Origin of the sequence: Micromonospora sp. DT228 (assembly GCF_049841595.1) — a bacterium.
Taxonomy (GTDB): domain Bacteria; phylum Actinomycetota; class Actinomycetes; order Mycobacteriales; family Micromonosporaceae; genus Micromonospora.
In genome coordinates this window covers 1-47,072 of sequence record NZ_JBNCKO010000033.1, presented here as the reverse complement: position 1 = coordinate 47,072, position 47,072 = coordinate 1, and the positions used below count along the sequence as shown (strand labels likewise).

Sequence of the window (47,072 nt, the reverse complement as noted above, 5' to 3'; positions counted from 1 at the left end):
CGGAAGCTAAGCCCTCCAGCGCCGATGGTACTGCACTCGTGAGGGTGTGGGAGAGTAGGACGCCGCCGGACAATCTTCCAGTCGAGGGCCGCCCCATCCGGGGCGGCCCTCGACTGCGTAGCGCCATTGGTGGCGCAATCAGGAAGGATGTACCTGTGAGTTCAGGACCGCAGGGCGGAGACCGTCCCCGTCGCTACGAAGACCGTACTGACGGTGCGGGCGGACGCGACCGCGGCCCGCGCCGCGATGACCGAGACCGGCCCCCGTACCGGGGAGATCGCGACAGCGGTGGCGGCGCCCGCGGCGGTTACGCCGGCGGCCGCGAGTCTGGTTCCCGTGGTGGTGACCGGGACAGCTCGCGCTCCAGCGCTCCGCGTGAGGGCGGCTTCCGTGGTGGTGACCGTGACGGTTCGCGCTCGGGTGCCCCGCGTGAGGGTGGCTTCCGTGGCGGTGACCGTCGCGAAGGCGGTTTCCGTGGTGGAGACCGTGATGGTTCGCGCTCGGGTGCCCCGCGTGAGGGCGGTTTCCGTGGTGGCGACCGTGATGGTGGCTCCCGCGGCGGTGACCGTCGCGAAGGTGGTTTCCGTGGTGGAGACCGCGATGGTTCGCGTTCCAGCGCTCCGCGTGAAGGCGGCTTCCGTGGCGGCGACCGTGACGGTTCGCGCTCGGGTGCCCCGCGTGAGGGTGGCTTCCGTGGCGGTGACCGCGAGGGTGGCTTCCGTGGTGGCGACCGCCGTGAGGGCGGCTATCAAGGTGGCGATCGCACCCGTTCCGGCCCCTCCCGTGAAGGTGGATTCCGGGGCGGGGATCGCGAGGGTGGCTTCCGCGGCGGCGAGCGTCGCGAGGGCGGCTTCCGCGAGGGATCCCGACCCGGCGCGCCCCGCGAGGGCGGCGGTTTCCGGGGCGGTGACCGTCGTGAGGGCGGTTTCCGCGGCGGTGACCGGGATGGCTCCCGCACGGGTGCCCCGCGTGAGGGTGGCTTCCGGGGCGGCGACCGCGAAGGCGGTTTCCGTGGTGGTGACCGGGACGGCGCCCGTTCCAGCGGCCCCCGCGAGGGTGGCTTCCGTGGCGGCGACCGCGAGGGCGGTTTCCGGGGCGGTGACCGTCGCGAAGGTGGTTTCCGTGGTGGTGACCGGGACGGCGCCCGTTCCAGCGGCCCCCGCGAGGGTGGCTTCCGAGGTGGCGACCGCGAGGGTGGCTACCGGGGCGGTGACGGTCGCGAGGGCGGTTTCCGGGGCGGCGACCGCGATGGTTCCCGGCCGAGCGGACCGCGCGACGGCGGCGCGCCTCGTGAGGGTGGCTTCCGTGGTGGCGACCGTGAGGGTGGCTTCCGCGGCGGTGACCGTCGCGAAGGCGGTTTCCGGGGCGGCGACCGCGATGGTTCGCGCTCGGGTGCCCCGCGTGAGGGTGGCTTCCGTGGCGGCGACCGTGAGGGTGGCTTCCGCGGCGGTGACCGTCGCGAAGGCGGCTTCCGTGGTGGCGACCGCGATGGTTCGCGTTCCAGCGCCCCGCGTGAAGGCGGCTTCCGGAGCGGTGACCGGGGCGGTTCCCGGCCGAGCGGACCGCGTGACGGCGGTGCGCCTCGTGAGGGTGGCTTCCGTGGCGGCGACCGTGAGGGTGGCTTCCGTGGTGGCGACCGTCGTGAGGGCGGCGCGTCTCGTGAAGGCGGTTACCGCGGTGCTCCCCGTGAGGGTGGTTTCCGTGGTGGCGACCGCGACAGCTCCCGTCCGAGTGGACCGCGCGAGGGCGGCTTCCGTGGTGGCGACCGTCGCGAAGGCGGCGCGTCTCGCGAAGGCGGTTACCGCGGTGCTCCCCGTGAGGGTGGTTTCCGTGGTGGCGACCGTGACAGCTCCCGTCCGAGTGGACCGCGCGAGGGTGGCTTCCGGGGCGGCGACCGTGAGGGTGGTTACCGCGGCGGCGACCGCGCGGGTGCTTCGCGGGCCGACGACCGGCCGCGTCGCGAGGGCGAGTTCCGCCGTGACGACCGTGCTGGCGGCTCCGACTCGTTCGACGGTGGGCGTAGCTCTGCTCCGGCCCTGCCGGATGACATCCTCGCGACCGACCTCGACAAGGACGTACGCGCCGAGCTGCTCTCGCTGAACAAGCCGGTCGCCGAGACGGTGGCCCGGCACCTGGTCGCGACCGGTCAGCTGATCGACGAGGACCCGGCCGAGGCGCTGGCGCACGCGCTGGCCGCCCGGCGGCTCGCGTCGCGCATCTCCGCGGTCCGCGAGGCCGTGGGCCTGGCCGCGTACCACGCGGGGGAGTGGCAGTCGGCGATCGCCGAGCTGCGCACGTACCACCGGATGAGCGGTCTGCAGAGTCACCTGGCCGTGCTGGCCGACTGCGAACGGGCTCTCGGCCGGCCGGAGCGGGCCATCGACCTGTTCCGCGGCGCCGACCGGGAGAAGTTGAACCAGGCCGTCGCTGTCGAGTTGCTCATCGTCGCCGCGGGTGCCCGGGGTGACCTCGGGCAGAAGGACGCCGCGGTCGCGATGCTCCAGGTGCCGGACCTCACCAGCGAGGCCACGGTGCCGTGGACGGCTCGGCTGCGGTACGCCTACGCCGACGCGCTGCTCGCCGTGGGCCGACGTGAGGAGGCCCGCGAGTGGTTCTCCCGTGCCGCTGACGTGGACACCGAGGGCGAGACCGATGCCGCCGAGCGACTGCTCGAACTCGACGGCGTGGTCATCGAGGGCGACGACGAGGACGAGGCCGCCGAGGAGATCGCCGCGGGCCCGGGCGCTCCCGGAGCGGTCCCGGCCGAACCGGACGCCGACCTGACCGGCGGGAACGACGACGACCGCGACGACGAAGACGACGACGACCGCGACGACGAAGACGACGACGACCGCGACGACGACGAGGATGAGGACTTCGACGACGACGAGGACGACGACGACGAGGACGACGACGTCGAGGACCGCGAGGACGACGACGTCGAGGACGAGGACTTCGACGACGACGAGCAGGACGGTGCTGTCGGCCGTCCTGGCGACGACGAGGACTCCGTCGACGAGGACGAGGACGAGGACCGTCACCCGGACGAGGCCGGCAGCGACGACGCGGACACCGCCGTCGACGACAGTGCGACGTCCGGCGACACGGTGAACGCCGACGAGACCGCCCCCGCCCGGGGCGACGAGTCGGAGCCGACGCAGCGGTGAACGGGGGCGCTGGGGAGCGGCTGGTCGACGGGTACACCCTTGTCGTTTTCGACCTGGACGGCGTGATCTACCTGATCGACCGGCCGATCCCCGGTGCCGTCGAGGCGGTGGCCCGGCTGCACGACGAGGGACGGGCGGTGGCGTACGCCACGAACAACGCGTCCCGCCGATCCAGCGAGGTGGCCGACCTGCTGACGGGGATGGGCGTGCCGGCTCGGCCGGAGGAGGTGCTCACCTCCGCCGCAGCCTCGGCCGAGCTGTTGCGGGATCGGCTGCCCGCCGGTACGCCGGTGCTGGTGGTGGGGGCGGAGGCCCTGCGTGCGGAGTTGCGCGCGGTGGGCCTGACCCCGGTCACCAAAGCCGACGAGAACCCGGCCGCTGTGGTGCAGGGGTACGGCCCGCAGGTCGGCTGGGCCGAACTGGCCGAGGCGTCGATCGCGGTGCGCTCCGGCGCGCTCTGGATCGCCACCAACACCGACCGCACGCTGCCCAGTGGGCGGGGTCCGTTGCCCGGCAACGGGTCGCTGGTGGCGGTGCTGCGCACGGCGCTGGAACGTGACCCGGACGTGGTGGTCGGCAAGCCGGAGTCGGCGCTGTTCGAGACCGCCGCCCGGCGCGCGGGAGATGGCCGGAGCCTGGTGGTGGGTGACCGGTTGGACACCGACATCGAGGGTGCCCGCCGTGCCGGGCTGGACAGCCTGCTCGTGCTCACCGGCGTCCACGGCGTACCGGATCTGCTGGCGGCCGCTCCGCAGCGGCGTCCCACGTACGTGGCGAGGGACCTGGCGGGGCTCTTCGACCCGGCGGTCGCCGTGCGGGTCCCGGGTCCGGCGGACGCCGGCGGTTGGTCCGTCACCGACCGCGACGGCACCCTGGAACTGGCCGGCTCGGGACGGCCGCTTGACGCGCTGGCGGCGCTCTGCGCGATGGCGTGGTCGGCGCCGGAGCCGGCGCTGCCGAAGATCCGCCCGATCGGCCCGGACGCGACGCACGCGGTGGAGAGCTTCGGCCTGGTCGCCGCTGCCTGACCGGGCGCGTCAGAGCAGTTTGCGCAGCTTCAGCAGATCGAACGGGTTGGCCTTGATCGACACCCGGCGGGAGGTCACCGCGCTCGTGACGTCCAGGTCGCCGCGGACCAGTGCGAGCAGGTCGTCGCTGGACGTGCTCAGCGCGATCTTGGCCTTGGGGTCGTCGCCGTCGGTCAGCTCGACAAGCCGACCGCCGGTGATCCGGCCGTGGAAGGCGGTGTCCAGATCGGTGATCCGGCAGGCAAGTGTCCGGTCCAGGTCGATCCGTTCGCGAACAGTCTCGGCGTTGCGATCCAGTCGGGCGGCCAGCTCCTGCAAAGCCTGCCGGCACTCGTCCACGCTGGCCACATCTCCCCCTCGTTGATCGCCACGCCGTCCTCGGCACCGTACCGCACGGCACAGTCCGGGGTGCCCGGTAGCGTGACACCTGCACACCCCGCCCCGTGGAAGGACTCAGGCATGCAGGACGCGTGGCGCGCCTACCTCGAGCTGGCCATGGGCCTCGCGGAGGCGCCCCGGAAGAAGGCCCAGGACGCGGCACGTCGCCTCGTCGGCTCCGGCGGCGCGACCGCCGCCCAACTCCAGGCCCTCGGCGAGGAGCTGGTCACCACCGGCGCCGCCAACCGAGAGGCACTGACCAAGCTGGTCCGCTTCGAGGTCGACCGGGCCCTCGGCGCGGTCGGCCTGGCCACCGCCGACGAGGTGGCCGAGCTGACCCGACGGGTGCACGACCTGGAACGGCAGCTCCGCGAGGCGCGCGCCGTGGAGCCGACGGCCGCCGCGCCGACTGCGCCGACTGCCGCCGCGCCGACTGCCGCCGAGCGGACCGCCGCCGCGCCGACTGCCGCCGCGCCGACTGCCGCCGAGCGGACCGCCGCCGCGCCGGCCACCGCCGGCAGCTCGGCGCAGGCCGACCCCACGCTTGCCGCGCGGCCCGGCACCGGTCTCGTGCCCTCCGACGCCTCGGCCGGTGCCCCGGTCGCCAAGAAGGCCGTCGCCAAGAAGGCGATGGCGAAGAAGGCCGTCGCGAAGAAGGCCGTCGCCAGGAAACCGCCGGCGACGATCGGCACCGCCGACGAGGCCCCCACCCCCGCGGACATGCCGGCCAAGAAGGCGGTCCGTAAGCCGCCTGCGGGCGACGCCGAATGAGCCAGCCCGGTCCACCGGCCGGCGGGTCGTTCCCGGCCCGGCCCGGCCCTGCACCCAACGCGGCGTTCCCAGCCCGACCCGGCCCGCCGGCCGGTGAAGCAGCCCGACCCGGCCCGCCGGCCGGTGAAGCAGCCCGACCCGGCCCGCCGGCCGGTGGAGCAGCCCGACCCGGCCCGCCGCCCGGTGGAGCAGCCCGACCCGGCCCGCCGGTGGGCGCCCGTCCCGGGCCGCTGCCCGACGTCGGGGACGACGAGGCGCGGCATCCGGCGGTGGACGCCGCGGTGCGGGCCATGGCCAACGCGGCGACGCTGGCGCCGGCCGATCAGATCGCCCAGTACGAGGCGGCCTACGAGACGTTGCGCGAAACCCTCGCCACCATCGACCAGACCTGAGTGGGACGACCAGGCCTGAGCAGACCGGAGAACCACCCATGGCACGTCGCAACCGGCTGGACGCCGAACTCGTCCGCCGTGGTTTGGCCCGCTCCCGGGAGCAGGCCGCCGCGTTCGTCGAGGCCGGCCGCGTCCAACTGCGGGGGGTCGTCGCGCGCAAGGCCGCCGCGATGGTCGACCCCGCCGATCCGCTGCTGGTGACCGGCGAGGACCCGACCGAGGAGTACGTCTCCCGGGGCGGGCACAAGCTCGCGGGTGCGCTGGCGGTGTTCGGGGCCGGTGGGCTGCGCGTCGCCGGCCGGCGGTGCCTGGACGCCGGCGCGTCGACAGGTGGCTTCACCGATGTGCTGTTGCGCGCCGACGCGGCCGAGGTGGTGGCCGTGGACGTCGGCTACGGGCAGCTCGCCTGGTCGCTGCGTACGGATGAGCGGGTCCGCGTCCTGGAGCGCACAAATGTCCGTACCCTCGATCCGGATGCGATCGGCGGGCCGGTCGACCTCACGGTGGCCGACCTGTCGTTCATCTCGTTGCGGCTGGTGCTGCCGGCGTTGGCCGGCTGCACCCGGGACGACGGTGACCTGGCGTTGATGGTGAAGCCGCAGTTCGAGGTCGGCAAGGACCGGGTCGGCGCCGGCGGTGTGGTCCGCGATCCGGAGTTGCGCGCCGAAGCGGTGCTGGATGTGGCGGCGGCGGCCGCGCGGCTCGGCCTCGGGCTGGCCGACGTGGCGGCCAGCCCGCTGCCCGGGCCGAGCGGCAACGTGGAGTTCTTCGTATGGTTGCGCCGGGGCGCACCACCGGCCGACCCGCAGCGGGTGCGGGCCGTGGTGGCGGCCGGGCCGGAGGGCCCGACGTCCGGCGACGTGCCGGACGTGGCGGCGGAGGAGGTCGCAGGGTGAACGCGCGCAGCGAGAACACCGCGTCGGCCCGCGGGGGATTCCGCGGCCGGGCCGGGGCGACGGCGACGCGACGCCGCCCGGGCCGGGTCGGGCGGGTGGCCCGATGAGCCGGACCGCGCTGCTGGTGACCCACACCGGCCGACGGCGCAGCACCGAGCACGCCCGGTCGGTCGCCGCCGACCTGATCGACGCGGGTTTCGAGGTACGGGTGGTCGCGGACGAGGCCGACGACCTCGACCTGCCCGGCGTGGTGCCGGTCGCCGGCCCGCAGGCCGCCGAGGGCGCCGAGATCGTCTTCGCGCTCGGTGGGGACGGCACCTTCCTGCGTGCCGCCGAGCTGGCCCGGCCGGCGAAGGCGCCGCTGCTCGGCATCAACCTGGGCAAGGTGGGTTTCCTGGCCGAGGCGGAGATCGACGACCTGGACAGCGCGGTGCGCGACGTCGTGGGTCGCAACTACACGGTCCACGAGCGGCTGACCCTGGACGTGACGGCCGAGTTCGACGGTGGGCCGACGATCGAGTCCTGGGCGCTCAACGAGATCAGCATCGAGAAGGGCGAGCGGGCGCAGATGCTCGAACTGCTCGTCGACGTGGACGGGCGGCCACTGTCCCGCTACGGCTGCGACGGTGTCGTCTGCGCCACGCCCACCGGCTCCACCGCGTACGCGTTCTCCGGTGGCGGCCCGGTGGTCTGGCCGGAGGTGGAGGCGCTGCTGTTGGTGCCGATCAGCGCGCACGCGCTGTTCAGCCGGCCGTTGGTCACCGCCCCGACGTCCACCTTCGTGATCACCGTCGACCCGTTCACCACCCTCGCCGTGCTGTCCTGCGACGGGCGGCGCGTCTACGACCTGCCACCCGGGGCCCGGGTGACGGTGCGTCGGGGCGCCCTACCGGTGCGCATCGTGCGGCTGCGGGCCCGCCCGTTCACCGACCGGCTGGTCGCCAAGTTCGGCCTTCCCGTGCACGGTTGGCGCGGCAGCCGCCGGTGAGCGCGGCGTACACCGTCGGTGGACGGCAGTTGTCCACCTGACGACATGTCGCCGCTGCGGCGGCTGGCGACTAGTGACCTGGTGACAGGCTCCGTCGCAGACTCCGATCGGCCCTCGTCTACGGATGGCGGGCCTTACGGAGTAGAGGAGCACATCGCATGCACTGGTCCCCCCGCTGGCTCGCCGTCGGCGCGGTCGGCGCGTTGGTGGTCGGCCTCGCCGCACCGGCGTCCGCCGACCCGCCCGTCCGGCCCACCGGCCCGAACTCGGGCACGCCCACCTGGGGCGCGGCACCCGTTCGCGTCACCCTGATCACTGGCGACCAGGTCGAGCTCGCGCCGGCGGCGCCGGGCCGGGTCGCCGCCACCGTCCGCCCGGGGCCCGGGCGTGAGCGGGTCATCTTCCAGACTCTGGAGGTCGACGGCCGGCTGCGGGTCCTGCCCAGCGACGTCCTGCCCTACGTTTCCAGTGGGGTCCTCGACGCCAAGCTCTTCGAGGTGCAGGAGTTGGCGGCCGACGGTTACGGCGACGCCGAGCAGGGCGCGTTGCCGCTGATCGTGCGTTACCAGGAGCAGGCCGGGGGGCGGGTCAAGCCGCTCGCCGGTGCCACCGACGCGCGGCCGTTGGAGAGCATCAACGGCGCGGCGTTGCGGGTCGGCAAGGGCGACCTCGGTGGCCTGTGGACCACCCTCGCCGGCGCGCCTGGGCAGCGTGTCGCCGCCGGGACGCCGGCCACGCTCGGCGCGGGCATCGCGCGGATCTGGCTGGACGGGAAGGTCCGCCCGACGCTGGAGCACAGCGTGCCGCAGATCGGTGCCCCGACGGCCTGGGCGGCGGGCCGGGACGGTGCCGGCGTGACGGTGGCGGTGCTCGACACCGGCGTCGACGCCACCCACCCCGACCTGGCCGGTCGGATCGCCGAGGCGCGCGACTTCTCCAACAGTGGCAGCGCCCGTGACGGGCACGGCCACGGCACCCACGTGGCGTCCACCATCGCCGGCAGCGGCGCGGCCTCCGCCGGGCTGCGCAAAGGCGTGGCCCCCGGCGCGTCGTTGCTGATCGGCAAGGTGCTCGACGACGGTGGCTCCGGCTACGACTCGTCCATCATCGCGGGCATGGAGTGGGCCGCCCACTCCGGCGCGAAGGTCGTCAGCATGAGCCTGGGCGGTGACCCGACCGACGGCACCGACCCGATGAGCCAGGCCGTCAACGACCTGACCGCCGAGACCGGCGCGCTCTTCGTGGTCGCCGCCGGCAACTCGGGCGCGGCGCGTACCGTCGGCGCGCCGGGCGCGGCCGCCGCGGCGCTCACCGTCGGCGCGGTGGACCGCGACGACAACCTGGCGGAGTTCTCCAGCCGCGGCCCGCGCCTCGGTGACAACGGCCTCAAGCCGGAGATCACCGCGCCGGGTGTCGGGATCGTCGCCGCGCGGGCTGCCGGCACGACAATGGGTACGCCGGTGGGCGACGCCTACACGACCGCGAACGGCACGTCGATGGCCACGCCGCACGTGTCCGGAGCGGCCGCGATCCTCGTCCAGGAACACCCGGACTGGAACGCCGGCAAGCTCAAGGACGCGCTGGTGAGCACCACGAAGGCCAACCCGGCGCTGACCGTCTTCGAGCAGGGTGGCGGTCGCGTCGATGTGGCCCGAGCGCTCACGCAGCAGGTGTTCGCCTCGGCCACCGCGGACTTCGGCCGGATCTCCACCGGCGGTGCGGCGGTCGAGCGGACCGTGACGTACACAAATGGCACGAAGGCCGCGCGGACCCTGCGGCTGGCCTTGGAGCTGCGCAACCTGGACAGCGGTGCGGCCGAGACCGACGGGGTCGCCGTCACCTCCGGCGAGGTGACCGTGCCGGCGGGCGGCAGCGTGGCCGTGCCGCTGCGCGCCGACCCGGCGAAGCTGGCCCGGGGTCCGCACGGCGGCTGGCTGGTGGCAACCGGTACCGACGGCGTCGCCGTGCGGACCCCGGTCGGGCTCACCGTCAGTGCTCCGATGCACCAGGTGACCGTGAAGGTGTTGGACCGGGAGGGTCGGCTGACCCTCTCGCCGGGGTTGACTCTCTTCGGTGAGCAGCCCGAGTCGGACTTCTGGGGCTGGTGGCCGGGCGAGGGCACCCTGCAGGTCGAGGAGGGCTCGTACCTGCTGACCGCGATGGTCGAGCACGGCGCCCCGTTGGACGAGCAACTGACCGAGGTCGTCGAGCCGGAGCTGACCGTCGACCGGGACCTGACCGTCGTGCTCGACGCCCGCAAGGGCACGCCGGTACGGATCGAGACGCCGAAGCCCAGTGAGCAGCAGGCGACGCTGAGCTACTACGTGCACCGGGTGTTGGGCAACGGCCGGCAGGTCGACCACGGGGTGATGTCCTACAGCACTGTTCAGCAGGTGAACGTGACGCCGACCCGCCAGGTGCGCCGGGGCGAGTTCGAGTTCGCCTCGCGCTGGCAGCTCGTCGCCCCGATGGTGGATGCGAAGATCAGGGGGGTGTCCGGTCCGCTGGACATCAACCTGATGGGTACGTCACCGGCGCCGACCGGCCGGCGGAAGCTGGCGCTGGTCTGGGCCGGCACCGGGACGCCCGCTGAGCTGACCGGGGTGCGGGGCGCCGCCGCGCTGCTCGCCACCGACCCGAACCGCTCCGAGGACGAGCAGATCGCCGCCGCGGCGGCCGCCGGCGCCGCCGCCGTGCTGATCGTTCGGCCGGCGGACTTCTCCGCGTGGACGGTGTGGCGCCCGCTCGGGGACCGACTGCCGATCCCGTCGATGGCGGTTGCCCACGACGACGGGCAGCGGCTCGTCGCGGCGGCCAGGAAGGGCCGGGCGACGCTGGAGCTGACGCTGACCGTGGACAGCCCCTACCTGTACGACGTGTGGCAGGTGTCGAAGGGGCGGGTGCCGGAGCGGATCGTGCACACCGTGACCGCGAAGAACACCGCCGAGGTGACCGCGAGCTACGGCGACACGGGCGCGGGTTGGGCCAGTGAGCAGCGCTTTGGCTGGCGTCCGTGGCAGGAGTACTCCTGGAACGACGACCAGCGCATGGTCCGCAACGGCACCACCCGGCAGGAGTTCGTCAGCGCCGGGGACAACTGGTGGCAGCACCGGGTGCAGCACAAGCTCATGTACCTGCAGTGGGGGCAGTTGGCCGGTGGCCTGAACCAGGCGCCCCGGCGGTACGCCGCCGACGACCGGGAGACCGAGACCTGGCACGCCCCGGTGGTCCGCCCTGCCGTACCCGCCAGCGGCGCGCCGGTTCCCACGCGGACCGGTGACAACCTGGACCTGCGGGTGCCCGAGTTCGTCGACGCCGACGGGCACTACAGCGTGGCCGGCGGGAGTGAGGAGTCGGACACCGTGGAGGCCCGGGTCAGCCGGGACGGGCAGCAGATCGCCGACCTGTCCGGCGGGTGGGCGCCGGTGCCCACCACGGCGGGGCGGGCCCGCTACCGGCTGGACCTGACCACGAAGCGGTCCTCGGACGAGTGGCGCTACGCCACCCGGACCGACACGGCCTGGGAGTTCACCTCGGCCCGACCGGCGGGTGCCGCCGCCACGCCGTTGTCGCTGCTGCAGGTGGACTACCGGGTGCCGGCCGACCTGCTCGGCACGGTACGCGGCGACCGGCCGCACCAGCTCGGGCTGACCCTGCGTCAACCCGCCGGGGTGCCCGCGCCGACCGGTGCCAGCGTGCGCGTGCAGGTCTCCTTCGACGGGGGCGTCACCTGGCGCGCCGCGACGACAAAGGGGTCGGGTACCCGTTACACCGCGACCGTGCCGGCCGGGCGTGGAACGGTGTCGCTGCGGGTGCGTGCCGCCGACCGGGCCGGGAACACCGTCGAGCAGACGGTGCTCGCGGCGTACGGGCTGCGCTGATCCGCGCCGGGCGGGGCGGCGGGGGCCGTCCCGCCCGGGTGGGGTCCGCCGTCCGACGACGGGGGCCCTGCCGGGTCAGAGCCAGCCGCGTCGGGCGACCTGGAACGCCAGCCCGGGCCGGGTGTCCACCCCGGCGGCGGCCATCAGGTCGGCGACGCGCCGCTGCACGGTCCGCCGGCTCACCCCGAGCTGGGAGGCGATGGACTTGTCCGGTACGCCGGCCACGAACAGCGACAGCAGCCGCGCCTCGTCGGCGTCGGGCTGATAGCCGTCGCTGGGTTTGTCGCTCGGATCCGGGCGTCGGTTGTCGGTCGTCGCCTCGGCGAGGGGATCGTCGAGGCGTAGCCGGGTGGCCACCCGCCAGTGGCTCTCGAAGAGGGCGAGCAGCGCGTCGAGCAGTTGGCTGCGGCCGATCACGGCGGCGCTCGGTTCGCCGCCGTCGCGGTCGGGCACCAACGGGCAGATGGCGATGCGGGCGTCCACGATGGCCAGTCGAACCGGCAGCCGGTCCAGGACCCGGGCCTGCTCCCCGGCGGCGACGCCCTTGGCCAGGTCGGCCAACGCGCCCGGTTCCAGCAGCAGGTCACGTTCGTAGATGGCCCGGTAGCTCACCCCGCGGGCCAGCGCGTCGAACTCCTCGACGTTCTCCGGGCCGGCCATGGCCAGGGGGTTGGCGCGGCAGAACCAGAGCACCTCGGTGCGTGCCGCATTCTGCAGATCGCGCAGACGGTCCCGGAGCACCTGGGCGCCGGCGATCACCTCGACGAGGTGGTCGACGTGGTGCCGTCGCAGCCCGGAGCGGTATTCCTCGGCCAGTTGGGTGACCCGTCGGCGGGCCGCCTCCAGGTCCTCCTGGCGGCGCAGGAGCGTCGCGCCGAGGGCGACGTCCGGGGCGGTCGGGCGCAGCGGCGCGTCCGGGTCGTTGTCGGTGGGCTGCACCAGGCCCTTGGCGCGCAGCGCCTCGACCTGGGCGACGACCTGGTCGCGGGGTCGGTTGAGCCGGCGGACCAACTCGTCGATGCGGGCCGTGGTGAGCTGGAGAAGGCAGCGGTAGAGCTCCTCCTCAGCCGTGGTCAGGCCGATCACATCCAACACGGGGCAGAACTGTACGGCGGCCGGGTGTCGGCCGCACCCGGGCCCGTCGGCTGGTCAACTGTCGTGCCTCGCGTCTACTGTCGGTGGCTGTGCTGGAAGAGCTGCGCATCACCGGACTGGGCGTCATCGAGGACACCACGCTGCCGTTGACCGGCGGCATGAACGTCATCACCGGCGAGACCGGTGCGGGCAAGACGATGGTGGTGACCGGCCTCGGCCTGCTCTTCGGGGGCCGGGCCGACGCCGGGCGGGTCCGCGCCCAGCCCGGTCGGGCGGTGGTCGAGGGGCGGTTGCGGCTGCGCGGGCGGGTCGCCGACGCCGTGCACGCGCGGATCACCGAGGCCGGTGGCGAGCCCGACGAGGACGGCTCGGTGTTGCTGAGCCGCACGGTCACGGTGGAGGGGCGCTCCCGCGCCCACGTCGGCGGCCGGAGCATGCCGGTGTCGATGCTCGGTGAGGTCGGTGAGCAGGCCGTGGCCGTGCACGGCCAGTCCGACCAACTGCGGCTGCTGCGCCCGGCCGAGCAGCGCGCCGCGCTGGACCGCTTTGCCGGCCCCGCGCACGAGAAGCTGCTCGACGCGCTGCGCGAGGCGTACACCGGGTGGCGGCGGGTGGTCGACGACCTGGCCGACCGGCGGCGCAACGCCCGCGAGCGCAACCAGGAGGCCGACCTGTTGCGGCTGGGCCTCGACGAGATCACCCGGGTCGATCCGCAGGCGGGTGAGGATGACGAGCTGAAGACCGAGGCGCAGCGGCTGGAGCACGCCGAGGGGTTGCGGACGGCCGCGCAGATCGCCCAGCAGTGCGTGGCGGGTGGTGCGGAGGCCGCCGAGGAGGCACCCGACGCGACGGTGCTGCTCGGCACCGCCCGGCGCACGTTGGAGGCGCAGTCGGGCACCGACCCGGCGCTGGGTGAGCTGGCGGCCCGCCTGGAGGAGGCGGCGACGCTCGTCACCGACGTGTCGGCGGAGCTGTCGGCGTACCTGGCGACGCTCGACGCCGATCCGGCCCGGTTGCAGCACGTCTACGAGCGGCGGGCGGCGCTGCGGGCGTTGACCCGCAAGTACGCCGACGACGTCGACGGGGTGATCGCCTGGGCCGATCGGGCGCGCACCCGACTGTCCGACCTGGACACGTCCGACGATCTGCTCGACGAGTTGGAGCGCGACGGCCAGCGCCTCGCCGCGGAGGTCGCCGACCTGGCCGGGCGGGTGTCGGCGTCCCGGCAGGAGGCGGCGGTCCGGTTCGCCGACCAGGTCACCGTCGAGCTGGCCGGGTTGGCCATGCCGCACGCGCGGATCGAGGTGATGGTGCTGCCCCGCCCGGCTGGTCGCGCCGAGCCGATGCTGTCGGTCAACGGCGTCGAGGTGGGTGTCGCGTCGGACGGTGGTGACGAGGTGGAGCTGCGGTTGTTGGCTCACCCGGGAGCGCCGTCGTTGCCGTTGCAGCGGGGCGCCTCCGGCGGCGAGTTGTCCCGGGTGATGCTCGCCATCGAGGTGGTCTTCGCCGGCTCGGGTGGCCCGCCCACCCTGGTCTTCGACGAGGTCGACGCGGGTGTCGGCGGTCAGGCGGCGGTGGAGATCGGCCGGCGGCTGGCCCGACTGGCCCGCAGCCACCAGGTGCTCGTCGTCACACACCTGCCGCAGGTGGCCGCGTTCGCCGACCGGCACCTGGTGGTGGCGAAGGACACCGGCGGCGCGGTGACGACAAGCGGGGTACGGGTCGTGGAGGACACCGAGCGGGCCCGGGAGTTGGCCCGGATGCTCGCGGGTTTGCCCGATTCTGATCTGGGTATCGCTCATGCCGAGGAGCTGCTGGCCGTGGCCGCCAAGGAAAGGCGGCTGTGACGCCGCGTATTGTGAGCGCAAGCACACCGGCTTGTGCCGACGTGTGCTTCCCTGGGTAGGCGGCCCTGCTCAGGCATGTCGCGACAGAAAAGCCTGCCTCACATGCCAGGATGGTCACGATGCGTCTACCCACGTTGCGCCGGAATCGGAACTCCGAACCGGGCAGAGTCCTCGGCACCGCGCGCCTTGATCGCCGGACGAAACGCCTGGTCGGTCGGCTACGCCCTGGTGACATCGCGATCATCGACCACGTCGACCTGGATCGGGTGGCGGCCGACTCGTTGGTCGCGGTCGGGGTCGGCGCGGTGCTCAACGCCAAGCCCTCGGTCTCCGGCCGTTACCCGAACCTCGGGCCGGAGGTGCTCGTCGCCGCCGGCATCCCGCTCCTCGACGACCTCGGGGAGGGCGTCTTCGAGCAGATCCGCGAGGGCGACCAGGTGCGCCTCGAGGGCAACACGGTCTTCGCCGGCGACGAGCCGGTGGCCCACGGCAGCCTGCAGGACGCCGAGTCGGTCGCCAAGGCGATGGCCGATGCCCGGGAGGGCCTGTCGGTGCAGTTGGAGGCGTTCGCCGCCAACACGATGGACTACCTCCGCCAGGAGCGCGATCTGCTGCTCGACGGTGTGGGTGTGCCGGACATCGAGACGCAGATGCAGGGGCGGCACTGCCTGATCGTGGTGCGCGGCTACGACTACAAGGCCGACCTGGACGTGCTGCGCCCGTACATCCGGGAGTTCAAGCCGGTGCTCATCGGCGTCGACGGTGGGGCCGACGCGCTGGTCGAGGCCGGCTACACCCCCGACATGATCATCGGGGACATGGATTCGGTCACCGACGACGTGCTGCGCTGCGGCGCCGAGGTGATCGTGCACGCGTACCCGGACGGGCGGGCGCCCGGCCTGCCCCGGGTCAACGGTCTCGGCGTCCCGGCGATCACCTTCCCGGCGGCGGCGACAAGCGAGGACCTGGCCATGCTGCTCGCCGACGAGAAGGGCGCCTCGCTGCTGGTCGCGGTCGGCACCCACGCCACCCTTGTCGAGTTCCTCGACAAGGGTCGCGGCGGGATGGCCTCGACGTTCCTGACCCGGCTGAAGGTCGGCGGCAAGCTGGTCGACGCCAAGGGCGTGAGCAGGCTCTACCGGCAGAGCATCTCCGGATCCTCGTTGCTGCTGCTGGTGCTGTCGGCGATCGCGGCGATGGCGTCCGCGGTGGCTGTCTCGACCGTCGGGAAGGCGTACCTGGGCGTGGTCGCCGAGTGGTGGGACAATCTCGTGTTCCAGCTGTACCGGCTCTTCTAGTTCCCGACCGATCAAGAGGCTGCAAGCGTGATCAACTTCCGCTACCACGTGGTGTCCCTCACCGCGGTGTTCCTGGCTCTGGCGATCGGCCTGGTGGTCGGCACGGCCGCTCTCAACGGCCCGGTCGCCGATTCGCTCGAGGGGCAGGTCACCGGGCTGCGCAAGGACAACCAGTACTGGCGCCAGCAGGTCAACAACATGGAGACGCAGCTCGGGCGGGAGGAGGAGTTCGCCGACAAGGTGTCCGAGGTCATCCTCCCGGGCACGCTGGCCGGGCGGCGCGTGCTGGTGCTCACCCTGCCCAACGGGCGCGACCACACCGAGGGCGTGCTCAAGAAGCTGCAGCTCGCCGGGGCCACCATCGCCGGCCGGGTCGATCTCCAGGACAAGTTCATCAACCCGGACAACAACTCCAACCTGCTGGAGTTGGCCGTCACCGCGGCCCGCCCGACCGCGCAGACCACCGGCCTGCCCGGCAACGGGCACGGTGTGGAGACCTCCAGCGCGCTGCTGGCCAGCGTCCTGCTGGACCGGGCCCAGGGCACCGCGCCGGTCAGCGACGCCGACCGGCGGGCGGTGCTCGCCGCGTACAACAACGCCAGCTACCTGACCACCGACAGCAACAAGGTCACCGGCCCGGCGGAGGCGGTCGTCGTGGTCAGCGGCCAGCCGAACGTCGACAAGGACTCCGACAAGCGGGACGAGTCGGTCGTCAAGATCGCCGAGCAGTTCGACCGGACCGGTTCGATCGTGGTGGCCGGCAAGGGCTCCGTCGGTGGCAACCTGGTCTCCGTGGTGCGCGGTGACCCGGTGCTCTCCCAGACCATCTCCACCGTCGACAACGCCAACACCGTGCAGGGCCAACTGGTCACCAGCCTCGCCCTGGTGCAACAGCTCACCGAGAAGAAGGCCGGCCAGTACGGCGTCGGCGACAACGCCGCCTCCGGCCTGTTGCCTACACTGCCCCAGTGAGCGAACGACGTACCTCCGTGTCCGTAACCGACGCTTCTGCGAGCCTGCGCTCCCGCGGGGCGGGAGCGTGAGCACGCTGGGCCGGCTGCTGATCGCCGGTGCCGGTGCCGCCGCGGCCCGCTACGCGCTGCGCGAGGTACGCGTCTCCCCGGCCGGACCGACGCTGGAGCGCACCAACTTCCGGGGCCGCACGGTGACCCTGGCCGCCGGCCCGGCGCTCGCCGCCGGGGCGAGCGCCGTCGGCGCGTTCGGCGCCACCAGCGGCGCCTCCGGTGCGGCCGCCCTGGTCGCCGGCCTCGGCGCCGGTGGCGTCGGCCTCTACGACGACGTGGTCGGCGCGCGGCCGGAGCAGAAGGCGGCCAAGGGCTTCACCGGTCACCTCGCCGCGCTGCGCGCGGGACGGATCACCGCGGGCCTGGTCAAGGTCGCCGGAGTGGGCGCCGCCGGGCTGGGTGCCGCCGCGCTGCTCGCCGCCGACCCCCGCGTCGCCGCGCACCCCCGCCGGCAGCGCCACGGCGCGTTCGGCCGCGGCGTCGACGTGCTGCTCGGCGCCGGCGTGATCGCCGGCACGGCCAACCTGCTCAACCTGCTCGACCTGCGGCCGGGCCGCGCCCTCAAGTCCGGGCTGCTGCTCGCCGCGCCGCTGACCGGCGGCCCGCACGGCGGGATCGCCGCCGGCGCGGCCGGCGCCGCCGCCGGCCTGCTCCGCGACGACCTGGCCGAGGACGTGATGCTCGGCGACAGCGGCGCGAACGCGCTCGGGGCGCTGCTCGGCGTCGCGCTCGCCGCCCGTACCGGCCCGCTCGGGCGCGCCGGCCTGCTCGCGCTGCTCGCCGGCCTCACCGCCACCAGCGAGAAGGTCAGCTTCACCGCGGTGATCCAGCGGACCCCGGTGCTGCGGGAGCTCGACGCTCTGGGCCGGCGCGCCGACTGACGTGACTAAACCTGCACCCCTCGCCGGCGCCGGCCGGTTGGCCGGGGCAGCCGCGCTCATCGCCGTCCTCACCGTGGCCAGCCGGCTCGCCGGCTTCGGCCGCACCGCCGTGTTCACCTGGAGCTTGGCGCCCACCGACCTCGGTGGCACCTACGTGGTGGCCAACGCGGTGCCGAACTTCATCTTCGAGATCGTCGCCGGGGGAGCGCTGGCCAGTCTCGTCGTACCGCTGCTCGCCGGCGCGGTCGCGGCGGGCGACCGGAGCGCCGTGGCCCGGACCACCGGTGCCCTGCTGACCTGGACGCTGGCCCTGCTGGTCCCGCTCGCGCTGCTCGTGGTGCTGCTCGCCGGCCCGGTGGTCGAGTCGCTGGGCCACCACCTGACCACCGCCCAGCAGCAGAGCGGCGTGCGGATGCTGCGGGTCTTCGCGCCGCAACTGCCGCTGTACGGGGTCGGCATCGTGCTCACCGGGGTGCTCCAGGCACATCGCCGTTTCGCCTGGCCGGTGCTGGCCCCGTTGCTGTCCAGCCTCACCGTCATCGTCGTGTACCTGGGGTTCACCGCCACGCAGGGCCGCTACGCCACCGTCGGCGGGGTGAGCCCCGGCGGCGAGTTGCTGCTCTCCGGCGGCACCACCCTCGGCGTGGTGGTGTTGTCGCTGTCGTTGCTGATTCCGGTCCGCCGGTTGCGCCTCGGGCTGCGGCCCGGGTTCGGGTTCCCCGCCGACGCACGGGCCCGGGTCGGCGGGTTGGCGGTGGCCGGCGCGGTCACCGTCACCACCCAGCAGATCGCTCTGATCGTCAGCCTCAACCAGGTCACCGCCGGCGCGCGGAGCAACCCGGGCGTCTACAACCTGGCGCAGACCGTCTACCTGTTGCCGTGGGCGGTGCTGGCGGTACCGCTGGCCATCGCGGCGTACCCGACCCTGGCGGCGGCGCGGGCCGCCGGGGACGAGGACACCTACCGGGCGACCCTGGCGCCGGCCGTGCGCGGTGTGCTCCTGTTCAGTTGCCTCGGCACGGCCGCGTTGATCGGGACCGCCGTGCCGGTGGGGCACTTCTTCTTCCCGTCGGACACCGCGTCGACCGCCGCCGCCGCGATCATCGGGTACGCCCCCGGCCTGGTCGGCTACGGCCTCTTCGCGGTGCTCACCCGGGCGCTCTACGCCAGGGGCGAGACCCGGGCGGCGACACTCGCCACCGCGGTCGGCTTCCTGGTGGTGCCGGCCGTCGTCCTGCTGCTCGCCGCGGTGCTGCCGCTGCGGGACCGGGTTCTCGCGGTGACGTCCGCGAACTCGGTGGGGATGCTCGTCCTCGGGGCGTTGCTGCTCCTGGCGGTGGCGCGTAGCGCCGGCCGCCCGGCGTTGGCCGGCGCGGCCCGGGCCGGGGCGGCCGGTGGCCTCGCCGGTGTGCTCGCCGCGCTCGCCGGGTGGGGCCTCACCCGCTGGCTCGACACACCGGGCGGCGGCACCCCGACGACCGCGGCGGCACTCGGTCAGGGCATGCTGTCCGGGGTTCTGGTCGGGGCGGTGTTCCTCGCTGTGGTCTGGTTCGTCGACCGGCGGGATGTGCAACCGCTGCTCGCCGGGGTGCTGCGGCGTCTGGGTCGGCGGGGGCCACGGGACGGGGGCGACGGATCGACGTCGGCCTCCGCGCGGCGGGGCGACGGGAAGGAGACGGCAGCGCGATGACTGAAGCAGCTCTGCCGATCGGCTGGTCGGGCAGCGTCGCGTTGGTGCTCGCGTCCAGCACCGGCGGGGTCGGCCAGCACGTCCGCTCGGCGGCGCGGGGCCTCGTCGCGGGCGGCGCGACGGTCCTGGTCTGCGGGCCGGCCGCCACCCAGGAACAGTTCGACTTCACGAGTGTGGGCGCGCGTTTCGAGCCGGTGGAGATCCCGGCCAGCCCGACGCCGGCCGACGCCCGTGCGGTGCTGACCCTGCGGCGGGTGCTCTCCGCCGCCGGTGTCGACGCGGTGCACGCGCACGGCCTGCGTGCCGGGTTGGTCGCCGTGCTGGCCCGTCCCGCCGCCCCGCTGATCGTCACCTGGCACAACGCGGTGCTCGCCGGCGGACTGCGGGGCGCGATGTCCCGTCTCGCGGAACGAGCGGTGGCCCGCGGCGCCCGGGTGGCCCTGGGCGCCTCCGCGGATCTGGTAGCCCGGGCCACGGCGCTGGGCGCCACCGATGCGCGACTCGCCCCGGTCGCCGCGCCCACCCTGCCCGCGCCGCGCCGACGCCCGGCGGCGGTACGCGCCGAGTTCGGCGTCCGCCCGGACCAGCCGTTGATCGTCTCGGTCGGCCGGCTGCACCCGCAGAAGCGTTACGACGTGCTGATCGACGCGGCGGCGCGCTGGCGGACGCGTACCCCGCCGCCGGTGGTGGTGATCGCGGGCAGTGGCCCGGCCTACCTGCCGCTGGCCGCCCGGACCTCCGCGGCCCGTGCGCCGGTGACCCTGCTGGGGCACCGCACCGACGTGGCCGACCTGCTCGCCGGCGCCGACCTCGCGGTGGTGACGAGCGACTGGGAGGCCCGGCAGCTGTTCGCCCAGGAGGCGTTGCGCGCGGGCGTACCCCTTGTCGCCACCGCGGTCGGTGGGCTGCCGGAGCTGGTCGGCGACGCCGCAGCGCTGGTCCCCGCCGGTGACGTGGACGCGGTCGACGCGGCGGTGCGCGCGCTGCTGGACGACCCGGCCGCGCGGGCCGAGCTGGGCCGGCGGGGCGCCGAACGGGCGGCGACGTGGCCGACCGAGACGGACACCGTCGCCGCGCTGGCCGACCTCTACGCTGAGCTGGCCGGGCAACCCACCGGTCCCGCGGCCACCCCCGACTCCGACGCCCCGAGAACGGGACACCGGTGATGCTGCGCCGAATCGCCCCCGCCCTGTTGACCGTGCTCGTGGTGGCGCTCGGCGTCACCGCGCTGGCCGCCCGCCCACCGCAGAGCGCCCCGCAACGCAGCGCCGACTTCGTGGTGCTCGCCGGGATCGCCGGGCTGCGCTGGGAGGACGTCGATCCGCAGCGCACCCCGACGCTGTGGCGGATGGCCCAGGACGGGTCGATCGGCTCGCTGTCGGTGCGTTCCGCGCACCGACCCACCTGCCCGGTGGACGGCTGGCTGACCCTCGGCGCGGGCAGCTTCGCCGCGTGGAACGGCAGCCGGCCGCCCGAGGGCTGCCCGCCGGCCGGAGTGGCCGTGGAACAACCCGACGGCATCGGCGCGAACCTGCCCGACCAGGAGAGCGTGGTGCAGCACAACCAGCAGCGCCTGTCCTGGGGTGCCATGCCCGGTTCGCTGTCGGAGTCGGTCCGCTGCTCGGTGGCCGTGGGCCCGGGTGCGGCGGTGGCGGCCGCCCGACCGTTCGGCCGCGTCGACAGGTACGCCTCGGCGCTGCCGGCCGACCCGCGGGTGCTGCTCGGCTCGTGCGTGCTGAGCATCGTCGACCTCGGCACGGTCGAGGGCACCGATCCCGCGTCGCGCGCCGGGCAGGCCCGAGCGGCGGACGCCCAGCTGGCCCGGGTGCTGGCCGCGCGGCCACCGCGGTCGTTGGTGCTTGTCGCGGGGATCTCCGACACCGCCCCGCCGTCGCGGCTGCACGTGGTGGTCGCCGACGGTCCGGGCTGGGAGCGGGGGTGGCTCACCTCGGCCAGCACCGGCCGCGACGGGTACCTGCAACTTGTCGACCTCGCGCCGACCGCCCTCGCCGCGCTGGGCCGGCCGATGCCGGAACGTCTCTTTCTCGGCCGGCCGGCGGTCAGCACCGGTGGTCGTCCGGCCGACCTCGCCGACGCGATAAGCGCCCCGGCCGACGCCGATCGGGAGGCGGCCGCCCAGCGGAACGTCTCCGGCCGGTTCTTCACGCTGCTCGCCGGTGTGCAGGTGCTGCTGGCGCTGGCGATCCTGCCGCTGCTGCGCCGGGCCCGCCCGCACGCCGGGCCGACCGGCCCGACCGCCGTCTCCGGGCGGATCGTGGCGGTGGCGGAGTTGCTGCTGGTCGCCGTGGCGTTGACCGTGCCGGCGGCGCTGCTGGCCGACGCGGTGCCCTGGTGGCGGGGTGAGCACCCCGGCTGGCTCTTCGGCGGGATCACCGGGCTGCTGGTGGCCGCCGGCACCGCGGCGGTCCGGTTCGTCCCCGGGTACGCGCGCACCCTCGGCCCCCTCGGCGCGGTGGCCGGCCTCACCACACTCGTGGTCGGGCTGGACGTGCTCACCGGGGCCAGCCTCCAGCTCAATGGCGTGGTCGGCTACTCCGCGTTGCAGGGTGGCCGCTACGCCGGGCTGAGCACCGTGGGGCTGGGAGTCCTCCTCGCCGGGGCGCTGCTGATCGGGGGGTGGTTCGCCCAGCGGCTGCACCGTGGCTGGCGGCCCGCGGTGATGGTGGCGGTGGGTGGCCTCGCCGTGGTGGTGGTGGGCAGCCCGTACCTGGGCGCCGACCCGGTCGGCGCGATCGCGCTCACCGCCGGGGTGAGCGTCGCCGCCGTGATCAGCGCCGGCGGCTGGTTGACGGTCAGCCGGCTGGCCTGGGCCGCCATGGCCGCCCTGGCGGTCGGCATCGGGTTCGCCGTGGTGGACCTGCGGCGGTCGGCGGCCGAGCGGGGCAGCCTGGGCAGGTTCCTCTCCGCGCTCGGCGACGGCACCGGCGGGTTCACCGTGCACCGGTCCAGCACGGAGAATTTCGAGACGTTGGTCAACAGCCCGCTGACCGTGCTGGCGTTGGTGGGTGGGCTGCTGGTGTGGTTCGCCCTGTTGCAGCCGTGGGGTGGGCTGATGCGGTTGTTCGGCATCTACCCGGCGATCCGGGCCGCGATGGCCGGCACCGTGGTCGCCGCCGTGCTCGGTGGTGTGCTCGACGGCGCGGCACTCGACGTGCTGGGCGCTGCCGCCGCCCTGGTGGTGCCGATGGCCGCCCTGGCGTCGCTGCGGGTCCTCGGCCACGCCGCCGACCGGACCCGCCCGCTGCCGGGTCGCTCCCGCGCGGACGGCGTCGACGACTCGGGGTCCGGCGGGGTCGGTCCGGTCGGTGGGGACGACGGCCCGACCCGGGGTGGGGGGCCGCTGGGCGCGGTCCACCCCCGCCCGATCAGCGGACCGCCCGCGGGCGCGTCGACGGCTGTCGCGCCGCCGGAGACACCGGCCAACCGCTCGACCGACGGCCCTCCAGCCGACGCTGATGGCCCTCCTGCCGACGCCGACGGCCTTCCTGTAGACGCCGACGGCCCTCCTGCCGACGCCGACGCCGACGGCCCTCCTGCCGAGGCTGACGGCCGCTCGGCCGACGCCGACGAGACGGCCGGGCCGGCCGCGCGCGGGGCGACGCCGGACGCCGCCCCGACGGCGCCCGCGCCGCCCCGACAGGTCGACAGGTCATCGACCGGGGTCGCCGCTTCCTGAGCGGCGGCCCCGCGCCCGGACGACCCGGTGGGGTCGCAGCCGGGGTGCGGCCTGCGGGTACCCGCCCGGGAGGTGTTACCGTCGAATCCCGTGGATCGCGTGATCACTTTTGCTGATCAAGCACGGCGGTCTGCATGACCGCGACAGACGACACGGGAGCAGGCCTTGGCCCCATCAGCACGGACGACCAGGCACATTTTCGTCACCGGGGGCGTCGCCTCCTCGCTGGGTAAGGGCCTCACCGCCTCCAGCCTCGGCAACCTGTTGACCGCGCGCGGGTTGCGGGTGGTGATGCAGAAGCTCGACCCCTACCTGAACGTCGACCCCGGGACGATGAACCCGTTCCAGCACGGTGAGGTCTTCGTCACCGAGGACGGCGCCGAGACCGACCTCGACGTCGGGCACTACGAGCGCTTCCTGGACCGGGCGTTGTCCGGCAAGGCGAACGTCACCACCGGCCAGATCTACTCCGACGTGATCGCCAAGGAGCGGCGGGGCGAATACCTGGGCGACACCGTCCAGGTCATCCCGCACATCACCAACGAGATCAAGTCGCGGATCCTGGCGATGGCCGACCCGGACGAGGACGGCCAGCTCCCCGACGTGGTGATCACCGAGGTCGGCGGCACCGTCGGCGACATCGAGTCGCTGCCGTTTTTGGAGGCGATCCGTCAGGTCCGCCACGACCTGGGCCGGGACAACTGCTTCTACCTGCACGTCTCGCTGGTGCCGTACCTGGCGCCGTCGGGTGAGCTGAAGACCAAGCCGACCCAGCACTCGGTGGCGCAGCTGCGCAACATCGGTATCCAGCCGGACGCGATCGTGCTGCGCTGCGACCGGGAGATCCCGGTGAAGCTCAAGGAGAAGCTGTCGCTCTACTGCGACGTGGACACCGAGGCGGTCGTCGCCGCCCCGGACGCCCCGAGCATCTACGACATCCCGAAGGTGCTGCACCGGGAGGGGCTCGACGCGTACGTGGTGCGCCGGCTCGGCCTCTCCTTCCGGGACGTGGACTGGGCCAGCTGGGACGACCTGCTGGAGCGGGTGCACCGTCCCCGGCACACCGTCACCGTCGCTGTGGTCGGCAAGTACGTCGACCTGCCCGACGCGTACCTGTCGGTGAGTGAGGCGATCCGGGCGGCGGGCTTCGGCCACCGGGCCCGGGTGCAGCTGCGCTGGGTGCCCAGCGACGAGTGCGTCACCCCGGCCGGCGCCGCCGCGGCGTTGGCCGGCGTGGACGGCATCCTCATTCCCGGCGGCTTCGGCGTGCGCGGCATCGAGGGCAAGATCGGCACCGCCCGGTATGCCCGCGAGGCCGGCATCCCGCTGCTGGGCCTCTGCCTCGGTCTGCAGTGCATGACCATCGAGGTGGCCCGGCACCTGGCCGACCTGGACGGCGCCAACTCGTTGGAGTTCGACGAGCAGGCGGCCCACCCGGTCATCGCCACGATGGCCGACCAGGAGGACATCGTCGCCGGCCGGGGCGACCTGGGTGGCACCATGCGCCTGGGCGCTTATCCGGCGACGTTGACCGAGGGTTCGATCGTCGCCGAGGCGTACGGCAGCACCGAGATCAGCGAGCGGCACCGGCACCGCTACGAGGTGAACAACGCCTACCGGGACGCGCTGACCAAGGCGGGCCTGCACATCTCCGGCACCTCGCCGGACGGCCGGCTGGTCGAGTTCATCGAACTGGACCGGAGCCTGCACCCGTTCTTCGTGGCCACCCAGGCGCACCCCGAGTTGAAGAGCCGCCCGACCCGCCCGCACCCGCTGTTCGCCTCGTTCGTCAAGGCCGCGGTGACGTACTCGCAGGCCGACCAGCTGCCGGTCGACCTGGACGGGGCGGCGGAGGCCCCGCCGACGCGCAAGGCCGCCCGCAACGGCGCCGCGACGAAGGCCGCGTCCACCTCGTGAGCGAGCGCAGCGAGCGAACCAGCAGGCTCAGTGGGGTGCCTCACGCCGTCGTCGAGCGCAGCGAGGCGGCGGCGTGAGCGGGTTGGAGCACCGCTACGAGGTGCGCTCCCGCGAGGAGCGCTACCGGGGGCGGATCTTCGACGTGGTCACCGAGGAGGTGACCATGCCCGGCGGTGGGACCGGGCTGCGTGACCTGGTCCGGCACGTCGGGGCGGTGGCCGTGGTGGCGCTCGACGACGCCGGGCAGGTGGTGTTGATCCGCCAGTACCGGCATCCGGTCGGGCGGCACCTGTGGGAGCTGCCGGCGGGGCTGATGGACGTCTCCGGCGAGGAGTTGCCGGTGGCCGCGTTGCGGGAGCTGGCCGAGGAGGCCGACCTCACCGCCGGGCGGGTCGACGTGCTTGTCGACCTGCACAGCTCACCCGGGTTCACCAACGAGATCGTGCGGGTGTTCCTGGCCCGCGACCTCGCCGAGGTGCCGGCCGACGAGCGGCACGAGCGCCACGACGAGGAGGCCGACCTCCAGGTCGTCCGGATCGACCTGGACGAGGCGGTGGCCATGGTCCTGGCCGGCGAGATCACCAACGCGTCCGCGGTGGCCGGGCTGCTGGCCGCGGCCCGCGCCCGCGACGCCGGCTGGTCGGCGCTGCGCCGGGCGGACGCGCCGCTGCCCCGCTGAGCGCCACCGCCGGTTCAGCCGGCGAGGGAGTACGCGCCGAAGGGGCCCCGCGGTCAGCCGCGGGGCCCCTCTCGCTGTCTGGTCTAGGAGTCGCGCAGCGGACGGCCCTGCGCGTCCGTGCCGCCGTTGACCAGGATGAGGATGCCGTCGATGAGGCCCCAGAAGGCGCCGACGCCGCAGGTCACCAGGCTCACGACGAGTTGGAGAACGGCGATCTTGGTGTGTCCGGTGTAGAACCGACCGGCACCGAAGGTGCCGAGCAGGATGCCGAGGATGCCCGCGACGATCTTGCTCTTGTCGGAGACGCCCTGGGGGTACCCCGGCTGGGGGTAGCCGGGCTGGTACGGAGGAGTGGTCATGAGCGGACACAGTAGTGATCCACTCGTCGACTGTCCGCACCGCCGCCCGACAGACGGGACGATAATGGTGAAACGTTGTCCTGTCGGCTGAGGTGACGCTCGACCGCTGAATCCCGGCTGTGCCGTGACACATCGTCAGGACACCCGGGCACCGGATGCCACTGTGCTGGCTCACGGCGGCACCGGGCGCGCCTAGACTGCCGCCGGCGGGACCGGTGGACCGTGGTGGCAAAGGGGCCGCCGCGGCACCGAGCAGTCGGGGGAGCGCAGCCCCGAAGAGAGGTGTCTGCATCGTGAAGGTCGGAATCCCACGCGAGGTCAAGAACCACGAGTACCGCGTGGCGATCACGCCAGCGGGCGTCAACGAGTTCACCCGCAGTGGTCACCAGGTCTTCGTCGAGGCCGGTGCGGGCATCGGCTCCAGCATCACCGACGAGGAGTTCACCGCCGCCGGCGCGACGATCCTCGCCACCGCCGACGAGGTGTGGGAGACCGCCGAGCTGGTGCTCAAGGTCAAGGAGCCGATCGCCGAGGAGTACCACCGGATGCGCGAGGGGCAGGTGCTCTTCACCTACCTGCACCTGGCCGCCTCCAAGGAGTGCACCGACGCGCTGATCGACCGCAAGGTGACAGGCATCGCGTACGAGACGGTCGAGCTGCCCGACCGGTCGCTGCCGCTGCTCGCCCCGATGTCCGAGGTCGCCGGCCGGCTCGCCCCGCAGGTGGGCGCCTTCTACATGATGCGCACCGGCGGTGGGCGCGGTGTGCTGCCCGGCGGTGTCTCCGGCGTCTACGCGGCCAAGACCGTCGTCATCGGCGCCGGCGTGTCCGGCATGAACGCCGCCGCGATCGCGCTGGGCCTGCAGTCCGAGGTGCTGCTGCTGGACAAGAACGTCGCCCGGCTGCGCTCGGCCGACGCCATCTACCGCGGCCACCTGCAGACCATCGCGTCCAACGCCTACGAGGTCGAGCGGGCCGTGCTCGACGCCGACCTGGTCATCGGCGCGGTGCTGGTGCCCGGCGCGAAGGCGCCGACGCTGATCTCCAACGAGCTGGTCTCCCGGATGAAGCCGGGCAGTGTGCTCGTCGACATCGCGATCGACCAGGGCGGCTGCTTCGAGGACTCGCGCCCCACGACCCACGCCGACCCGGTCTACAAGGTGCACGAGTCGATCTTCTACTGCGTCGCGAACATGCCCGGCGCGGTGCCGAACACCAGCACGCACGCCCTGACCAACGTCACCCTGCCGTACGCCCTGGAGCTGGCCAACCACGGCTGGCGCGAGGCGCTGCGCCGCGACCCGGCGCTGGGGCTGGGCCTGAACACGCACGCCGGCCAGGTCACCTACGGCCCGGTCGCCGAGGCGCACGGCATGGACGTGCTCCCGCTGACCGAGGCGCTGGCCTGAGCGGTGGCGGGCTGACCGGCGGCACGGACACCGGCGCCGGCATGGGTGAGCAGCCCACGCCGGCGCTGCGCCGTGCCGTGCAGGGCTACCTCGACCACCTCACCGTCGAACGTGGACTGTCGGCGAACACGCTGGCCTCGTACCGCCGGGATCTGGACCGTTATCTCGCGACCCTGGTCCAGGCCGGCGTCGCCGACCTCGCGTCGGTCGGCGCCGGCCTGGTCGAGTCGCACCTGGCCCGGCTGCGCGCGGGCGACGACGCGCACCCGCCGCTGGCCGTCTCGTCCGCCGCCCGCGCGGCGAGCGCGGTCCGTGGCCTGCACCGCTTCGCCCTGCGCGAGGGACTGGCCGGCGCCGACCCCAGCCGCGACGTGCGCCCGCCCACCCCGCCCCGGCGGCTGCCCCGTGCGCTGCCTGTCGACGACGTGGTCCGGCTGCTGGAGACCGCCGGCCCGATCACCGCGACCGGCGACGACGCGCCCCTCGCGCTGCGCGACCGGGCGCTGCTGGAATTCCTGTACGGCACCGGCGCGCGCATCTCCGAAGCGGTCGGCGCCGCCGTCGACGACCTGGACACCGACGAGGGCACCGTGCTGTTGCGCGGCAAGGGCGGCCGGGTGCGGCTGGTGCCGATCGGCGGGTACGCCGTCGACGCGGTGCGCGCCTATCTGATCCGGGCCCGCCCCGGCCTGGCCGCCACCGGTCGGGGCACCCCGATGGTCTTCCTCAACGCCCGCGGCGGCGCGCTGACCCGCCAGGGCGCCTGGGGCATCCTGCGCGCCGCCGCCGGCCGGGCCGGGCTGCCCGTGGACGGGCCCGCGGCGGTCTCGCCGCACACCCTGCGCCACTCGTACGCCACCCACCTGCTCGACGGCGGCGCCGACGTCCGGGTGGTCCAGGAGTTGCTCGGACACGCGTCGGTGACCACCACACAGGTCTACACACTCGTCACCGTGGAGCGGCTGCGCGAGGTGTACGCCACCGCCCATCCACGTGCTCGGGACTGAACCCGGTCGCGGTCGGCGCCGACACGCCGGGCCGGTGCCGAACCCCCTGCTGGTCGGTGGCGTACAGTCGGCACCGGCGCGGACCTCCTGGAGCGACACGACCGGGGTGCGCAGCGGCGCCGCGAAGGACGTCGGACGGCTCCGACGCCGGGTGGGGTCGTCGGGAGGGGGCAACGAGCACATGGCTGGCAACGGTGACCGTGCCGAGACGTGGACGACGGAGCTCCGCGAGCAGCAGGCCACGCTCGGCGCGGACCTCGGTCCCGCGGACCCGGCCGCCTACACGATGCGCAAGCCCATTCCCGAGCCGATGCCCACCGACCGGCACGGGCCGGCGCGCATCATCGCGATGGCCAACCAGAAGGGTGGCGTGGGTAAGACCACCACCACCATCAACCTGGGCGCGGCCCTCGCCGAATACGGTCGCAAGGTGCTGCTCGTCGACTTCGACCCGCAGGGCGCCCTCTCGGTGGGGTTGGGCGTCAACCCGCACAACCTCGACCTGTCCATCTACAACCTGCTCATGCAGGACGACATCCTCGCCGAGGACGTCGTCATCAAGACCGACGTCGCGGGGCTGCACATACTCCCGGCCAACATCGACCTCTCCGCCGCCGAGATCCAGCTCGTCAACGAGGTCGCCCGGGAGATGGCCCTGGCCCGGGTCCTGCGCACGGTCCGCAAGGAATACGACTACATCCTGATCGACTGCCAGCCGTCGCTGGGCCTGCTGGCGATCAACGCGCTGACCGTCGCGCACGGCGTGCTCATCCCGCTGGAGTGCGAGTTCTTCAGCCTGCGCGGTGTGGCGCTGCTGCTGGACACCATCGACAAGGTGCGCGAGCGGCTCAACTTCGACCTGGAGCTCGAGGGCATCCTCGCCACCATGTACGACAGCCGCACCACACACTGCCGCCAGGTCCTCCAGCGGGTGGTCGAAGCGTTCGGCGACAAGGTCTACCAGACGGTCATCACCAAGACGGTGAAGTTCCCGGAGTCCACCGTGGCCGGTGCCCCCATCACGACGATGGACCCGGCCTCCTCCGGAGCCCGCAACTACCGTCAGCTGGCCCGCGAGGTGATCGCCGCCCAGTCGGAGCGGTAGCCGGAACGCCCGGTGCCCGCCTCGTGGACTACGGTCGTGCGGTGACCGCGCCACCCCTCGACCCACCCGACACCGCTGCTCCGGGCGAGGTCGATGGTGTGCCGCTCGCCGATCCGGCTGCCGACCCGCCCGCTGCCCCGGCTGCCACCGGCTTCACGGTGCGCCTGGCCAACTTCACCGGCCCGTTCGACCTGCTGCTGCAACTGATCGGCAAGCACAAGCTCGACGTCACCGAGGTGGCCCTGCACACGGTCACCGACGAGTTCATCGCCTACATCCGGGCCATGGGCGACGACTGGGACCTCGACGAGGCCAGCGAGTTCCTCCTCATCGCCGCGACGCTGCTCGACTTGAAGGCGGCCCGGCTGCTGCCCTCCGCCGAGGTGGAGGACGAAGCCGACCTCGCCCTGCTGGAGGCCCGGGACCTGCTCTTCGCCCGGCTGTTGCAGTACAAGGCGTACAAGGAGGCGGCGGCGTACATCGCCGAGCTGGAAGCGGTCGGCGGCCGACGGTATCCGCGAGCGGTAAGCCTGGAGGCCCGCTACGCCGAGGCGTTGCCCGACCTGGTCCTCGGCATCGGCCCGCAGCGGCTGCTGAAGCTGGCCGTGAAGGCGATGACCCCGAAACCGGTGCCGGAGGTCTCCATCGCCCACGTGCACATGGTCCGGGTCAGCGTCCGGGAACACGCGGCGATCCTCGCCGCCCGGCTGCGGCGGGCCGGCACGGCCACGTTCTCGCTGCTCTGCGCCGACTGCGAGGCCACCCTGGAGGTGGTGGCGCGGTTCCTCGCGCTGCTGGAGCTGTACCGGGAGGGGCTTGTTGCCTTCGTCCAGGAACAGGCGCTGGAGGAGCTGACCGTGCGCTGGACCGGCCCGATCGACGGCGACACGGAGCTGCACGTCGACGAGTACGCCGGCAGCCCGGCCGACCCCGGTCCGCCAGGCGCTGGCCCTGAGCCGGTGGGGCCTGAGCCGGTGAGGGCTGGGCCTGAGGTGGCCGGAGCTGAGCCGCACGGGATCGGGCCTGCGTCGGTGGGGGTTGGGCCTGAGCCCGCCGGAGCTGAGCCGCACGGGATCGAGCCTGCGTCGGTGGGGCCTGAGCTGGCCGGAGCTGAGCCGCACGGGATCGGGCCTGCGTCGGTAGGGCCTGAGCTGGCCGGAGCTGAGCCTGAGTCGGCGGGGGTTGGGCCTGCACTGGCGGCGGCTGAGTCTGCGCCGGTGAGGGCTGAGCTTGAGTCGGCGGGCGAGGCCGGCGGGCCGGACGGGACGGGAACGACGGAGGGTGCGCGGGATGAGTGACGAGCAACGCCGGGACTCACTGGCCGATCAGGCCGCCGCCTGGGTCCCCCCGTGGGACCGCCCCCGCCCGCCCGCCGCCGAGACCACCCCCGACAACACCGACGTCCCGCCGGCCGAGTCGACGCCGTCGCCGGTCGAGTCGGCCCCGTCGCGGGTCGAGTCGGCCCCGTCGCGGGTCGAGTCGGCCATGGCGCCACCGTCGGATCAGGAAGATCTTGGAGGGAAAGTGCCCCTCCAGGGGCCGGAACCTTCCAAGATCTCCGCCGAGCCGGACGCGAGCGCGTCGGGCTCGGAGTTGGGCTCAGATTCAGACTCAGACTCAGACTCAGACTCAGAGCCGGAGGCGGACTCGGACTCGGAGTCGGGGACAGGCTCGGCGAGGGGGGAGGGCTCGGCGGCGGGGGAGTCGGGGGGCGCTGGGGACGTACCCCGGCGGCAGCTGGCGGGGCGGCGGCGGGTGACCGTCGCGCCGGAGCCTGCGCCCGACATGTCCGATACTGAGCTGCGCGGCGCCCTGGAGGCGATTCTGCTGGTGGTCGACGAGCCGGTCAGTGAGCTGGTCCTGGCGCAGGTGCTGGAGCAGCCGGCCGAACGGGTCGGGCCGGTGCTCGACGAGATCGCCGCCGGCTACACCGCCGCCGGGCACGGGTTCGAGCTGCGCCGGGCGGCCGGCGGGTGGCGGCTGTACACCCGGCCGGAATACGCTACGTACGTTGAACGGTTCGTGTTGGACGGGCAGTCCGTGCGGCTGACCCAGGCGGCGTTGGAGACGCTCGCCGTGGTCGCCTACAAGCAGCCGGTGACCCGTTCGCGAATCTCAGCCATCCGGGGTGTGAACGTCGACGGGGTCATCCGTACGCTGGTCACCCGCGGCCTCGTCGAGGAGTGCGGCACCGAAACGGACAGCGGGGCGTTCCTCTACCGGACCACCACGTTGTTCCTGGAGAAGCTCGGGTTGAACACCGTTGCCGAGCTGCCGCCCCTCGCACCCTTCCTGCCCGACGACGTAGAAGAGCTTGCTGATGCGACCCGATAACCGTTCCCCCAAACCCGACGCCCCTGTCTTCGAGGGGGCTGAGCGCCTGCAGAAGGTGCTCGCCGCCGCTGGCGTGGGTTCCCGGCGTGCCTGCGAGGACCTGATCTTCCGCCGCCGGGTCACCGTGGACGGGCGGGTCGCCAAGCTCGGCGACAAGGTCGACCCGGCCATCGCCGTGATCCACGTGGACGGCGAGCGCCTCCAGGTGGACGTCCGCCTGGTCTACGTGGCGATGAACAAGCCGCGCGGGGTGGTCACCACGATGGCGGACGAAAAGGGACGCAACGAGCTGTCCGACTTCATCGGCGCCCGGTTGGAGCAGCGGGTCTACCACGTTGGGCGGCTCGATGCGGACAGCGAGGGCCTGCTGCTGCTCACCAACGACGGCACCCTCGCGCACAAGCTGATGCACCCGTCGTACCAGGTGCTGAAGACCTACCTCGCCGAGGTGGTCGGGCCGATCCCGCGCAACCTGAGCAAGCGGTTGCTGGCCGGGGTCGAGCTGGAGGACGGGCCGGTCAAGGTCGACTCGTTCAAGGTGGTGGACACGCTGGGTAAATCCGCCCAGGTGGAGCTGAGCCTGCACGAGGGGCGCAAGCACATCGTCCGGCGGCTGATGGAGGAGGTCGGCCACCCGGTGACCCGGCTGGTGCGTACCTCGATCGGGCCGATCCGGCTCGGTGACCTGCGGACCGGGCGGATCCGGCGGTTGACGAACGCCGAGGTCGCCGCCCTGTTCACCGCGGTGGGTGACTGACCCCCGAGTTCGGGGTACGGCTGCCGGTAGGCTCCACAACGGCCGGGACGCGGCCGCCGGGGTGGCGTGGGTCGCCTCCGGCGGCGTCGCGCGCGGGTCCGCCACGGACCGCGGGCATGATTGATGACGATTGACCATCCGCTTGCGGCGCCAGATCACCGGGCGATCCGTGAGGTACGGGCTGAGGAGGACACGGTGGAGGAAAACGTACGGGCCAGGCGATGTGTGGTCGCTGTGGATGGGCCGTCCGGTTCGGGTAAGTCCACCGTGTCGCGGCGGCTCGCCGTCGCGATCGGTGCGCGCTACCTGGACACCGGGGCGATGTACCGGGCGATCACGTTGGCCGTGTTGCGCTCCGGCGTGGACCTCGCCGACGTCGCGTCGGTGGCCAAGGTCGCCAGCGAGGTCAAGCTGCACATCGGCACCCACCCGCAGGGGTACGCCGTGACCGTCGACGGCGCGGGCGTGGACGCGGACATCCGGGGCCCAGAGGTGACCGGGGCGGTTTCCGCCGTCGCCGCCGTGCCGGCTGTTCGTGAGCTGCTCGTCACCCGGCAGCGCGAGATGATCGCCAACGTTGGTCGGATAGTCGTCGAGGGTCGGGACATCGGCTCGGTCGTCGCGCCGGACGCGGACCTGAAGGTCTTCCTGACCGCCTCCGAGGCGGTCCGTGCCGCCCGGCGTAGCGCCGAGGACGCCGCTGACGTGGCGGCCACCGCCGCCGACCTGGCCCGACGGGACCTGCTCGACTCGACCCGCAAGGTCAACCCGCTGGCGCAGGCACCCGACGCGGTGGTGCTGGACACCACGGAGCTGGGCATCGACGAGGTGGTGGCGCGGCTGCGCGACCTGCTCCACGAGCGGGGTGTGGCATGAGTTGCGCCATTGGGTCTCAGGTCGGTCCGGAGCGCAGCGGAGGAGCGGCGTGAGCGAGGGTGCGGGATGGGTCGAGCTGCGTGAGCCCGACGTCGCCGTCGAGGAACCGAGCGGGCCGCAGCCGGTGGTGGCCGTGGTCGGCCGCCCCAATGTGGGCAAGTCCACGCTTGTCAACCGGATCATCGGCCGCCGGCAGGCGGTCGTCGAGGACGTTCCCGGGGTGACCCGGGACCGGGTGCCGTACGACGCGCAGTGGAACGGCCGGGCGTTCACCGTGGTGGACACCGGCGGCTGGGAACCGGACGCGAAGGACCGGGCCGCGGCCATCGCGGCGCAGGCCGAGACGGCGGTCGTCACCGCCGACGTGGTCATCTTCGTGGTCGACGCGATGGTGGGCTCCACCGACGTGGACGAGGCCGCGGTGAAGATGCTGCGGCGCAGCGCCAAGCCGGTGATCCTGGTGGCGAACAAGGCCGACAACACCTCCATCGAGATGGAGGCGACCTCGCTGTGGTCGCTCGGTCTCGGTGAGCCGTTCCCGATCTCCGCGCTGCACGGGCGTGGCTCCGGCGACCTGCTCGACGCCATCCTCGCCGCGTTGCCGGAAGCCCCGGCGATCGTCGAGAACCGGCCGCGCGGGCCGCGCCGGGTGGCGCTTGTCGGGCGGCCGAACGTGGGCAAGTCCAGCCTGCTCAACCGGTTCTCCGGCGAGGATCGGGCGGTCGTCGACTCGGTGGCGGGCACCACTGTGGACCCGGTGGACAGCCTGGTCGAGATCGGCGGTCAGACCTGGCAACTTGTCGACACGGCCGGGCTGCGCAAGCGGGTCGGTAAGGCCAGCGGCACCGAGTACTACGCCAGCCTGCGTACCGCCGGCGCGATCGAGGCCGCCGAGGTGGCCGTGGTGTTGCTGGACTCCAGCGAGCCGATCAGCGAGCAGGATCAGCGGATCCTGTCGATGGTGACCGAGGCCGGTCGGGCGATGGTCATCGCGTTCAACAAGTGGGACCTGGTCGACGCCGACCGTCGGTACTACCTGGACAAGGAGATCGACCGGGAGTTGCGTCGCATCCCCTGGGCGATCCGCCTGAACCTGTCCGCGATGACCGGCCGGGCCGTGGACAAGCTGGCCCCGGCCCTCAACAAGGCGCTGGCCAGTTGGGAAACGCGGGTGCCGACCGCGCACCTCAACCAGTGGCTGACCGCGCTGGTGCAGGCCACCCCGCACCCGGTGCGCGGTGGGCGGGCGCCGCGGATCCTGTTCGCGACGCAGGCCGGGGTGGCGCCGCCACGGTTCGTGCTCTTCACCACCGGCCCGCTCGACGCCGGCTACCAGCGCTTCGTCGAGCGCAAGCTCCGCGAGGAGTTCGGGTACGAGGGCAGCCCCATCGAGATCTCGGTCCGCCCGCGCAAGAAGCTCGGCCCCGGCGGCCGAGGCAAGGCGCACGGCTGACCTGCTGCGTTCTCTCGAAATGCCGGATGGGCGATCTCGCTCGTCCGGCATTTCTTCCACCCCACCCTCCTAGGACGCTTTAGGGAGTGTGCGGTGGTTCGGTCACCTGGCAACGCGGGTGGGGCCTGTGCGGAGGGTCCGGGGCGGCTGCGCTAAGCTGTACCGGCTGCCGCGGGGGAAACCGCGCGGGGGCGGGACGTAGCGCAGCTTGGTAGCGCACTTGACTGGGGGTCAAGGGGTCGTCGGTTCGAATCCGGCCGTCCCGACCGATTGACCTGGGGAGATGAAGATCTTCTCAGGTAACGGCGGTAACATCCGGTAACGGATGATCTTTGGAGGCGGTAACCGCGCGGATGGTTAGCCGTCGACGTGCACGCTGTAGATCGCTCTGACCTGCCGCTTCATTTGCGTCCTGGATGAAGCGGCATTTTGGTTCTTGATTCCGCGTCAAGCGCTCCAGATGTTGCTAACTGTCGCTACGTCGCTGTTCCGACGAGCCTGGATGCGAGCAGGATCGTCGGCGCTCCCTGGTCCTGGTCTTCTCGGGGTGATCGGGGGACAGTGGAGCGACCTGTCATCGCGTCGGCGGGCAGGTCGACGTCGGGCTGGCTCGGGTGGCTACCTCCTGAGCAGTTCGATGAGCGCGGTGTCGGCTTGGGCGAGGATCGGCGGGCCGTGCAGCGCGCTAGACGCAGCGGACATCGATGTGGATCACGCTGAACTGCGGCGACCTGACTGCAGCTGACCCTGTGTCGACAGTCGGTGCACCCGCTGCGACCCGTCACGCGAAGGTCCCTTGCTTCTCACTTCGCGTGATGTTTGACTCTCTCCGCCGGAGCGCCGTCGCCCGGTGTGACGGGGGACGTCGCCGTGACCTGTTGGGCATCGTCGTGCCCTCGGTTGCTGCTACTCAATCATCTACCGGACGTAGACACCTCCCTGTCGCCTTAATCTGTCCACAATGGAGGTTTAGGTTGCGTCCATCCCGACCATTCTTCCTGCTGGCACCAGCCTTGCTGGTGCTGGCAGGCGTCGCCGTGCCGGCCATCCGACCGGCTACGGCGGCACCGCCCCTCCGCGCCGAGGCATCCCGGTACACCACAGAGGCTGCAGACATTCGGTCCGCACGTCTCCTGGCCCGGCTTTCTGGTAAGCGCGTCGAGGCTCTGTCTGAGCGCAACGAGTCCACCACCACCTGGGTTAACCCGGACGGATCGCTAACCTCCGACCTGTCGTCCGGACCGGTGCGGTTCAAGCGCGACGGGAAGTGGGTGGACGTCGACCTCACCCTTCAGAAGCAAGCGGACGGCTCGGTCGCCCCAAAGGCGCACCCGGAGGGCCTGCGATTTGCCGCTCCGGGCGGCTCCCGGGCTCGGTCGCTTGCCGAGGCTCGCGCCGCCGCCGCCCGCCCGCTGGTTACCTTCGGCGAGGGCGACCAGCAGATCGCCCTGCAGTGGAAGGGCGGCCTGCCGGAGCCGGTGGTGAATGGCACCACGGTGACCTACGCCGACGCCGTTCCGGGCGCTGACGTGGTCGTCGAGGCCACCCGGACCGGCTTCGAGCAGTACACCGTGATCAAGCAGCGGCCGACCGGGGGCGACTGGTCGTATACCCTTCCGCTGCGCACCCCTGGCCTGAAGGTGAACAAGCAGGCCGACGGCAGCCTGGTCTTCACCGACACGAAGTCGCGTAAGCGCGCGGTCATGCCGGCACCAGTGATGTGGGACGCTGCCACCGACCCAGTTTCAGGCGAGCACACCCGCAAGGGACCGGTCGGCATGAAGGTCGTCCAGCACGCCGGCTCGGTCGATCTGGTGCTGACGCCGGATGCGAAGTTCCTCGCTGACCCGGCGACCCGTTTTCCGGTCACCGTCGATCCGACCACGGCCGCGCTCGGCAACGTCTTCGACACTCGGGTGCAGCAGGGCGAAACCATCGACTGGTCGGCCGATACCGAGCTGTACTGGGGCAACCCTGGCAGCACCAACCCGGATGGCAGTTCTCGTTGGGCCAGGGCGTTCATCACCTGGAATACGGCGCCGATCGCCGACTCGATCGTCATGGACGCCGACGTCAGCCTGTGGAACTTCCACTCCGGCAACTCTGGCTGCGCCCCCGCAACCTGGACCGTCTGGGACACAAGCGCACCGTCCACCGCCTCCCGCTGGACTAATCAGCCCACCTGGTATCAGCAGCTGGCCTCGTCGACGCAGACTAAGGGTCGCTCTGAGTGCGGCGGTGATGGCTGGATTTCGGCCGACGTTACTACGCTCGTGTCGACCTGGGCCGGTGCCGAGAACAGCCGCTCGCACATGGGCCTGCGCGCGCCGTCCTCCTCCACCAGTGAGTGGAAGCAGGTGAACTCTGGCAACGCAGCGAACAATGTGCCGAAGCTGACCGTCACCTACAACTACCGGCCACGCACCGGAACGAAGCAGGAAGCCGGTCCGCCATACTTCTCCTACGGCGGCAGCTACGTGGTGAACACAACCACTCCGACGCTGCGGGACACCTTCGTCGACTCGAACGGTGACAAGGTGCAGGCCACCTTCCAGGTGTACGACGTAGCGACCAACACCCAGGTCGGCGCGAACTACACCTCGAAGTTCGTGCCGTCCGGTCAGGCAGCCTCGGTCGTCGTGCCGGCCGGCGTGCTGACCAACGGCAAGACCTACAAGTTCCGCACCTCTCCGTACGACGGCACGCACTACAGCACGACGTGGTCGGCCTTCAAGAACTTCACCGTAGACACCACCCCGCCTTCGGCGCCCACTAGCGTCGTATCCACGGACTACCCTTCCGGGCAGTGGGTCAAGGGCGCGGGGCAGGCCGGCACCGTCACGGTGACTCCGCCAGCCGCCGGACACAACTGGCTCGAGTGGTCGCTGGACGGCTCAGCCTGGACCAAGGTCGCCACCGGAGGTGCGGCCACTGCCGTACCCATCCCGGTGAAACCGGCCCGCGACGGCGAACAGACCTTCCAGGTCCGCTCGGTGGACCAGGCGGACAACAAGTCCGAGACGATCAGCTACACGATCAACGTTGGCCCGGGCGGCTTCGTCGCGCCGGACGAGGGTGAGCGCACCGCCCGCCGGCTACCGCTCGTCGCGCACGCCGACGCAGCCAAGTACACCAGCGCCACATTCTCCTGGCGGCGCTCGGCGGCCGATCCGTGGGTGGCTATCCCGGCCGGGCACATCACCGCCGCCGACAGTCCTCTCGCCGCGCAGCCGGTGCCGTTGACCGGCGGCAGATCAGCCAATCTGGTCTGGAACGCCACCGACACGGTCGACCCGGACGGCAGTGTCCAGATCAAGGCGGACTTTGCCGGCCCGAGCGGTGCCGCGGGCAGCAGCAACCCACTGACCGTAGTGGTGGACCGCAACGCCGACGGCGCGGCCTCCGAGAATCTCGGGCCCGGCTCGGCCAACCTGCTGACCGGCGACTACACAATCACGCAGACAGACGTTTCGGCGCACGCACTCTCAGCCACCCGCACCGCCTCGTCGCGCACCCCGGACAAGGGTGCCAACCAGGAGGGCCAAGCACCGATCTTCGGCAAGGAGTGGGTGGCTGGCACGATCGCCATGCTTCCAGAGTTCGACGGCACACACATCCGCCGGATCTCCGACACCGCGGTCATGCTCGTGTCCGCCGATGGCGATGAGACCAGCTTCACCGCGAACGCCGCGCGGAATGGCTGGGTACCAGAACCCGGCGCCGAGGAATTCATCCTCACTGGCAGCGTGACCGGCACGTTCACGCTGGTCGATACGGACGGCGTGGCGAGCGTCTTCGCCAAGCTGACCACCGAGTCCGGTACTTGGCAGTTACAGAAGACAGAGCTGGACGGGCTCGCCGACTCCACCACCACCGTGGTCTCCGAGGCCGTGATCGTAGGTGGCAAGACGGTGGCTCGGCCCAAGCGGGTTGTCGGCCCGACGTCTGCGGTGTCTGCCGCGACCTGTGGGCAAACTCCGACCGCGAAGGGTTGTCGGGTACTCGAGTACGTCTACGCGACCGCCACCACGGCCGCCGGCGGCACCCTCGGTGACTATGTCGATCAAGTACGAGAGTTGCGGCTTTATTCGACCGAGCCGGGCGCCGCAGCGGCCACGGCTAAGGCTGTGCAGAGCTACGCGTACGACGCGTCCGGCCGGCTGCGGGAGGTTTGGAATCCGCTGATCAACCCGGCAGTGAAGACCCAGTACACGTACGACGCCGCGGGTCACGTCACCCAACTCACTCAACCGGGCGACCTGCCCTGGGCCTTCGCATACGATTCGGGCGGCAAGCTGCTCACGGTTACCCGGCCGACTCTGGCGGCGGGCAGCACCGCGACCGTGGATGGTCAAGCGGTGACCAGCGTCGTCTACGACGTGCCGGTGAGCGGGGCGAAGGCGCCGTACTCGATGGGCGCGACCGACGTCGCGTCTTGGGGCCAGAAGGCGGCCCCGACCGATGCCACCGCGATCTTCCTGGCGGACTCGGTGCCCTCGGCGCACACCGGCGGCTCGCTCGCCGCCGGCGACTACGGCCGGGCCAGCGTCCACTACCTGGATGCCTCTGGCCGAGAGTCGAACAGCGCCGCACCCGGCGGACACATCACCACCACCGAGCACGACCGGTTCGGCAACATGGTCCGTGATCTGACTGCGGCGAACCGCTCGCTGGCGCTCGCCCGCACCACCGAGGACCGCGAGGCCCTCGCCGAACTGGGCATAGCCGGGCTGCCCACGGCGGAACGCGCCGAGTTGTTCTCCACCCGGTCGCTCTACAACGACACCGGCACCCGGCAGGTGGCCGAACTCGGCCCGCTGCGCCGGATCGACTTGACCGCCGACCTCAAGGATGGCGGCACCACGCTGCTTCCGGCTGGCTCATCCGCGGTGGCCCGCACCCGTACCGACAACCAGTTCGACGCCGGTCGCCCCACCGACGGCACGGCCAAGGTCCGGGACCAGGTCACGAAGGTGACCACAGGCGCCCAGGTCCTGCAGCACCCTGCGGTACTGGGCGAAGCCCGAGTGACCCAGACCGACTACAACTGGGCGAAGGGTCTGCCGGTCAAGACGATCAAGGACCCGGGCGGGCTGGCTGTCACCAGCACCAGCGACTACGACGCACAGGGCCGAATCATCCGTCAGGTAGCACCGGGCAGCAACGGCACAGATTCGGCTACCCAAATCACCACGTACTGGTCGGCAACCGGTAGCGGTGCCTGCCAGGGCCGGCCGGAGTGGGCCGACCAGCTCTGCTCAACCGGACCGGCTGGCGCGGTCACTGGCGGGGGCACCAACCCTGCGTCGATCCCGACCAGCACCACCGAGTACGACTGGTGGGGCAACCCAGCCAAGGTGACCGATACTGCCAACGGCACCAGCAGGGTCACCAGCACCACCTACGACCCGGCCGGACGTCCGTCGACGGTCACCACCACCGGTGGGACAGGCGCTGCGGTGCCCGCCGTCACCACCGAGTACGACACGGCAACCGGCCGGGCCGTGCGGAGTGTGTCGCCGACTGCGGGCACCATCATCAAGGTGTACGACGTGTTGGGGCGGATGCTGTCCTACACCGACGCGGACGGTGGCCGGACCACAACCGAGTACGACCGGCTCAACCGGCCTACCAAGGTGTCCGACACCGTGCCGTCGACAGTGACCTATACGTACGATCATGCGGCCGAGCCGCGCGGCTTGGCCACCCGGATCATCGATTCAGTGGCCGGGACGTTCCAGCCGATGTACGACGCCGATGGATCGGTTACCCAGGAGAAGCTGCCTGGCGGCTATACGCTGCGCGTTCGAGAGGATGCTGTCGGTTCGGCGGTGGAGCGGACGTACATCCGGGACAGCGACGGCGCGCTAGTCTTCGCCGACACGGCAACGCGGACGGCCCACGAACAGGTCACGAGCCACGCGGGCTGGTCCGGACAGGAGTACAGGTACGACGCCATCGGCCGGTTAACCAGCGTCCGGGACACCTCGAATACTGTCTGCGTGAGTCGTGGTTACACGTTCGATGGCCGGAGCAACCGCAAGACGGTCACGACCGCGACTGGAACCCCGGACGCCGATTGCCCAACGACTGGTGGCGCAACCACCAGCTACACGTATGACAGTGCCGACCGGCTGGTCGGCTCCGGGTACGTGTACGACGCTTTCGGCCGAGCCACCACAGCCAGCGGCAACGGCACGGTCGCGTACTTCGCCAACGACCTGCCGCAGCAGCAGACCGCCGGCGGGAAGCGGCAGACCTGGACCCTCGACCCGGCGCACAGGGTGAGGACCACGGTCACCGAGACCGGCAGCGGCAGCACGTGGACCACGGCCAGCACCAAGGTCAACCACTACTGCAGTGAGAGCGACAACCCGCGATGGATCGTCGAGGACAGCGCCGGCACGGTCACCCGCAATGTCACGTCGGCCGCCGGCGACCTCGCCGCCACTACCGGCAAGACCGGCCAGACCGTGCTTCAGATGTCCGACATTCATGGCGACGTCGCGCTGCTGATGCCGCTGGACACGGCGGTACCACCGATCGCGCTGGACAACGACGAGAACGGCAACGCTCGACCGCAGCAAACCCCTGTCCGGTACGGCTGGCTCGGCGCCAAGCAGCGCGCCGGTGACACGGTGACCGGGCTGATCATCATGGGGGTACGGCTATACGATCCGGCCATCGGTCGGTTCCTGTCGCTCGATCCGCTCTACGGCGGCGGCGACAACCTGTACGGGTACCCAGCCGACCCGGTCAACCAGTACGACCTCGACGGCCAAGCGTGGAAATGCAAGGCCAAGTGCGCGTTGGTCGGCAACGACTCCAAATGCACCGGTTACGTCTGGGGCGCCGGCAGCGGCAAGACCGAGAGCGACGCGGTCAAGAGTGCCAAGAAGGACGCGTCCAGCCAAGCGCCGCGAGGCTGCCGCACCAAGCACTGCCGAGCGGTGGACTGTACGAAGAGTCGAATTCGCCAATTCTTCGACGGCGACTTCACGCCACGCGTCATTCACCAGCGTAACCCACCGGACTGGATGCGCCGCTGGAACCGATGGTCCGGGGGGCTATTCTTCTACAGCCAGGTCTGGCGGGGCACCTATGGCAGTTTGTGCGGATGTGGACCGTGATCACATTCGTCTAGACTGACCCGGGCTTGCAGGTGAGGCCGGCGCCGGATCGCTGAGCCGGTGCCGGCCTCACGCCGACATTTGGAGATGACCGCGTATGACCACTCCCGAGACCGATGGCGGCCAGGCCCAGCTGTGGCGGATTACCATCCCCGTGATCGCTTCGGCCAGCGAGGTCGATGCCTTGACCGACCGTCTGGTCGAGACGCTTTGCCCCGACAGCGTCCACGAGGGCCATTGCCCGACTCCGTGGGCGCTGCATGTCACCGACGGCAATTCGCTGAGCAAGGCCGAGCAGCGCCGCCTCCGGGAAGAGATAGCTGACACCAACGGCTGAGCACCTGAAGGAATCGCCCCACCGGTCCTGCGCCAAAAGTTCCGGCCAGCGCGGCGCATTGAGGGCCTGGAGGCTGACGCTGCCGATGCAAGTGGCGCCCGCAGCGGGCGACCTTCCTGCCGCGAACGGCTACTTCAACGGACAGCCACATCCGTGAGCCCGCGTCGCGGTCCTGCCCGTCGAAGGCTTGGAGCAGCACGGCGAGTATCTCCCGCTTGCAACGGACACCATGGTTGCCCGCCTCATCGCCGACCGCATCGGCAACGTTCGCGCGCCGAACCCTTGCACCTCTGCAGCGTTGGATCCCGGTGCAGGAGAGCGGGGCAGAAAGCAGAGAGGGCATGTCCTAGGAGGCTTACAAGGGCACCTTCCACGTCGGAGCTTCCTGGACCCGATGTCAGGGCGGGTCTTTGGCCGGTCGCCGTAACGAGTCCGGTAACGGCTCAAGGCTGGCAGCCGAGGAGTGGTTGGCATAAGGCAGCAGGGGGCGGCATGAAGGACTGTGGTTCTGTCCGCATATGCGGACGTACTAATCGGTTCTGGCATGCCGTGACAGAATCGTTGCAAATCTGAGGTCAAGGGGTCGTCGGTTCGAATCCGGCCGTCCCGACAGAGTGTCAGCAGGTCAGAGGCCTTGATTCACTTCGGCGAGTCGGGGCCTTATGCCGTTTCGTCTCACAATTTCTCACGTACGCCCGTACTGCTGAATCTCGGCGCTCGAGTCACCCGAACAGGCCTGATTCGAGGTGCTCGGCCGCCACCTTGAGGTGGCTGCTGTCGGGGTGGACGTAGACCCGTTTGGCGAGCGTGCCGCCGTCGGCGTGGCCGGCCCAGGCAGCGAGGACGACGTCGGGCACTCCGGCGCCGGCGAGGTAGGTCAGGCAGGCGTGCCGCGCGTCGTACGGCCGGACCTTGCGGACGCCGACCTTGGTCATCAGCTCGTAGACCCGGCGGCGGAGCCAGTCGGTGCGCTGCGGTTGGCCGAGTTCGTTGACCAGGACGTAGCCGCTGTCGTTGTAGGCGTTACCGGCCTTCAGGCGTTCCTTCTTCTGCAGTGTGTGGAAGGCCTTGAGCGCCTTCGTTACCGTCGCGGGCATCGGCAGGCCGCGTTTGCCAGCCGCGGACTTGGCCTCCTTCTCTTCGATCTCACCGTCGACGAGGGTCCGGGTGTTGTCCCCGGCCGCGATCGTTCCGGCCTCAAAGTCGACATCGGACCACCGCAGCCCGCAGACCTCGGCCGGCCGGAGGCCCATCAGCGACAGTAGGCAGACGGCGTACAGACGTTCGCCCGTGATGCCGGTCAGGAACGCCTTCACCTCCTCCTGGGTCCAGGGCTTGCGCTCAGCCTGTGCCTCGGCTGCGGCCTTCGCGGCAGCCCGGGGGATTGCCACGAACGCCGCGACGTTGCGCACCACGAGCTGGCGGCGAACCGCCACGTTCAGCGCCGTCCGGAGCCTGCCGAGCGTCAGGCGCACTGACCGGACACCGAGCCCCGTCCCCGGCTTGCCACCACGTTTCCGGCCCTCCGTCAGCATCCAGTCGATCAGAGCCTCGATGTCGGCCTCGGTGACGTCCTGGAGTGGCTTGCTGCCAATGCGGGCGCGGACCGGTAGCAGCGCATCGCGGTAGTTGGCGGCGGTGGCCTTCTCGACATCACGGGTGGCGGACGTCAGCCACTCGTCGAGGAAGTCGTTGACGGTGATCTTGCCGGGTTTGACGTATGTGCCGCGGTCGGTCTCGTGCTTGATCCGGGCGTACTCCGCCTTCGCCTCCTTCCTGGTGTCGAAGGTGTAGGTCCGTTGGTCCCGACGCCCGTCCGGCTTGCGTCCGACGTCGAGGACGAACCGGTAACGGGTCTTGCCGCTTCGAAGCGTGATCTTCTTGATCGGGTCCGAGGTGCTCATTCTGCTTCTGCGCCTTTCGTAGAGGGGGTTTTCGTCGGGGCCTGCGACGGGGAGGATGCGTCTTCAAATGGTACCGAAAAGCGGTACCAGATTCCGGCCTCGGCGTCCGACTCACGGCGCATGGCGATAGGCGGTGTGAGATGTGGGACCCTCGACTCGTCATGCGGCCATTCGATCTGCTTGCCGAGGAGTTGAGGTATGCCGCGACAGCGCCCTGTCGCTGACAACCTGCCGCCGTTGCCTACGCGGGAGAAGCGGGATCAGCAGGTCAAGATCAGGCTGACGCCGTCGGAGATGGAGAGGTTGGGTGTGTTACGACCTGACCTGACGCCGCCCGGAATCGTCGCCTTGCTCGTCGACGACGTTCTCACCGGGCGGTACCGGCCGGTATGGGCTGCCACTGTGCCCGACGAGGATGGACCTCAGCGATCGGCGTAGCGCCGCTCTGTCTGTTCCGGACGATCGTCACGGACAGTCGTCGGCTGTCTGTCGACGCCGACGAGCCGGAGCAAATCTGCCGTGCGCACGCGGTACGAGGTTCCAATCCGAAGTACCGGGCAGGGGAAGGCGTTGCTCTTTGCCAGGTCGTAAGCCTTTGTGCGGCCAACTCCGAGAGCGCGGGCGGCGGTCGCCAGGTCGATCATCGCAGGAAGTTGCAGTAGCTCGTCCTGGTTGAAACTGCTGGTGGTCATCACCCTGCTCCTTCGGTCGAGGGGAGCGGACGCCAGGGGCGTCTGGCTGGAGAGGCACGGTCTGGCATGCCTCAACACGACCATCCGGTTCGGGCGTTGCTCGTGGCGCTACCCGTTCCTGGTAGCGGCGTTCCCGGCAGCGCTGGTAACACGGCTTGCGCTCCAGGGTCGGGCCGTGTTTCCTCGCCGGTTCGGCCGTTCTCTCCCTGGCCTTTAGCCGTCTTGCTTCGTGGATCTGGCGACGCTTCCGATCGGCGCTGATCGCTGACGCCCGCCTACGAGCCGCGGGAAGGCATCAGACCGCTACGGCCGTCGTCGGAACTACCGGGGCGCGACAGCAGCCAACGGGCCGGGTGCCGGCGTGACGCAGCTTGGCAGCGGTCGGGAAACGCCTCGTCTGAAACCTGACGCCGGTGCGGTAGCCAACGGGCTGCCACCAGTGGAGGTGACGGGATGACGAAGCGCGCCGACGGCGGGTTCGGATGCAGTTCGCGCGACGATGCTGCGCCTGACATGGGTCTCGACGCTCTGGGCGGTTGGGTGCTCGATGTTGGCGCTCTGGTCGCGTTCGCGAGGTCGGACATGTTCGTCAGCGCACTGGTCGTATCGTGCCGTCGGCGCGGGCAGACGGTGCTGATCTGCGACACGAGTCTCGCTCTGGCGGCGCAGGCGGTACCCGAGCAGCACGACCGTCTCGTGAAGCTGTGTCAGGAGCCGAACACGTGGCTTGCGAAACTCGCCGCCGCTGACAGTGACGCGGTCGCGGCTCTTCTGCCGGCAGCCAGCGGGGACATCGGTCTTGCCCATGTGGTCTACGAGGCCGCACGACGCGGCTACGCCGTTCTCTCGGATCGGCGCGCCAGCGTGTCGGCGATCGATGGATCGCTTCTTGTTGAGGCTGCGTAGCGAGGATCCTGTCGGGCTTGGGATACGCCTCGATCGACTTGACTCGTCGTACAGCGTCGTGTCCGGCCGGTAGGTGTCGGCCGGACTACCGCGCTGCTGGGGGACCAAGCGGTCCGTCGGGTTGTGCGGGCGGTGGGGCCGACGGGTGACGCCGCATCCCTGTTCGGCGACCTTCGGCCTGCTTGCCGGCTCGCGAGAGATTCACTCAGACCGCCCTCGGTGGGGTGGCAGCGGTGCGGCTGGGCGTACCGCCGTGAAGTCGGCGTGCTCGTACCGGGTGGCGGAGAGCAGCAGTAGCCACTCGTCGCATCCCTGCCACGGGTAGAGGTCGGCGGCTCCGCCGCGTACGGTTCGGGGTCCGTCTTCGGTCCGTGGCCGCGCGTCTGACGGTGCGCCGTCGAACCCGGCGATCCACACGTCGGCGCAGAGCTCGTTCGCCGACCAAATCGCCGCCGACCCGAACGCGTTCTCGCCGGCTGCCGTCCGGGTTTCGTCGCCGTGCCGGTGGCCGCCTCGGCGTAGTCGTCCTCGTCCTCGAGCAGCCAGTGCTGGACCTGGCGCCCGGTCGCTGGCGTCAGCCCCCCGCTCCGATCTCGTAGGGTTGATCCTGCGTTGGAGACACGCAACTCGTGTGAATCACAGCCAGCGGAACCATTAGGAGCTTTCAGTGGACAAGAAGATGACGGAATGGGAAGTCATCGACGCTTTGGATGCGGTCAGCCCGGTCGATGCGGAGCAGGCGCGCATCGCAGCCAATATGATCATGCTGGAGTACAAGCCGCAGCCGGTGACACCGCCGGTCCAGTGGGCGTACGACAGCCTCAAGGAACGGGCAGGCTGGCGATGACAGCTGCCTGGTGGATCGCGGTACAGCCCTGGCAACGCCCTGGACACCGACAACTGTCGTCAGCTTGTCGGCGTCCCTGACATAACCTGTCGGCACCCACTGACATAAACCTGTCGCTCAACGCCGGGCCGCAGTCGCGTGTGACCCCGGTAACCGCCGGTTGGACTGGAAGGAGCGCGTATTCGATCTGAGCGAGTTCGTCTGCGCCCAACCATCGACGGCTACTCACTGTGACGGACGCGTTAGCTACAGAGGTTGAAAGGCTGACGTCCGTCGGCGTGTCTGCGTGATCCGGGTCGATGGGTTCGGTATGCCGGAGGTATGAG

The 47,072-nt window shown here is 71.7% G+C and carries 35 protein-coding genes, 1 tRNA gene and 1 rRNA gene; 32 read left to right on the top strand and 5 right to left on the bottom strand.

Annotated features, from left to right (window positions below):
• From rrf to ACLQ29_RS34600, 4 genes are all read left to right on the top strand, one after another.
• Positions 1-71 (top strand): 5S ribosomal RNA (rrf, locus tag ACLQ29_RS34615); the annotation flags it as partial.
• Positions 72-444: 373 nt separating this feature from the next.
• Positions 445-2,100 (top strand): hypothetical protein, encoded by a 1,656-nt coding sequence (locus tag ACLQ29_RS34610; RefSeq protein WP_425775572.1) that lies wholly within the window; start codon positions 445-447, stop codon positions 2,098-2,100.
• Between the two features lie 20 nt (positions 2,101-2,120).
• On the top strand, positions 2,121-3,167 hold the full coding sequence (locus tag ACLQ29_RS34605) for a tetratricopeptide repeat protein (protein ID WP_425775571.1): 1,047 nt from the start codon (positions 2,121-2,123) through the stop codon (positions 3,165-3,167).
• Positions 3,164-4,195: an HAD-IIA family hydrolase gene (locus ACLQ29_RS34600; RefSeq protein WP_425775570.1), complete on the top strand. Its 1,032-nt coding sequence runs from the start codon at positions 3,164-3,166 to the stop codon at positions 4,193-4,195. Before ACLQ29_RS34605 ends, ACLQ29_RS34600 begins: the two co-directional genes overlap by 4 nt.
• 9 nt (positions 4,196-4,204) lie before the next feature.
• Here the strand turns inward: ACLQ29_RS34600 and ACLQ29_RS34595 are convergent, their stop codons facing one another.
• Complete coding sequence (locus ACLQ29_RS34595) at positions 4,205-4,543, bottom strand: SCP2 sterol-binding domain-containing protein (protein WP_088947517.1); 339 nt, start codon at positions 4,541-4,543, stop codon at positions 4,205-4,207.
• A gap of 111 nt (positions 4,544-4,654) precedes the next feature.
• Here ACLQ29_RS34595 and ACLQ29_RS34590 point away from each other — a divergent pair, with 111 nt between their 5' ends.
• The 5 genes from ACLQ29_RS34590 to ACLQ29_RS34570 all read left to right on the top strand — a co-directional run bounded on the left by ACLQ29_RS34590 (position 4,655) and on the right by ACLQ29_RS34570 (position 11,501).
• Complete coding sequence (locus ACLQ29_RS34590; protein WP_425775569.1) at positions 4,655-5,344, top strand: phasin family protein; 690 nt, start codon at positions 4,655-4,657, stop codon at positions 5,342-5,344.
• 209 nt (positions 5,345-5,553) lie between these two features.
• On the top strand, positions 5,554-5,736 hold the full coding sequence (locus ACLQ29_RS34585) for a hypothetical protein (RefSeq protein WP_393368014.1): 183 nt from the start codon (positions 5,554-5,556) through the stop codon (positions 5,734-5,736).
• A gap of 38 nt (positions 5,737-5,774) precedes the next feature.
• A complete protein-coding gene (locus ACLQ29_RS34580; RefSeq protein WP_425775568.1) occupies positions 5,775-6,632 on the top strand; it encodes a TlyA family RNA methyltransferase in 858 nt (285 codons plus the stop codon).
• A gap of 103 nt (positions 6,633-6,735) precedes the next feature.
• Complete coding sequence (locus tag ACLQ29_RS34575) at positions 6,736-7,620, top strand: NAD kinase (protein ID WP_425775567.1); 885 nt, start codon at positions 6,736-6,738, stop codon at positions 7,618-7,620.
• A gap of 158 nt (positions 7,621-7,778) precedes the next feature.
• Positions 7,779-11,501 (top strand): S8 family serine peptidase, encoded by a 3,723-nt coding sequence (locus ACLQ29_RS34570; RefSeq protein WP_425775566.1) that lies wholly within the window; start codon positions 7,779-7,781, stop codon positions 11,499-11,501.
• Positions 11,502-11,576: 75 nt separating this feature from the next.
• Here the strand turns inward: ACLQ29_RS34570 and ACLQ29_RS34565 are convergent, their stop codons facing one another.
• Positions 11,577-12,596: a helix-turn-helix domain-containing protein gene (locus ACLQ29_RS34565; RefSeq protein WP_425775565.1), complete on the bottom strand. Its 1,020-nt coding sequence runs from the start codon at positions 12,594-12,596 to the stop codon at positions 11,577-11,579.
• An 89-nt stretch (positions 12,597-12,685) separates the two neighbouring features.
• Between ACLQ29_RS34565 and recN the strand changes: the two genes are divergently transcribed.
• The 9 genes from recN to ACLQ29_RS34520 all read left to right on the top strand — a co-directional run bounded on the left by recN (position 12,686) and on the right by ACLQ29_RS34520 (position 25,630).
• Positions 12,686-14,443 carry a DNA repair protein RecN gene (gene recN, locus ACLQ29_RS34560; RefSeq protein WP_425775575.1) on the top strand — a complete coding sequence of 586 codons (1,758 nt, stop codon included), beginning with the start codon at positions 12,686-12,688 and terminating at the stop codon, positions 14,441-14,443.
• A 119-nt stretch (positions 14,444-14,562) separates the two neighbouring features.
• Positions 14,563-15,741, top strand: a complete 1,179-nt coding sequence (gene steA, locus ACLQ29_RS34555) for a putative cytokinetic ring protein SteA (protein WP_425775564.1) — start codon at positions 14,563-14,565, stop codon at positions 15,739-15,741.
• 27 nt (positions 15,742-15,768) lie between these two features.
• The gene (locus ACLQ29_RS34550) at positions 15,769-16,713 is read left to right on the top strand and encodes a copper transporter (protein WP_425775563.1); all 945 of its coding nucleotides are present in this window, start codon (positions 15,769-15,771) and stop codon (positions 16,711-16,713) included.
• Positions 16,714-16,780: 67 nt separating this feature from the next.
• Positions 16,781-17,647, top strand: a complete 867-nt coding sequence (locus ACLQ29_RS34545) for a hypothetical protein (protein WP_425775562.1) — start codon at positions 16,781-16,783, stop codon at positions 17,645-17,647.
• A gap of 1 nt (position 17,648) precedes the next feature.
• Positions 17,649-19,337 (top strand): murein biosynthesis integral membrane protein MurJ, encoded by a 1,689-nt coding sequence (gene murJ, locus ACLQ29_RS34540; protein WP_425775561.1) that lies wholly within the window; start codon positions 17,649-17,651, stop codon positions 19,335-19,337.
• Positions 19,334-20,503 carry a glycosyltransferase family 4 protein gene (locus ACLQ29_RS34535; RefSeq protein WP_425775560.1) on the top strand — a complete coding sequence of 390 codons (1,170 nt, stop codon included), beginning with the start codon at positions 19,334-19,336 and terminating at the stop codon, positions 20,501-20,503. The genes murJ and ACLQ29_RS34535 overlap by 4 nt, the downstream gene beginning before the upstream one ends.
• Entirely contained in the window at positions 20,503-23,034 is a 2,532-nt protein-coding gene (locus tag ACLQ29_RS34530) for a hypothetical protein (protein ID WP_425775574.1), read from the top strand. The genes ACLQ29_RS34535 and ACLQ29_RS34530 overlap by 1 nt, the downstream gene beginning before the upstream one ends.
• A gap of 165 nt (positions 23,035-23,199) precedes the next feature.
• Complete coding sequence (locus tag ACLQ29_RS34525) at positions 23,200-24,951, top strand: CTP synthase (protein ID WP_425775559.1); 1,752 nt, start codon at positions 23,200-23,202, stop codon at positions 24,949-24,951.
• Positions 24,952-25,024: 73 nt separating this feature from the next.
• Positions 25,025-25,630, top strand: a complete 606-nt coding sequence (locus ACLQ29_RS34520; protein ID WP_425775558.1) for an NUDIX domain-containing protein — start codon at positions 25,025-25,027, stop codon at positions 25,628-25,630.
• A gap of 83 nt (positions 25,631-25,713) precedes the next feature.
• Here the strand turns inward: ACLQ29_RS34520 and ACLQ29_RS34515 are convergent, their stop codons facing one another.
• Positions 25,714-25,989, bottom strand: coding sequence for a TM2 domain-containing protein (locus tag ACLQ29_RS34515; RefSeq protein ID WP_425775557.1), 276 nt, complete (start codon positions 25,987-25,989; stop codon positions 25,714-25,716).
• Positions 25,990-26,282: 293 nt separating this feature from the next.
• Between ACLQ29_RS34515 and ald the strand changes: the two genes are divergently transcribed.
• From ald to ACLQ29_RS34455, 12 genes are all read left to right on the top strand, one after another.
• The gene (gene ald / locus ACLQ29_RS34510; protein ID WP_425775556.1) at positions 26,283-27,398 is read left to right on the top strand and encodes an alanine dehydrogenase; all 1,116 of its coding nucleotides are present in this window, start codon (positions 26,283-26,285) and stop codon (positions 27,396-27,398) included.
• 41 nt (positions 27,399-27,439) lie between these two features.
• Positions 27,440-28,405, top strand: a complete 966-nt coding sequence (locus ACLQ29_RS34505; RefSeq protein WP_425775555.1) for a site-specific tyrosine recombinase XerD — start codon at positions 27,440-27,442, stop codon at positions 28,403-28,405.
• A 181-nt stretch (positions 28,406-28,586) separates the two neighbouring features.
• Positions 28,587-29,510, top strand: coding sequence for a ParA family protein (locus ACLQ29_RS34500; RefSeq protein ID WP_357765274.1), 924 nt, complete (start codon positions 28,587-28,589; stop codon positions 29,508-29,510).
• Between the two features lie 41 nt (positions 29,511-29,551).
• Positions 29,552-30,808, top strand: a complete 1,257-nt coding sequence (locus ACLQ29_RS34495) for a segregation and condensation protein A (protein ID WP_425775554.1) — start codon at positions 29,552-29,554, stop codon at positions 30,806-30,808.
• Entirely contained in the window at positions 30,801-31,844 is a 1,044-nt protein-coding gene (gene scpB / locus ACLQ29_RS34490) for an SMC-Scp complex subunit ScpB (protein WP_425775553.1), read from the top strand. The genes ACLQ29_RS34495 and scpB overlap by 8 nt, the downstream gene beginning before the upstream one ends.
• Positions 31,831-32,601 (top strand): pseudouridine synthase, encoded by a 771-nt coding sequence (locus tag ACLQ29_RS34485; RefSeq protein WP_357255828.1) that lies wholly within the window; start codon positions 31,831-31,833, stop codon positions 32,599-32,601. The genes scpB and ACLQ29_RS34485 overlap by 14 nt, the downstream gene beginning before the upstream one ends.
• Positions 32,602-32,796: 195 nt before the next feature.
• Positions 32,797-33,477, top strand: coding sequence for a (d)CMP kinase (cmk, locus tag ACLQ29_RS34480; RefSeq protein ID WP_425775552.1), 681 nt, complete (start codon positions 32,797-32,799; stop codon positions 33,475-33,477).
• 49 nt (positions 33,478-33,526) lie between these two features.
• Entirely contained in the window at positions 33,527-34,930 is a 1,404-nt protein-coding gene (der, locus tag ACLQ29_RS34475) for a ribosome biogenesis GTPase Der (protein ID WP_425775551.1), read from the top strand.
• A gap of 192 nt (positions 34,931-35,122) precedes the next feature.
• Positions 35,123-35,196 (top strand) — tRNA-Pro (locus tag ACLQ29_RS34470).
• A 708-nt stretch (positions 35,197-35,904) separates the two neighbouring features.
• Positions 35,905-42,060 (top strand): DNRLRE domain-containing protein, encoded by a 6,156-nt coding sequence (locus ACLQ29_RS34465; protein ID WP_425775550.1) that lies wholly within the window; start codon positions 35,905-35,907, stop codon positions 42,058-42,060.
• A 97-nt stretch (positions 42,061-42,157) separates the two neighbouring features.
• The gene (locus ACLQ29_RS34460) at positions 42,158-42,397 is read left to right on the top strand and encodes a hypothetical protein (protein ID WP_124819910.1); all 240 of its coding nucleotides are present in this window, start codon (positions 42,158-42,160) and stop codon (positions 42,395-42,397) included.
• Between the two features lie 172 nt (positions 42,398-42,569).
• Positions 42,570-42,824 (top strand): hypothetical protein, encoded by a 255-nt coding sequence (locus tag ACLQ29_RS34455; protein WP_425775573.1) that lies wholly within the window; start codon positions 42,570-42,572, stop codon positions 42,822-42,824.
• A 295-nt stretch (positions 42,825-43,119) separates the two neighbouring features.
• Here ACLQ29_RS34455 and ACLQ29_RS34450 read toward each other — a convergent pair whose 3' ends face one another.
• Both ACLQ29_RS34450 and ACLQ29_RS34445 read right to left on the bottom strand, forming a co-directional pair.
• Complete coding sequence (locus ACLQ29_RS34450) at positions 43,120-44,301, bottom strand: tyrosine-type recombinase/integrase (RefSeq protein ID WP_425775549.1); 1,182 nt, start codon at positions 44,299-44,301, stop codon at positions 43,120-43,122.
• A 422-nt stretch (positions 44,302-44,723) separates the two neighbouring features.
• Entirely contained in the window at positions 44,724-44,993 is a 270-nt protein-coding gene (locus ACLQ29_RS34445) for a helix-turn-helix transcriptional regulator (protein WP_425684073.1), read from the bottom strand.
• Between the two features lie 453 nt (positions 44,994-45,446).
• On the opposite strand from ACLQ29_RS34445, the gene ACLQ29_RS34440 reads away from it, so the two are divergent.
• Together ACLQ29_RS34440 and ACLQ29_RS34435 are read left to right on the top strand one after the other, a co-directional pair.
• A complete protein-coding gene (locus tag ACLQ29_RS34440; RefSeq protein WP_425775548.1) occupies positions 45,447-45,899 on the top strand; it encodes a hypothetical protein in 453 nt (150 codons plus the stop codon).
• 667 nt (positions 45,900-46,566) lie between these two features.
• A complete protein-coding gene (locus ACLQ29_RS34435; RefSeq protein ID WP_425775547.1) occupies positions 46,567-46,746 on the top strand; it encodes a hypothetical protein in 180 nt (59 codons plus the stop codon).
• The last annotated feature ends 326 nt before the right edge of the window (positions 46,747-47,072 follow it).

Excerpts from the sequence above, each read along its gene's own strand:
- ACLQ29_RS34445 (WP_425684073.1), bottom strand. The coding sequence starts at position 44,993 with ATGACCACCAGCAGTTTCAACCAGGACGAGCTACTGCAACTTCCTGCG.
- ACLQ29_RS34570 (WP_425775566.1), top strand. The coding sequence starts at position 7,779 with ATGCACTGGTCCCCCCGCTGGCTCGCCGTCGGCGCGGTCGGCGCGTTG.
- scpB (WP_425775553.1), top strand. The coding sequence starts at position 30,801 with ATGAGTGACGAGCAACGCCGGGACTCACTGGCCGATCAGGCCGCCGCC.
- ACLQ29_RS34575 (WP_425775567.1), top strand. The coding sequence starts at position 6,736 with ATGAGCCGGACCGCGCTGCTGGTGACCCACACCGGCCGACGGCGCAGC.
- ACLQ29_RS34530 (WP_425775574.1), top strand. The coding sequence starts at position 20,503 with ATGCTGCGCCGAATCGCCCCCGCCCTGTTGACCGTGCTCGTGGTGGCG.
- ACLQ29_RS34505 (WP_425775555.1), top strand. The coding sequence starts at position 27,440 with ATGGGTGAGCAGCCCACGCCGGCGCTGCGCCGTGCCGTGCAGGGCTAC.
- ACLQ29_RS34485 (WP_357255828.1), top strand. The coding sequence starts at position 31,831 with ATGCGACCCGATAACCGTTCCCCCAAACCCGACGCCCCTGTCTTCGAG.
- ACLQ29_RS34460 (WP_124819910.1), top strand. The coding sequence starts at position 42,158 with ATGACCACTCCCGAGACCGATGGCGGCCAGGCCCAGCTGTGGCGGATT.
- steA (WP_425775564.1), top strand. The coding sequence starts at position 14,563 with ATGCGTCTACCCACGTTGCGCCGGAATCGGAACTCCGAACCGGGCAGA.
- ACLQ29_RS34590 (WP_425775569.1), top strand. The coding sequence starts at position 4,655 with ATGCAGGACGCGTGGCGCGCCTACCTCGAGCTGGCCATGGGCCTCGCG.
- ACLQ29_RS34535 (WP_425775560.1), top strand. The coding sequence starts at position 19,334 with ATGACTGAAGCAGCTCTGCCGATCGGCTGGTCGGGCAGCGTCGCGTTG.
- ACLQ29_RS34515 (WP_425775557.1), bottom strand. The coding sequence starts at position 25,989 with ATGACCACTCCTCCGTACCAGCCCGGCTACCCCCAGCCGGGGTACCCC.
- ACLQ29_RS34450 (WP_425775549.1), bottom strand. The coding sequence starts at position 44,301 with ATGAGCACCTCGGACCCGATCAAGAAGATCACGCTTCGAAGCGGCAAG.
- ACLQ29_RS34500 (WP_357765274.1), top strand. The coding sequence starts at position 28,587 with ATGGCTGGCAACGGTGACCGTGCCGAGACGTGGACGACGGAGCTCCGC.
- ACLQ29_RS34580 (WP_425775568.1), top strand. The coding sequence starts at position 5,775 with ATGGCACGTCGCAACCGGCTGGACGCCGAACTCGTCCGCCGTGGTTTG.
- ACLQ29_RS34440 (WP_425775548.1), top strand. The coding sequence starts at position 45,447 with ATGACGAAGCGCGCCGACGGCGGGTTCGGATGCAGTTCGCGCGACGAT.